26 protein-coding genes (1 of these 26 running past the window's edge) are annotated in these 57,671 nt (G+C 53.0%); 14 read left to right on the top strand and 12 right to left on the bottom strand.

What is annotated here, in order from left to right; genetic code table 11:
* Both ACFMKP_RS24435 and ACFMKP_RS24430 read left to right on the top strand, forming a co-directional pair.
* A protein-coding gene (locus ACFMKP_RS24435) for a polymorphic toxin-type HINT domain-containing protein (protein ID WP_382296366.1) crosses the window boundary here: on the top strand, positions 1-1,133 show its 3' portion. It extends 1,357 nt beyond the left edge of the window; the window shows 1,133 of its 2,490 coding nt (coding positions 1,358-2,490); its start codon lies off the left edge, out of view; the stop codon is at positions 1,131-1,133.
* A complete protein-coding gene (locus tag ACFMKP_RS24430) occupies positions 1,133-1,654 on the top strand; it encodes an SUKH-3 domain-containing protein (protein WP_382296363.1) in 522 nt (173 codons plus the stop codon). The genes ACFMKP_RS24435 and ACFMKP_RS24430 overlap by 1 nt, the downstream gene beginning before the upstream one ends.
* A gap of 277 nt (positions 1,655-1,931) precedes the next feature.
* On the opposite strand, the gene ACFMKP_RS24425 is transcribed toward ACFMKP_RS24430, so the two are convergent.
* The 9 genes from ACFMKP_RS24425 to ACFMKP_RS24385 all read right to left on the bottom strand — a co-directional run bounded on the left by ACFMKP_RS24425 (position 1,932) and on the right by ACFMKP_RS24385 (position 12,491).
* Positions 1,932-2,513 carry a hypothetical protein gene (locus tag ACFMKP_RS24425; RefSeq protein ID WP_382296360.1) on the bottom strand — a complete coding sequence of 194 codons (582 nt, stop codon included), beginning with the start codon at positions 2,511-2,513 and terminating at the stop codon, positions 1,932-1,934.
* A gap of 191 nt (positions 2,514-2,704) precedes the next feature.
* On the bottom strand, positions 2,705-3,445 hold the full coding sequence (locus ACFMKP_RS24420; protein WP_382296357.1) for a hypothetical protein: 741 nt from the start codon (positions 3,443-3,445) through the stop codon (positions 2,705-2,707).
* A gap of 323 nt (positions 3,446-3,768) precedes the next feature.
* Complete coding sequence (locus ACFMKP_RS24415; protein WP_382296354.1) at positions 3,769-6,912, bottom strand: Tn3 family transposase; 3,144 nt, start codon at positions 6,910-6,912, stop codon at positions 3,769-3,771.
* 25 nt (positions 6,913-6,937) lie between these two features.
* Positions 6,938-7,321 carry a hypothetical protein gene (locus tag ACFMKP_RS24410; protein ID WP_382296351.1) on the bottom strand — a complete coding sequence of 128 codons (384 nt, stop codon included), beginning with the start codon at positions 7,319-7,321 and terminating at the stop codon, positions 6,938-6,940.
* Positions 7,311-8,285 carry a PLP-dependent cysteine synthase family protein gene (locus ACFMKP_RS24405; RefSeq protein WP_382296348.1) on the bottom strand — a complete coding sequence of 325 codons (975 nt, stop codon included), beginning with the start codon at positions 8,283-8,285 and terminating at the stop codon, positions 7,311-7,313. Before ACFMKP_RS24405 ends, ACFMKP_RS24410 begins: the two co-directional genes overlap by 11 nt.
* Positions 8,282-9,448, bottom strand: a complete 1,167-nt coding sequence (locus ACFMKP_RS24400) for a cysteine desulfurase family protein (protein WP_382296345.1) — start codon at positions 9,446-9,448, stop codon at positions 8,282-8,284. Before ACFMKP_RS24400 ends, ACFMKP_RS24405 begins: the two co-directional genes overlap by 4 nt.
* Entirely contained in the window at positions 9,448-10,617 is a 1,170-nt protein-coding gene (locus ACFMKP_RS24395) for an MFS transporter (protein WP_382296372.1), read from the bottom strand. The genes ACFMKP_RS24400 and ACFMKP_RS24395 overlap by 1 nt, the downstream gene beginning before the upstream one ends.
* Before the next feature lie 85 nt (positions 10,618-10,702).
* Entirely contained in the window at positions 10,703-11,809 is a 1,107-nt protein-coding gene (locus ACFMKP_RS24390; RefSeq protein ID WP_382296342.1) for an MBL fold metallo-hydrolase, read from the bottom strand.
* 10 nt (positions 11,810-11,819) lie between these two features.
* Positions 11,820-12,491, bottom strand: a complete 672-nt coding sequence (locus ACFMKP_RS24385) for an ArsR/SmtB family transcription factor (protein WP_382296339.1) — start codon at positions 12,489-12,491, stop codon at positions 11,820-11,822.
* 149 nt (positions 12,492-12,640) lie between these two features.
* On the opposite strand from ACFMKP_RS24385, the gene ACFMKP_RS24380 reads away from it, so the two are divergent.
* The 4 genes from ACFMKP_RS24380 (at position 12,641) to ACFMKP_RS24365 (ending at position 16,928) form a co-directional block, all read left to right on the top strand.
* Positions 12,641-12,985: an ArsR/SmtB family transcription factor gene (locus ACFMKP_RS24380; protein WP_382296336.1), complete on the top strand. Its 345-nt coding sequence runs from the start codon at positions 12,641-12,643 to the stop codon at positions 12,983-12,985.
* Positions 12,982-15,210 carry a heavy metal translocating P-type ATPase gene (locus ACFMKP_RS24375; protein WP_382296333.1) on the top strand — a complete coding sequence of 743 codons (2,229 nt, stop codon included), beginning with the start codon at positions 12,982-12,984 and terminating at the stop codon, positions 15,208-15,210. The genes ACFMKP_RS24380 and ACFMKP_RS24375 overlap by 4 nt, the downstream gene beginning before the upstream one ends.
* Positions 15,211-15,312: 102 nt before the next feature.
* Entirely contained in the window at positions 15,313-15,693 is a 381-nt protein-coding gene (locus ACFMKP_RS24370; RefSeq protein WP_382296330.1) for a hypothetical protein, read from the top strand.
* A 242-nt stretch (positions 15,694-15,935) separates the two neighbouring features.
* Positions 15,936-16,928 carry a tyrosine-type recombinase/integrase gene (locus ACFMKP_RS24365; protein WP_382296327.1) on the top strand — a complete coding sequence of 331 codons (993 nt, stop codon included), beginning with the start codon at positions 15,936-15,938 and terminating at the stop codon, positions 16,926-16,928.
* Between the two features lie 191 nt (positions 16,929-17,119).
* On the opposite strand, the gene ACFMKP_RS24360 is transcribed toward ACFMKP_RS24365, so the two are convergent.
* Together ACFMKP_RS24360 and ACFMKP_RS24355 are read right to left on the bottom strand one after the other, a co-directional pair.
* A complete protein-coding gene (locus ACFMKP_RS24360; protein WP_382296325.1) occupies positions 17,120-17,467 on the bottom strand; it encodes a DDE-type integrase/transposase/recombinase in 348 nt (115 codons plus the stop codon).
* A 180-nt stretch (positions 17,468-17,647) separates the two neighbouring features.
* Complete coding sequence (locus ACFMKP_RS24355) at positions 17,648-18,100, bottom strand: hypothetical protein (RefSeq protein ID WP_382296322.1); 453 nt, start codon at positions 18,098-18,100, stop codon at positions 17,648-17,650.
* Positions 18,101-19,501: 1,401 nt separating this feature from the next.
* On the opposite strand from ACFMKP_RS24355, the gene ACFMKP_RS24350 reads away from it, so the two are divergent.
* Both ACFMKP_RS24350 and ACFMKP_RS24345 read left to right on the top strand, forming a co-directional pair.
* On the top strand, positions 19,502-20,062 hold the full coding sequence (locus ACFMKP_RS24350) for a hypothetical protein (RefSeq protein WP_382296320.1): 561 nt from the start codon (positions 19,502-19,504) through the stop codon (positions 20,060-20,062).
* On the top strand, positions 20,059-20,631 hold the full coding sequence (locus ACFMKP_RS24345) for an SUKH-3 domain-containing protein (RefSeq protein WP_382296317.1): 573 nt from the start codon (positions 20,059-20,061) through the stop codon (positions 20,629-20,631). The genes ACFMKP_RS24350 and ACFMKP_RS24345 overlap by 4 nt, the downstream gene beginning before the upstream one ends.
* A 766-nt stretch (positions 20,632-21,397) precedes the next feature.
* Here ACFMKP_RS24345 and ACFMKP_RS24340 read toward each other — a convergent pair.
* The gene (locus tag ACFMKP_RS24340; RefSeq protein WP_382296314.1) at positions 21,398-23,719 is read right to left on the bottom strand and encodes a M28 family peptidase; all 2,322 of its coding nucleotides are present in this window, start codon (positions 23,717-23,719) and stop codon (positions 21,398-21,400) included.
* Between the two features lie 825 nt (positions 23,720-24,544).
* On the opposite strand from ACFMKP_RS24340, the gene ACFMKP_RS24335 reads away from it, so the two are divergent.
* The 6 genes from ACFMKP_RS24335 to ACFMKP_RS24310 all read left to right on the top strand — a co-directional run.
* Positions 24,545-36,253: an amino acid adenylation domain-containing protein gene (locus ACFMKP_RS24335; RefSeq protein ID WP_382296311.1), complete on the top strand. Its 11,709-nt coding sequence runs from the start codon at positions 24,545-24,547 to the stop codon at positions 36,251-36,253.
* Positions 36,246-44,747, top strand: coding sequence for an amino acid adenylation domain-containing protein (locus ACFMKP_RS24330; protein ID WP_382296309.1), 8,502 nt, complete (start codon positions 36,246-36,248; stop codon positions 44,745-44,747). The genes ACFMKP_RS24335 and ACFMKP_RS24330 overlap by 8 nt, the downstream gene beginning before the upstream one ends.
* Positions 44,748-44,749: 2 nt before the next feature.
* Positions 44,750-50,503: a condensation domain-containing protein gene (locus ACFMKP_RS24325; RefSeq protein WP_382296306.1), complete on the top strand. Its 5,754-nt coding sequence runs from the start codon at positions 44,750-44,752 to the stop codon at positions 50,501-50,503.
* Positions 50,504-50,528: 25 nt separating this feature from the next.
* A complete protein-coding gene (locus ACFMKP_RS24320; RefSeq protein WP_382296304.1) occupies positions 50,529-51,560 on the top strand; it encodes a TauD/TfdA family dioxygenase in 1,032 nt (343 codons plus the stop codon).
* Positions 51,561-51,587: 27 nt separating this feature from the next.
* Positions 51,588-56,153 carry an amino acid adenylation domain-containing protein gene (locus tag ACFMKP_RS24315; RefSeq protein ID WP_382296303.1) on the top strand — a complete coding sequence of 1,522 codons (4,566 nt, stop codon included), beginning with the start codon at positions 51,588-51,590 and terminating at the stop codon, positions 56,151-56,153.
* Between the two features lie 23 nt (positions 56,154-56,176).
* A partial coding sequence (locus tag ACFMKP_RS24310) for a condensation domain-containing protein (protein ID WP_382296300.1) occupies positions 56,177-57,671 on the top strand: 1,495 nt, incomplete at its 3' end.

Below are 57,671 nucleotides of genomic sequence, written 5' to 3'. Positions count from 1 at the left end.
ATACGAACAGCGGTGATGACTTCTGGACCATGGTCAAACAGGTTGGCAAACGGATTAACCACTTACCACGTGATCTCTTCAAGGGAGCGCTGGCCTTTGTTACCGATCCGACGGGTACCATCATGGCAATACCTGGGTCAGTTGGAACCATGATTGACAACTGTCAACAAGGAACGTTGTGCTATAACTATGAGGCCCTTGGCGATTGTGTCTTTGACCTCGGTGGGATTGCGAGTACGGGTTTCAGTGGCGCAAGCATCGTTGATGACTTAGGACGATTGCGGGGTGGTGCGGGCAGCGTGGATGACCTGCGCTATCTTGATGATTTCGCGGATGGCATGTGTTCCTTCACCCCGGATACGCCGATTGCTACGCCGAATGGGCCGCAGCCGATTGCGCGCTTACGCGAAGGCGATACGGTGCTCGGTTACGATGAGACGACCCAAACGACTGGGGCGTACAGTATTACCGCTCTTCTCATCCACGACGATCCGGTGGTGCTGGATCTGACGCTTGACGGCGAAACGATCACCACCACACCCGAGCATCCTTTCTATGTCCAGGGGATGGGATGGATTCCCGCCGGTGAGCTGCAACTAGGTGATGCGATTCGTACGGCGCGTGGCACATGGGGATACGTGCAAACCAGTGTTGCGCGCAATGCCCCACAGACGATGTACAACCTCACCGTCGCGGAGGCCCATACCTTCTTTGTCGGTGATGCTCAATGGCTGGTGCATAATTCTGGTTGTAATTTACAGGATGCTGCAATAGAGGTTGCTGATTCGTCAGTACGGCCTCCGAAAAGAAACAAGAATCCTTTAACAGCCGCTGTAATTGAGACTCCTTCGGGAAACCGTTATCCTGGTCGTAGTATGTACAATGGTCCAATCCCTGATCAGGTGCAAAGGGCACTTGATGATATCCCTGATCTAGTGCAAAGCCCTTATCATGGAGAGTGTGCAGAGATAGCATGTCTCAGCAATGCGATTCAAAATGGTGAAGTCATAGAAGGTTCTACTATCGCAACTGCACGAATCCGAGGATATTATACATCTAATCATGGTACACCGATAGATCCTTGTTCAAGTTGTGCGGCAGTGTTGAAAGCGTTAGGAGTTACATACAAATAATGATTGAACAGTGTCTCAACTATCCACAAACTCGCCAAGCATTTTTCGATGCTGGCTGGTTCCCAGAACGCCAGATCGCGGTTGATCAATGGAAGACTGAATGTGAGCGTTATGGCTATCAATGGTCGCCGATCGTTGATACTATCATGCGCGCATTTGGAGGTTTAACCGTTCATACGCCGCTGATCGAATCACGCAGGTATACGCCAGTTCCAACGATATTTCTGCCTGAAGCAGAAGACTATGATCGAAAGAATATTGCGTTTTATGAACAGTATTTCCAGATCGCATTATGCCCGATTGCGGTAGACGATTATCAATCAGGCATTCTCATGGATGCTGATGGCGGGGTTTATAGTGTGACTCCCCGTAATCTATTATATTACGGACGTGTGATTGATGATGCCTTGGATGTCTTGATATTGGGTATTCGCTATCCAATTTTGTATGTAGGCACGAGTTGGTTCCAAAAACGCAGCATCACCGGTTTAGAGGTTCCTTGGGTCTCTAGAAAAGAATAGATTTGGGGTAAGAAACGTTAACGTATGACAGGCTTTGATTGGCCGAGAAATCAAAGCCTGTCATACGTTAATTTCCCTTGAAATTGGTTAAGAGTGAGGGCTGATATGGATACTATATCAGTACCCTACACCCCCTTTTACCCCAATCTTTTTAATAGTAACAAGAGAATAGTAAACTGGTTGTCGCAATGCCCTCGCATGCAGCAACACAGCACCATAATCCTTATTTGAGTGGTCTTGCGTTTAACCCCATGTTATTGTTATGGTGCATGTAGAACTACTGAATCACAATCTGATTGACATCAAAGTACCGAATTGCCTTAATAGAGGTTGTTTGTTGGTTTTTCGATAACACCCAGAAAAAATCATTTTCGAGGGTTATTGTTTCACGTTCACCCGTATTAAATGTGACCTCAATCAAGGCAACGCGTGGATCAATCCGACTTCCAAAGAAAAAAAAGCCTTCTGGAAGGAAGGCCATATAGGTCATTGCGCCGAAAGCGATACCTGTGGTTACATTGGCCGCACCGTTTTGTATTTTCCATTGACCATTAAGGATAGAGCCATTGCTATAGCCAAGAATCGTCTGACCATTGAGAATATAGGTATAAATAAAGACAAGGCGATTATTTGAGAGTCGAATTTTTTGATGTGCTATATTACGTGCATCAGGATTTTGATCATAGATCAATGTAAGGAAAGTTGCATCATCACGATTTGTAACAATAGGAGTAGTATCATGTGTATCAAGAACGATCACTGGCACAATAGTACTGGATATATTTTCGGAACTATTCATACATCCGGTGATACTGATCACTCCAATCCCAAGGATAGCAATCCATTGTTTTGGTCTCATGAAAGTCTCTCCTAAAGAGCAGATTTATTCTTTAATCCTTCGCAATTAAGATTCTATCTCGCTCCAATCGTACCCAACACTTTTAATTTGCCACAACCAGAGGAAATAGATATAGAGGTAAGAGGCCTGCTTGTACACAAAGACCAAGAATGCTAAAGCATTCTTGGTCTTTGTGTACAAGCCATTTAACCTTAATAGAGATAAGCATCATACCATGTAAGAGTGCTCCCAGTCGTAAAATCTCTGAAGAGGGTATTTTGCGCGTAGATCCCAGGAATAGTCGTAGTATTCTGGGTGTACCAGTTGATCGTATGAACATGATTCCACGCATAATCTGGCGATGACCCCCACTTACTTTTATTCCATGTATGATTGTTAGTGGTAGCAGTGCCAAGCCGCGTATCAGGACGGACATTTCGAACCATACAACCTCTATCTACATCATACCGAATACCCAGTTGAATTTGGTCAGTACCACCACCACTGACCGGAGATCCATACGTCCCAAAGTAAAGCACATTAAATTTTTCCGTACAAAGCGCAGTTGGTTTTATGGTAGTGGGAACATCTTTTTTTAAAACAATACTTTTTTGTTGTGCAATTTCGAGATTTTTTTCAAAGTTTCCAGTATCAGAGAAATATATTAATGTATCCCCTTGAAGTAATCGTTGCTTCACCTCTCCATACTCAAGATAGGCCATATTGAATACAGTGCCTGGTTTACAAGGAACCCTCTTAACTGTATCCGGCGTATCATGCGCCGTCCCATACCCATAACTACATTCTGAATCACTGATATCTGATACAACAATAACGATTGTTGTATCAGATATCTCATCATTTTCCAAGTTCTGTGCATTAGCATGGGTCCTAAAAAGGACGGAAGAAAAAACGACAAGGATCGCCAATAACCTCAATACAGACCGTTGCATGTGGCCTCCAGATTAGAATAGATTAAGATTGTCAATAGAGAGGGAAAGAACGCAGAGGAGATCTTCTCATATGAGGAGTATAGAGGAAGTGATATCACGTGTCAAAAATTTATACATTTATGGTATCCAGCGAAGGTTGCATATAAACTTATCCTGCGGTTTCAGATTCCCCATCGGCGAAACGGCTAACGACTTGCGGTAAATCCAACGCTGATGCAACGAACGTCAAGACATGGGTTTTCGTGCATTCTAGTGGGCTATTTTCGCTATGTGGGCTAAAATGCATAACGCCCCGGTTTAGTCCAGCGAACAGATGTGCGCCTTTATTCTAGCGTTGGTGCCGCATCCTCGTGATCGACCGCAGGGGCTTCTTCCTCATGCTCAGCCATGGCGGGGCGGTAGGCCAGGACCGCCGCCACACAGGCATCCACTGGGGCTGGCGTTCCCTCCCCATAAAACGTCCACTGCCCACCCAGGTTGAGATGGTGCCACGCCACCGGCGAGACGCTGCGGAGAAAGGCCACCGCCGCCGCGTTGCCGGCGGCCTCCTGGGCGGCAATGGCCTGTTCCAAGATGGTCATATTATAGAAGATGATCAGATTGACCAGCAGCCGACTCGCCTCGTTCCACACGTCCTGTTCGTCCTCACTGATGTAGCGCAGCTTGCCGGCGTGCCCATGGGTTAATGCTTTCTTCAGGTGGTGGAATTGCTCGCCGCGATTGAGCGCCCGCTGCACGGTCCGATGCCGGCGCGGTGAGTCGACAAACGCCAGCAGATGCAGTGTCTCAAACATATGATCGTATTCCCAGAGTGCCTGCAACGTGCGGTTGCGGCGTTTGGCGCTACTCAGCTTCTGGATCAGGACATGCTGGCTAACGGTCTTCCGAGCCAGCGACACAAAAATCCGTTCTATCTGATCCCATTCGCTCACGATCAGGGCGGTGTTGAGTTTGCGGACTGGGGGAAACAGGGTGTCCGCGCCATAGGCTGCCGGCGGCTGAAACCCGTAGAGACTGGTCTGCATGCGGTCCTGGAGGTTGGCATAGCGCGGCGCAAAGTCATAGCCAAAGACCGAGAGAATGGCAAAATTGACCAGGTTGGTTCCGTGGGTATCGGTCGAGTGGATCGTCGAGCGCACGGCCGTTTCATTGTTGTAGAGCAGATCAAACAGCGCGTGGCCCTCGTGATCGTGCGCGCTGAGCATGCCGGTAATGATGGGCAGGTTGTTGGTCACGACCGTATGCGAGACCACACCCTTCTCCCGGCCAAAGTAGCGGGCCGCGTGTTGCGACCGTGGGGTATCAATGATGGTCGCAAACTTTTGCCCATCGCTGCTGGAATGCACCACCCCGTCAATGTTGTAGTCCTGAAAGAGGGGCTTGGCGGCGATCGCATTGATAATGATCGTATTCGCCGCCCGGAGCGTTTCGAGGCGGACATAGTTGCCCGAGGCGCGCACGAGCGTGGTGGCAGGAATATCCGACATCTCGCCCATCCGATGGAGGCCGACATTGGTCCCCCAGGCGATCAGACAGGCGTGGATCACGCGGTCGTCGGGCCGCGGGCGGGCATAGCGGCCCAGCACATGGTCAAACGCATCCATAAAGCCACAGGCCGCATCGACGGTGGTCAACACCTGGGCAAGGGTGGTCTGCGGCAAGCGTTCATAGAGCGCGTGATTGGCCTGCTCGCGGGATTTGGGCGTCTTGAGGGTCCATTTGCGCGTGGTGCCGTGCTGGGTGACTTGGATCGCCGGGTTGTCGCCGGCGGCAATGCGCCCATGCACACGGGCAAACTGGGCCTCGACCTGCTGCTCCAGCGCTGCCAGGTGCTCCGTGATCGGCTGCTGGAGGATCGGCAGATTGGTCGCGGCGATCAGGGATTCTTTGTTGGCCTGCCACTCTGCCAACGGGATCAGGTCGTCTTCGAGGCTGCGAAAGCGGGTGCTGGTGGGACAGACCAGCTCACCGGATTCGAGGGCCGCACGCAGATGCAGATACAGACACGCCTCGTAGCGCTCACGCCGCAGCTGCGGGGTGCCATCGGCGGCCGTGTCATACAGATAGCGCTTGAGGCGCACGGGAATCCAGCGTGTTGGGATGGTGGCCGCCGCGACGTCCGCCAGCGTGCGCCGGCGCGCAATAGTCGCCTGGAGAAACTGGACCGCCTCCAGCAACGGGGTGAGGCTGTGCGGCGTTGTTAGGACCATCGCGCGGAGCAGGGGACGAAGCTGGGCTTTGACGCGCTGGATGTGGTCGTCCATGAAGGTCCAGAAAAAAGCGCCTTCATCGCAATCCGCGCCGGATGCGAGGTAGCTGGCGATCCGGTCCAGGCGGTCGGCAGGCAGGATGGCAAATGCGCGCTCCTGCACCTGGGCCATGGGAGTTGTCGATGCCAGCTGATCGGTGGTGAGGAGCTGGAGCACCTGGCCCGCCCGCTTGATGTCCTGGGTTCGCTGGAGCCGATAGGCGTTCACCTGCTCCTGCGCCCAGGCTTTGGCATCATCGCGGATGGTTTTGACGATCTGCATAAAGCCACTGAGCAGATGGTCATGCAGGCGCTGGGTGCGATGGTGCAGAAAGCAGAGCAGATACAGATCGACCAACCACGTCCGCAGCTGGGCCAGGCGGGTGGCGCTGTAGAAGTCCACCATGCCGGCGTAGTGCCGAATGGCATCGGGTGAGAGATCAAGGAGGGGCAGAATACGCTGGGCGGCGACGGCCAGCGGGCGCATGGTCGTTTCCCGCCGGCGCTCGCGCCCCAGCGCCCGGGGACGCAGGTTGCGGGGCACGCGGCGGATTTGGGTAATGGGATAGTGGCCTTGGTGCGGTTCGAGGAGTCCGTCGAGGGCGGTCTGTTCCGCGTCAGTCAGGTGTTCCGCCAGCAGGTCTACCAGCCGCGATTCTTCGGTCGTGATGGCCTGACCAATGATCGCCTCCTGAAGGTAGGTATAGCCCGGCAGCGTGATTTTCGCGGCAGCAAAGTGCTGCAACACGATCCGCAAGAGATAGGCGACTTTGGGGCTGAAGCGTGCGGCCCGCAGCGCAACCTGAAAGGCGGCCTGCCGATCAGCGGGCTGGCACCGCCGATAGCCGGTCAGATCGAGGATGACCTGGCGCTGCTGCTGGAGGATGCGGTTGTGCGGGATGCGCACCGTGGCGACATCAACAGCGAGGCCATGATACTGGCAAATCCAGGTCAGATCCGAGATGACATCCGCAAGCGCCGTGACACTGAACAGCCGGGGTTTGGCCTTGAAATAGCCAAGAAGGAGGATGAAAAAGGCGTGGAGGGCGGGATCGGGCCAGGTCGGCAGCAGCACCGCCTCGGCGGGCGTGAGCGCGAAATAGACGCTGCGCTCCTCGTCGGTGAAGACCGGACGGTCATAGAGGGCGGACCGATCGCTGGGATCAAGCAGCCGGAGCCGCTTGGTCGAGGTCGGAGGTGTGGCTGACAGTGCTGGCATCGGCGGCGTGATCGCTGCGGCGGGCTTACCGGCGGCGCCAGCAGAGCGCCACCAGCCCGGCCACGACCAGGGCGCTCATGGCGATGCGGGTGACATCCACGATGGGCTGGACCGTGACTCCGTCGGGACCAAGAATAATGACGGCCACCGGCCGTCCAGCGGTGCCACCGCCGCCACCCAGCCCGCCGGCAGTTCCGTCCATGCCCGGCAGCATACGCCGAAAGCCGGACCCGAAGCCACTGCCACCCGCCACCGTGCTGGCGGTGATGATGGTGTAGGGGCCGACCGTGATCGGTGCGCTGAAGATACTGCCCGCCGGCACGAGCGCGCCCGCCTGGGCGAGCGCCTGCGCCTGCGGCTCCGCGTGGGGATCGGACTCCATCAATGCTGATCGATCATCAGGCTCCATAGGTCTTCCTTCCGTTCATGCTGGTGTCCGTGTCTGCTTCGGCATCCTGCCAGAATGACGCACTCAAATAACGGGCGGCGCTATCACAGAGGATCGTGACCACGGTGCCGTGCGTAAGCTGCCGCGCCACCGTCACCGCTGCCGCCACATTCGCCGCTGCCGAGATCCCCACCAACCAGCCCGTTGTCCGCGCAAGCTGTCGGGCCATGGCATAGGCGGCGTCCGTTTCCACCGCAATCGTTCCATCGGCGAGCTGCGGGTCGTAGATCCCAGGGATGCGCGTGGTCGTGGCCAGGTGTTTGATGCCTTCAATACCGTGATCGCCGCTGGTTGGCTGTACCCCGATCAGCTGGATGCTGGAATGCTCACGCCGCAAGCCGCGGCCCGTGCCGGTGAAGGTACCACACGTTCCCATGCCCGCCACAAAATGGGTGACCTGGCCGGCCGTTTGCCGCCAGATCTCCGGTGCCGTCGTGTCCTCATGCGCCTGCGCGTTGGCTGGGTTATTGTATTGATCAGGATAGAAATAGCGGTCGGGCTGGTCCCGCACGAGCTGCTGAATGGTGTCCATCGCCCGATCCATCCCGGCGTCCGCCGGTGTCAGCAGCACCTCCGCCCCCAGGATTTTCAAGGTTTGAATCCGCTCCGGGCTGGCGTTGTCGGGCATGGCCACGGTCACACCGTAGCCGAGGGCCGCACCGAGGGTCGCATAGGCAATGCCGGTGTTGCCGCTAGTCGCGTCAGCGATGTGCATGCCGGGGCTGAGTACCCCGCGCCGTTCGCCGTCGCGGATCATACCCAGCGCCGCCCGATCCTTGACTGAGCCGCCGGGGTTCATCCATTCGGCTTTGCCATACAGCGCCACTGTGGGCGGCAAATCGGGCGCGACCGCCCGCAGTGACAGCAGCGGGGTGTTTCCAACGTGCTGGAGGATGGCAGCTTGGTCGTGGGTCTGGTCGGTCATGCAGATGGCTCCTCTGGCTGATCGCCTGCGAGACGCAGGCGGTGATAGGCGTCACCAATGATCATGGCGGCTTGGTCGATGTCGGCCCCGGTCGTGTCGCGGCCCAGGCTCAGCCGGAGCGCGGCCGCGGCCTGCGCTGGGGTGCGGCCCATGGCCAGCAGCACCGCCGAGGGCGCCGCGTGGCCGGCGTGGCAGGCCGAGCCGGTCGAGTAGGCCACCTGGTTTCGGATGGCCGTGAGCAACGCGGCAGCATTGCTGTCGGGCAGGCTCACATTGAGGGTATTGGGCAGGCGCTCGGTCGGGTGACCATTGACCAGCAGGCCGGGGATCGCTGCGTTTAGGCGAGCTTCCAGCGTATCACGCAGCCTGCGCATCGTGTCGGCAGTCTGCGGAAGGGACTCCGCGACCAGCGCGCAGGCGACGCCCAACCCAACGATGCTCGGCACGTTCTCGGTGCCGGCGCGTCGGCCCTGCTCGTGGCCCGCGCCGTGGATCAGCGGCGGCAGGGGAAGGTCGTCACGGAGGACAATCGCCCCGATGCCTTTGGGTCCATAGAACTTATGACCAGCCACGGTCAGCACATCGATGCCCAGATCCGCCAGCGTGACGGGGATCTTGCCGACGCTCTGCGCCGCATCGGTATGCATGAGGATGTGCCGCTCCCGCGCCAGCGCGGCGATGGCGGCGATCGGCTGGATGGTGCCAACCTCGTTCTGAGTGTGCATGATCGAGATCAGCGTGGTCTGGTCCGTGATTGCATCGGACACCGCCGCCGGGTCCACCATGCCGTGCTGATCCACCGGCACGGTCGTGACCTGAAAGCCCTGCGTCGCTAACCAGGCCATGGTCTGCGCCACCGCTGGATGCTCGACCGCCGAGGTAATCAGATGCGTGCCGCGCTTCCGGCGACTGAATGCCAAGCCTTTGAGCACCTGATTGATCGCCTCGCTCCCGCCACCGGTGACGATAACCTGGGCTGGGTCGGCCCTCACCATGGTTGCTACCTGCTGCCGCGCCGTCGCCACCGCCTGACGAGCGATATCCCCGTAGGGATGGTCACTGGATGGATTGCCGAAGTGAGTCCGCAGATACGGCTCCATGGCGGTGTACACGGCCGGCGCCAGCGGCGTGGTGGCATTATAGTCCAGGTAGATCGGCCTCATCAGCGCTCCTCGCGCAGCGTCATGGCGGCGACCAGGGCGGAGCCGGCGGTCAGGGCGGCAACGACGCCAATCGCCCAGGACATGCCGATCCAGTCGGCAATGAGGCCCGCGAGCAGGGCGCCGACGGCATAGCCCATATCGCGCCAGAAGCGATAGATCCCCAGCGCCCGGGCGCGCCAGACCGGCGCGGCCGCGTCACTGACCACCGCGATTAGGGTGGGGTAGACCATGGCGGTGCCAAGCCCCAGACCAATGCTGCCCGCCAGCCACCCACCAAACGAGGTCGAAACGACCGTCAGGACGAGCGAGGCTGCCTGCACGAGCATGCCCGGCACAATCAAGGGCTTCCGTCCAACCCGATCCGAGAGCGGCCCCGTGATGAGCTGCCCGACGCTCCAGACGGCCGGATAGACGAACTTGAGCAGGCCAATCGCCGGCAGACCCAGGCCGTTCGCGGCGAAGAAGATCGGCAGAATGCCCCAGGACATGCCATCGTTCAGGTTGTTGACGAGGCCGGCCTGGCTGGCTCCAAACAGCGTGCGGTTGCCCCACGAGGTTTGTCGCATGATGGTCCAGAAGGATGGGACCGGCTCAGCGGCTGCCCCTGCCGTGGTCCCCGCCGTGAGCCGGGTGAGGCCAAGGGTTTCCCGCACCAGAATGACCGAGAGGATGAGTCCAATCACGGCGTAGCCAATGCCCAGATAGAAGGGAACGGGCCGGACCCCATAGGTGCTGGCCAGATAGCCGGTGGCTAGCGCGGTCAGTGCCACCGCCATGTAGCCGGTGAACTCATTGAGGCCAACCGCCAGCCCGCGCTGCTGCGAGCCGACCAGATCGATCTTCATGACCACCGCCATGGACCAGGTGAGGCCCTGGTTGATGCCGAGCAACACGTTGGCCACAACAATCCAGCCCCATGAGGGTGCCCAGATAATCAACCACGGCACGGGCAGGCCGACCAGCCAGCCCAGCACCAGGATCGGCTTGCGGCCATACCGATCGGCCAGAACACCGGAGATCAGGTTCATGCAGGCTTTGACCAGGCCAAAGCTGATGATGAAGCTCATCACGGTGGTCGTGCTGGTTAGGCCAAACGTGTCCGTCCCGAGAATCGGCAACACGGTCCGTTCGAGGCCGATCATGCCGCCCACCATGGCGTTGATCACCATCAACAGCGCGAACTGGGCGGCGTTGGCCCGGAGGCCGAGCTGCGGCGCCGGCGGCACGCGCAACCCCTCGGCGGTGGAGGTGGCGTTAGGCGATGGCACAGCGGTTCGCTCCGGCTTCAAGGGGCGTCACATCGGCGGGGATGGGATCGCCCTCCTGGTTCATGGTCACGATCTGCTGGTGGTTGGGCGGTGTCGGCGGCAGTGCCGCCAGCAACGTGTCGATAAACGCCGCCTCGGGCAACTGGAGACGGGCAATTGATGCCCGAACCGTCGCGAGGGTGGCCATGATTGGCTGGCCGTCGAACGCGGCCGGCGTGCTGGTATGGCCGGGGAGGACTTGCGTGGTGTCTGGGAGGGTCAGGAGGCGCTGGAGGCTCTGGTACAGCGCCGCCGCCCGTTCCTGAGCCTCGGCGGTCTGGGCTTCCAGATCGGGCCGGCCGACGGCCGCCAAAAACAGGGTATCGCCGGTAAAAAGCAGCCCATCATTCAGGAGATAACTGGTGCTTTCCCAGGTATGGCCGGGAGTATGCAGCGCCCGCAGCACAGTGTTCCCGACCGTGATCGTGGTTCCATCGTGGATCGGCGTGAAGAGATAGGCCAGCCGATCGGTCGCCGGCAGGTGGAGGGTGGCCCCGGTTTCCTCAGCGAGTACCCGCGCCCGTGAAAGATGGTCGGCGTGGACATGGGTATCGAGCACGGTTGTAATCGTCCAGCCATGCATTTGGGCCAGCTCCTGATAGACCGCAGGATCAAGGCTGGCATCAAGAACGGCCGCCGCACCAGCCGAGCCGATCATGTAGGAAAGACAGCCTTTGCCCGTCCGCCGGATCTGGATGACCTGGGTGTCATCGGCCAAGCGGGGCAGGCGGGCGGTGTTCCAGGCCAGGCTCCACGCCTGCATGCCCCCAGCAAGTGAATACACCGTGTGGCCGCGCGCGATCAGCTGCTCGGCGGCGATCAGGCTGACCTTGCCCGCGCCACATACGGTCACGACTGGCACGTCGCCGGGAAGATCAAAGCCCGCCAGCGCATGGGGATCATGGGCCTTGAGGGCGTGGTAGGCATCGACATGGACACTGCCCGGAATCGCCCAATCGGCATGGTCAGCGGCTTGCCGCACATCAAGGACGGTGACGGGCTGGCCAAGGGCCAACCACTGGCGGAGGGTTGGAACGTCAATCGTGGGAATCATGGGCCGCTCCTTAAGCATGACTGATGGGGTAGCCGCGGGCTTGCCACTCGGGCACGCCGGCATCTAGGCGGTAGGCGGTATAGCCGTGGCGCGTCAGGAGCGCCACGGCTTCATCGGCAAAGACACAGTAGGGGCCGCGACAGTAGGCCACAATCGGCTGATCGTGCGGCACTTCGCCCAGCCGCGCCGTGAGTTCGTCAATGGGAATGGAGCGGGCCTGGGGCAGATGCCCCGCCGCATATTCCAGTATGGGCCGGACATCGAGCAGCACCACCGCCTCCTCATCAAGCCGCTGGCGTAAGCCATCAAGGTCGATGGCCTGGAACTGGGAGCGGTCCGCCAGGAAGGTGTGGATGACCTGATGGAGGTCGGCCAGTTGGGTTTCCCCGACGGTGCGCAGGGCCAGCCAGAGATCCTGCACGCGCGGGTGAGCGAGGCGGTAGTACGCATACAACCCCTCGCGGCGGACAGCCACGAGTTGCGCGGTGCGCAAGGTTTGCAAATGCTGCGAGGCGTTGGCGACCGAGAGGGCCGCCTCGCGGGCTAAGTCCTCAACAGTCCGCTCGCCCTGGGTGAGCAGATCCAGCAACTCCAGGCGATGCGGGTTGGCGAGGGCGCGGCTGATGCGGGCGAATTGCTCATAGAGCGCGGTCTTGAATTGGCGCTTGGAGGCGAGGTCCATGGCTATATCCTCTATATTCAACTATTCAATAGATTACTTGAATATAGAAAACCTGTCAAATATCAGCCTGGCAGCCTAGTTGACAGATCCGCTCGTCGGCTGATATATTACTGTGTAGTGATATGATGATATGAACAGATAGGACGTATATGCTAACCACCACGCGTCAGAGCCTGGATTTAAAGGCCAAGCTCTTCCGGGGCTTCTCCGATCCCGCCCGCCTCTCGATCCTGGAGGCCCTGCGCGATGGCTCGCGCACCGTGACCGAGCTCGTCGAAGCGACGGGCCTCAGCCAATCCAACACCTCCAGCCATCTGAGCTGCCTTCATGACTGCGGCCTGGTCAGCCGCCAGCAGCAGGGGCGCTACGTTCGCTACCAGCTCAGCGATGACCGGGTGGCCGATCTGATGACCATCGTGGATACGCTGCTGGCCGATGTGGCCCAGGGCGTCTACGCCTGTACCCGGTACAGCGCCCGGGAGGAGCAGGCATGAGCGCGATCCAGACTCTTGAGGTTGGTATCCACGGCATGGACTGCACCAGCTGCACCCAGCAGGTCCAGAAAGCGGTCGCCGCGCTACCGGGCATCCAGCAGGTGAGCGTGCTGCTCAGCTCAGAAAAGGCCATTATCCAGCTTGATCCCGCCCAGATCGATGCCGCGGCCATCTACCGCACCATTGAGCAGGCGGGTTATACCGTGGTCCAGCAGACCGCCGCCGCTGCCCCCGAGTCGGGCCTCAATCCCATGATTCGGCCTCTCTTTACCCTGCTGGGCATCATGTTCGCGGTGATTCTGTTTGTGGTGGTGGTTGGCGAGCGGCTGGGCCTATTTGCGACCCTGACAACGTATATTCCCTTCCCCGTCGGCCTGGCGATAGTTCTGGCCGGCGGCTTCCCCATCTTTCGCAAGGTCGGGCGGGCCGCCCTGCGCGGCCAGGTGATCTCGCACACCCTGATGTCGGTGGGCGTCGTCGCCGCGCTGGTGGTCGGCGAGTGGCCGACAGCGGCGGTGGTGGTCTTCTTTATGCGGGCCGGCGAGTACGCCGAGCATTTCACCACCGAGCGCGCCCGGCGGGCGGTCAAAGATCTGACGGCGCTGGCCCCCAAAACGGCGCGGGTGGAGCGCAATGGCGCTGAGATCGAGCTGCCGATTAGCGCGGTCCAGATCGGCGATGTGATTATTGTGCGGCCGGGCGAGCAGATCCCGGTGGACGGTGAGGTCATCAGCGGCCAGGCCACGATCAACCAGGCCGCGATCACCGGCGAGTCCATGCCGATTGATACAGGTCCGGGAACTGCCGTCTTTGCCGCCACCCTGGCGACCCTGGGCAGCCTGCGCCTGCGCACCACCCACGTTGGCACCGACACCACCTTCGGCCGCGTAATCAAGCTGGTCGAGGAGGCCGAGTCCCATCGGGCGGATGTGCAGCGGGTTGGCGATACCTTCTCGGCCTACTATCTGCCGGTGGTGGCGACCATCGCGCTGCTGACCTTCCTGGTGCGCGGCGATGCGCTGGCGACCGCTGCCGTGCTGGTGGTGGCCTGCTCCTGCTCGTTCGCGCTGGCCACGCCGATTGCGATGCTGGCGTCAATTGGTGCCGGGGCCAAGCGCGGCCTGCTGATCAAGGGTGGCAAATACCTGGAGGCGCTGGCCAAGGCCGATGTGGTGCTGCTGGACAAAACCGGCACGCTCACGCTGGGCCGCCCCTATCTGACCGATGTGGTGCCGCTGGCAGGACGCAGCGAAACCGACCTGCTGTCCCTGTCGGCTAGCGCCGAGCGCTTCTCCGAGCATCCGTTGGCCGAGGCGGTGCGCGTGGCCGCGCGGGAGCGTGGGCTTCCGCTGGCGGAGCCGCAGGAGTTTGCGGCGCTGCCGGGCAACGGCGTGCGGGCCGTGATCAATGGCCGGACCGTGACGGTTGGCAATCGGCGGCTCGCCCAGCCAGCAGGGGATCAGGTCCAGGCCGACGCGCTGGAGGCCGCCGGCAAGACGGTGCTCTGGGTGCTGGAGGATGACGCGCTTGTGGGCTTCCTGGCGGTCGCGGACACCATCCGGCCGGAGGTGCCGGCGGCCGTGGCGCGCCTGCGCAGCATGGGGATCGCGACCATTGAGGTGCTGACCGGCGACAACGAGCGCGTGGCCAGCGCGCTGGCGGGCCAGCTGGGTGTCCAGCATCGCGCCAACTTGCTGCCAGAGGATAAGATCGCGGTGGTGCGCGCGTATCAGGCGCGCGGCCACACGGTGGTGATGATTGGCGATGGCGTCAATGATGCGCCGGCGCTGGCCCAGGCCAACATCGGCATCGCGATGGGCGTGGCGGGGTCGGATATCGCCCTGGAAGCGGCCCATATCGCCCTGATGCGCGAGGACTGGACGCTGGTGCCAGATGTGGTAGCCATTGCGCGCCGGACCATGCGGATTGTGAAATCCAACATCGCCTTTACGGCGGTCTACAACCTGGTCGGCCTGTCGCTGGCGGCCATGGGTCTGCTACCACCGATTGCAGCTGCGGCGGCCCAATCGCTGCCCGACCTGGGGATTATGGCCAACTCGGCGCGCCTATTGCGCCAGCCAAGCGCAACGCCGCAGGCCGCGCCGGTGGCGACGCCAGTCCCGGCGCCAGTGGTGGTCGCGGAGGTATCGTGCTGCACAACCGGGTGCTGTAGTTCAACGCCGCCAGCGACAATCCTCTTGATCGAGGAGCGCGTTGAGGCGTAGTCCAAACTGCTGCGGCTGATCTGGCAATGCTTTCCAGATTAGCCGCAGGCATCAGCATCAACGAACGGCAACTTCGGCTCCTCAACGCCAGAAAGGAATCCCATGGATCGCTCGACCTCCGCCAGCCAGGATCACAGTCCGTTGGCATGTATGCCCAGCGCTCTTGCGGCGAACCAACGTGCAGCCCATCATGATGATGCCGATCGGCTATTCCACACTGCCGTGCAGGAGCGCATCGATCTGCCGGATGGCCTCGCCGTCCGCTGTGCGGCGACCGACTACGATCTGGTCATGACCTTTGTGGCCCAGGAGCGCCGCTGCTGTCCCTTTTTCCACTTCGTGATCGAGATCACGCCCAACCACGGGCCGATCTGGCTGCGCATCACTGGCGCTGAGGGCACGAAAGCCGTGCTGGAGGCAGGGCTGGAGGCGCTGAGGGAGGTGTGTGCTCCCGATTCGGTTGAAAACGGCCCTGGGGTGTAAACTTCATTGAAATCAGGCTCTTTCGTTCTGAAGTTGAGGCCGCTTTTCGCCGAATCGGGTCACATCTTTCAAGCCCGCAAAGAAGACACTAGCGCTAGCGAGGATAACAACGCAAAATAGCCATTTTGCGCTTAATGATGCTATACTCTCCGCAACCCTGAGCGTGACTGCCGCCGAAACCACCCCGGCTAAGCCTCGCCAAAAACGACGCAAAATGTGTCTGCTCCGAAAGGACCGCCCTGATGGCCCTCGATTATCCCATTACGGACACGCTGGCAGCCTTTGATGCTTGGCTGGAGCCAACGCATGGTGCTGCCACCCGCCGGCTCTATCGCCAAATTCTGGGGCGCTTTGTGACCTGGCTTCAGGCCACCCATCCCGACAGTCCAGCGACCGTGGCTAACCTCTCGTCACGGGATGGTGCCCGCTATCGGGAATGGCTGCGCGCCCAGCAGCCGACGAAGAAGCCGGCAACCATCAATACGGCGCTGGCAGCGTTGGATACCTGGGGCGGCTGGACGGTCGTGGCGGGTCTGCGCGCCGACAATCCCTTTACCACCCTTGGGCGCGTGCGGGATGTCGATACCGAACGAGCACCGAAGGCGCTCTCCCCCACGCAGCAGGATGCCCTGCTCAAAGCGGCCGGTCATGGGCGACACGCCGCCCGGGCAACGGGCATCGTCAGCCTCTTGCTGCATACGGGGCTGCGGGTTGCGGAACTGTGTGCCTTAACCTGGGGCGATCTGGTGGTGGGGGAACGGTCGGGACAGCTGCGGGTGCGGGCGGGCAAAGGCGGGGTGGCGCGGACGGTACCGCTCAATATCGAGGTACGGCGGGATCTCTGGCGTTGGGCGGTGGCCCAGACCGCCCTTGCCGACGATGAAGCACCCGATGCGCGGCTCTGGTGGACGGCTGCCCATGCCCAGACGCTAATGGGATGGATTCAGCAGGAATCCATGCGGCCCGTGATTGGGAGTCAAAAAGGGGGACCGCTCCGGCCGCGGGCGGTGCAAACCGTGATCACAACGGTGGCCTATCACGCCAAAATCACGGAGCCGCTGGTGACGCCGCATGTGCTGCGTCATACCTATGCGACCCAATTAGTCACCAATGGTGCACCCCTGACCGTCGTGGCAACCCTGCTCGGCCATCAACGCCTGAGCACCACCGCCATCTATACCAAGCCGAGCAGCCAGGAGTTAGCGCGCTGGACGGACACCCTGGCACTCGATTAATGGGATACGAAAGGCGCACATCCGTTCGCTGTACTAAACCGGGGCGTTCTGCATTTTAGCCCCAATAGCTGATGCCCTTTGAGCAACTGGTAAACCAGCTATGCAAACAATGTCGGCAGGAACGCGTCCGGTTGCGCAACCGCCTGCCAGCCCGTCCCTGCAAACGGTGGACACGATGAAGATGAACGGGGTTACGATGTGCGTGAACAGCACAACAGACAGAGGGATACTATGTCGTTGCTGAGTTTTACCATCCAGCCCACGATGCAGCGACTGAACACATCCAAAATGACATAGGCATAGAAATAGGACCAGGTGGTCGGGCCTTTGAATTTGGTACTATCCCAACTCCAGGGCTGGTTTGGCCCCGTGGCCAACAATTCCGGCGCGGCATAGGTCGGATGCCGCAGCTGGTTGCGGCGTTCCCGGACTTCGCGATGGGCGGCCAAAATGCGATACATCATGCGCCAATGGCACAGGTAGCTGCCCTCGTCGAGCAAGGTAGCGTCAATCTGGCGTGCAGTCAGCAAAGCGGTCACTGTTGAGCACCATGCCAATGTGGGCGACCTCATCGGGCGTGAGCGCACGGGCAGGCCGACGACGAGGAACCGCTACGGGATCGGGCTGAGCCGCACGATATACGGCGCTGCGCGGGACACCGAGTACCCGACAGGCAGCGGAAATGCCCACGGTCGAGGCCAAATCAGCCACCGCCGTGATTAATCCTGTGCGTCGGTCGGCGGCGCTCGGAGCGTGATTTCCAACAGGGTTGCAAGCTTTTTTTGCACATCGATGATCACCTCGGCTTGGGCGAGTTTGGCCTGAAGCCGCTGGTTTTCGCGGCGGAGGCGAGCCAGCTCGGCGGTCTGGCGCTGAGCTTCGGGCGAGGGTGCGGCCTTGCGTTTGGGCGTGAGCGCGGCCAGTTCACCCTCGGCGCGTTGTCGTCGCCAGCGGGCGAGGTGCAAGGAATAGATGCCTTCACCGCGCATCAAGGCACCAAGTTCGCCCGGAGCACACGCATCGGCAGCGGCCAGAATGCGTAGGTGGTCGCGGGCACTCCAGTGGGTGCAGGCGGCTTTGGGCCGGACTTCGGGGTCATGGGTCGATTGGTCAGGCATTGGTTTTTTGCTGGCCATGGGAACTCCTTGCGGCCATCGACTTAAGATTAACACACCAGATCTGTCTCACTCATGTTAGCACAGAGGACTGCTCGACCACATTACCAATACCGATGTGTGGGCCGATAAAGGATTTCTTGGTGAGCAGTGGTAACAGACGGTACGGAATCAGACAGGGAATCGCGTCTGGACGGCCAAACGCCAGAATCAACCACCCAATCCCCTTAACTTTGCTCGTCTACTCGGATCAATCCACGAACTGATCGAAGTGACGTTTCATTAACTGCAAAATACCGGACGGAACAGTGAACGCTTCTTAGCCAAAACCGTGGAAGGCTTGGTGACCCGCATTGCGAGTAAGGTCACCCATCTCGTCGTGAAGGCGGTATTACGGGTACGGTTTGGCATTGATGTCCTCACCTTTACCGTGATCAAAGAAACCTAACTCACATCAGGCCTATTATTATAAAGATGTAGAAGAGTCATCTTTTCGCTCTAACCATATGGGATGCATGCACTTAAGACTACAGCCCACAATTAATGATTGGATACCCTTTTTTGATGTTATCTGTCTAAAATGTTATCTGTCTAAATGGGTTATAATAGCATTATTGGTGCTACCTTAGCAAAAGGCTTTGATGGTGCTGGATACTTCATTTGAAAATATTGACATAGTATTATTTCATCCACATGGAACTATTAAAGTTCCCCTTCTTCAGTGGATCAAGTATGGTCCTGGCGAACGATGGGGACTTCGTCCTATGGCTGTATATGATATCCATACAGGAAAAAAACTTTCCATCCGGATTATCCCGTTACAATACCGAAATACATGGTATGTACGGCTTATTATATTTTTAGGTATTATTCCCAATCCGTGGAAATAATCCGTAATAGAGTCATGGTAGGAGAGTGCTAAAAATCGGGGCACTAGCCTGATAACAGCATTGATGTCACAATTATTGGCTTAGACCAGAAGCCCACTACCATTGGCTACCGTTTGCTTCCCAATCACGGCGAGAACTACCATTCCTGCGGTATGCAGAGAAGAGAGGTGTTGCATGTCTGATAATCCTACAAAGAAGACCTTTATTCGATATTTGATAATAATGAGCGTATAGAGAAAATAGCCCACTAGGATGCATGAAAACCATTCGTTGCCGTTCGCCACACCGGTGTTTAGTTTACACCATAGAGCCAATCCGTTGCCTGCCATCCACTGCTGCTTGGGTAGTAACCTGTCAGGATAGCGTCTAAGACTGTTGCAAAGAATTGTCAATAAATCACAAAAATAACCCTATTCTGACGCTCAATTGGTGAGAAACTGACATCAGGAATGGGTATACACCAACCTGACAACACAAATGAATCGTCGTATGATTGGGAGATGGTCAAATCATCGTGTGATTTCCGCAATAGGCTAGAATATGGATCGCTATCGGAAGAGGAAATACTATGGCACTTGATATCACCCAGTTAACCCCTGAAGCCCTTGTGCTCTTAACTGCTGTTGGATGGTCACCTGATCGACACTATGATGCGACGACATGCATCATTGAACCTCTAACTGCGGTCGGCTGGCCAATTTTCCCCGAGGCCCAGCGTATTTTTGAGACCATAGGAATGTTGCGATTCGCCCAAGGATACCTACCACCCGATAGGACACACTCGCTCTATCCCGCAGCGCCTGGCCGATCAATTATCGATCATGTAAGTTTTATCAATATAGATCTTCATTTTGACCCGTATGATGGCTTCGAAATCGACCATGCTGATTTTTTAGCGGACTGGATCACCCATCCGCTTGTCGCGGAGCATGGCGGGCTCCTGTGTCCCATTGGGTCGTGTGCACCAATGGACCCCATCTTCGTCTGTGCTGACGGACTCGTCTGTCATGGAAGTTTCGAGTATATGTATCCTGTTCCGGGATTAATTATTCTTGGTGACCAGATCGAAACGGCATTAAATCTGCTCGCCTATGATGCAGTCCGCTTTGGCGAAGGACGGGCTGCATGAACAAGCATTCTACTGACACGATTGTGACATGGCTCTTACAACAGGCTGGTTGGCATCCTGAGCGTCGGATTGATTTCACCGTCTTGGATGCATGGTATGCGACCCATTGCTATATGCTTTGGCCGGAAGCGTGTGAATTCATGACCACCTTTGGCATGGTAGCGATTGATGCAACAACCTATAGCGAACAGCCGCTCCCACGTACCGTCCTCGCAGGTGATGATCAACGGCATTCCTGTTATTTTCGACGATGGAACGCTGCGGGTTTTGCAATCATCCTTGATCCACGCACAATCTCGGATTTCAGCAGGAGCCTCCCTGTTTGGGATCGGAATCCGATTTTGCAGGAACGCACTGATGCGATTCCGATTGGAACCTGCGTCACACCCTTTGAGCCTCTGCCAATTCCCCTAGTCGTCCATCGGCATGCCGGTCTTATGACGGTTCACACACAGCATACGATCGATGCGGTTGTCCTCAAACGAAGTGGTGAAACCTTGCCGCGTATGATGGCTCGTCTGGTGCGAGCGTGTCTGGTCTATGGGTGGCATCCTGCAGGTGAGCCATGAATGTATGACCATGGGCAACCGTCCATCTACAGCATCGCGTGATCAATGGAGGGAAATGACTGATGATGCAGTAAAAGTTTTTTATTATGTCACTATTAAAAACAAAGTCCCATCCGCATCGACGTGGCTTCTTTTTGGAGATTGGCTGCGTTAATCACCTGCTCCGCGCAGGATCGTCATAGCGGTATACGGCTGACACAAATACACAAATCAGCCCCCTACTCCCCTTATCCGTGCTGATGAGGGCCGCGAGCCGTGTCAACACTCGCAAAAACTGGGGGGCATCTTATGCGAATCGGAGGAGTGGAAAACACTTGACCTGTTTGTCGATGCCCTTCTGGCGGAAGGTAGAACGGTATGGTGAGGCACAAAATTCCGCCCTATCCTCCTGACGTGTATCTGTGCGCTCCATCACAACGCTGGATTCTAACGTTGTGATGGAGCGTGAGCACAAGTCATCCACAAACGACGATGTTTACTCCTGAATTGAGATACATCAAGGGGCCATGGCCGCGTATGAGGCCGGATTATACTTCCAGGAAAACATTCTTCATGTTGATAATTATGAAGGGTTATCCTATATACCTACGAAAGCAACACGGGTGGTGCAGCGATTTATTTCTCAATGACCTTGAGTATGGCATCCAAGTAACAGCAGTGATACCCTCCATACTGGCAATAATGCCTTAGGGAACTGATGGCATGGTGCGTGACCCACTTGTCCGCTTCTAGCTCGGTCGATAAAAAAACAATAGGCCTGGTTTTGTTAGAAACGGCGCGAAATGCGTACAAACGTCATATGTGGAATTCCCAAACCATACGGATTAGTTGTATAAGGTTCAGGGACAGTAACCGTTTCTTCCTGGGGGAGATGATAAGCGTGATCAATTAAGATTAATGGGAGTGACTGGGTTGGGGCAATCCCCAAACTCAGCTCAAAACCCTCGGATCCTGCTCCCCAATATTCCAATGCCCAACGCCCATCATCATCAAGCGCGGCTCGATCGTGGAGATCAACGGGTTGTTGATTAAGACTTGCTGTTAAAACCGTGGTTGGTTGCCCAAGATAGACTGCAATCATTTGGGCCTGACGCGGCGAGCGAATTCGCAGTCGAATCAGACGCATTGATGCGGTTGTGCGATCATCAATGATGTCAGCCGTTGGCGCGGCCAAGGCAAGCGAGGGGCCAGGATTGCGCAAAATTCCACGCTGACTATAGGGATAAAAATCTGTATTCAACGCTGATTCTGGTTGTGCTGAGAGCAAGGTTTCCGTCCAATCAGCGGGAACCTGATCGCTACTTAGCCACCATGCGCGCTGGGTATCGTAGTCCAAGCCATACGCTAAACTGGTTGGGATAGGATGCGCAGGATCAAACTTCGCAGTGAGGCCTCCCACAAAAGCGATTCCTATCCCAATAACCCCCAATACGCCAAAACTAAACCGTGGCAGGACATTGCCAAGCGCCAATAATCCAGGGACAAATAATCCTGTGAGCAAGACAATTAAACTAACCCCAACAAACGGCGCGACAAGGGTCAGGGCAATAAAGATTAATCCAATGATTGGTGTCAGCAAGATTAATCCTGGTACAGTTGAGAGGGTTAACCATACATTGTCAAAAGACGAGTGTTTATGAAGCGTGCTACGCCGAACGTAAAACCATAAACCACCACTAACGATCAACAATGGCCAGGTGAACAGATAGCTTCCTCCAGGCAATAGGATCGTACTCGCAAGCATTAGAAGCATCCACCAACCCAAGCTGCCAGCCAAAAGATTAACCGCATCTGTGCGCCGGGCCAGCCATTGATACACAAATCCGACAATGGCAATCGTCACGATGCCAAAGCTCAAAAAATAGATGCCGCTATTGTAGACATCGGTAAAATGGCGATAGGTATCAACCAACAACGTTACCCCATACCATATGCCTTGCACGCAGCCAACAGCAAGCAAGGTTGCCAGTGCCATTCCCCAAAAACCACGCACAATTCCGTACCATGTCAGCCGTTTTGCCCGCAAGCCAACGACAAGCATTCCAAGGGTTACGCCAAGGGTCAATAGCGTCAATGGCCAAGCCCATGTACTTGGGTAACGCACAAAAGCCAAACGACCGACATTAAAAAAGATCGCATCACGTGGAGAATCAAGGTCAATGTGGGGGCTAGCCGCCAATTGTTGGGTTAAGGCCAACATAGATCTACCATAGTGTTGAAGAGTTGCCCTATCGACATTCGCTACGGTATCTGTACTCGCATGGTAATGGACTAATCCATCAATATAGGCAAAATTAAGCCCAGCAAGGCCCGCTTCACGAAAGATAGTAAAGTCAGTATCATTGGGTAATTGTTTATAAATATCAGCAAAGAGTGAGCTTGCTACTGGCTGAGGAATTGCTGCAAGGTGAGAAACTAGGGGTTGGTTGCCCATGCTCGTCTCAAACATGAGCATGACCCCACGGCTACCGCGGGCCTCAAAGTTTAAAACCAGATCGACATCCTTCGCCCACGCATGATCGCGCATAAAGGCTGATGCCCCAAGCAGGCCAGCCTCTTCACCATCAGTAAACAAGAAAATTAAATCGTTTTTCGGAGGAGGGCCAACTAAAAGAGCTCGGAGGGTTTCGAGCATTGCTGCCACCGCGACACCATCATCATTCGCACCTGGCCCAGTTGCAACAGAATCATAGTGAGCAACCAGCATAATGGTCTGATGGGTATCACTTCCAGCAACCCGAACAACGACATTTTCAACCGATCCGGCGAGCATAAAAGCTGGGGAATCTTGCTGGATTGCTGTCGCCTTTTGAATTTCCGGCTGCAAGCCCAGTTGCTTGATTTCACTGATTAAATAATCACGGACTTTAAATTGGGCAATTGAACCAATTGGGTGTGGTTCGGCAGCAATTTCAGCGACATGGTGATAGGCATTGGCAACAGAGAATTCATTTGGTGTGGTAGGGTTTCGCAAGGGGGTAGGAAGCTTTATTGCCAGCCAACCAATCCATCCACCGATACCTAAAATTCCAAGAAGTGCTAAAGCCAGCCAAAATCGGGCGCGTGCTGGCTGCGGTGATCGCATCATGCCATAAGCCTCTGTACTAACAATACTTTGGAATATGCTATACTATGTAGTATTCTGTGGTGAGATTGTTGTGGCCAAGCATACCCGAAAGTTGAATCCCATGCAACCAATGGGTGAGGTTTTATTTAGATAGGTGGATATTGAGAGATAGTCTATATCGCTTTTTATATCGCTGCTTAACGCTTAATTTGGGTCTTCTTATGGTTTACTAAGCACGTACTATCGTTATGCGTCGTGTGTTCATCAAACAGATACATGTAAAAATTGAGTATCATACGAATCCAATGCTTCGTCTCGTGCTCAATTTTCTCGGCTTGGATGATGAAGTATAGGGGAGCTTATTAATCAAATTTAAATGTCTTTTAAATCGCGATGAATCGTATTAGCCCATAATACGATTCATAAATTGAAGCAGATTTAACAGATTTACCTAGACTAAATCGATTGCTTAACTGACACCATTGCCCCACATCCTCATTTTTGTTCAAGCAGTGATTTAGTTTTTTTATGCCTTAGAAAGGCATGATGTTTAAGTATCCAGCAACCCAAATGGATACCAACAATACATACGCGTAGTTCCAACCATACCAAACATACAGTGAATTATTGGTGCCCGTAGCGATCTTCGTGATCAGAAAGAAATGCGTAAGGAAATGCTTACGTCATGCTCTTTGCTACGAGCGTTTCGGGTGCGCGTCTCCCACTTAAGTGTGATAGTTGGGGGAATGTTTGGCCAGCATAGTCGCAACAAATCAAACAATGCAGTCTGATGATGCTGGTTCAAACATGGTAGTGGAGTGGATTTTAATATACTCTGAAGGAGCAATGATGTCTCCCTTTGGCTTCTCTGATGACCGACCATGGTCAAGCCTTGTTGCTTTGTTGCGTCAACGGGCTGAACAATCAATCAACCACGAAGGATTTAGCTTTCTTGGCGAACAACCTAATCAGCTTGAAACGCTCAATTACGCCACGCTCGACCGTCAAGCACGCGCTTTAGCCAGCCATCTTCAGGAACTCAATGCCAAAGGGCAGCGCGTTTTACTCCTTTTTCGCCCAGGTTTAGCCTACATTACCGCATTTTTTGGCTGTTTATATGCTGGAGCAATTGCCGTTCCCGCCTATCCACCAGCCTCAAACCGTCCAACGCCACGATTACAGGCCATTGTGACTGATTCGCAAGCGCGGATTGTGTTGACAACAAGTAAGTTCATGCCAAGTTTTGCCTACATGCCAGAACTTGCGGCGCTTGATTGCTTAACTCTCGATACGTTAACGCTCAACGATCCGAGCGCATGGCATGATCCCATGATTACTGCCGATTCATTGGCATTTCTCCAATACACCTCTGGCTCAACCGCAACCCCCAAAGGCGTTATGTTGAGTCATGCAAACTTATTACACAACCTTGGCTTAATCAAACACGCATTTGGGCATAGCGAAGCCAGTAACGGGGTTATTTGGTTGCCTCCCTATCACGATATGGGGCTGATTGGGGGCATTCTTCAACCGCTCTATGCCAATTTCCCCGTGACATTAATGGCACCAGTCAGTTTTCTGCAGCAGCCATTGCGCTGGCTTCAAACAATTTCCGACAATCAAGCGACAACCAGCGGCGGGCCAAATTTTGCCTACGATTTGTGTGTGCGCAAAATAACACCCGAGCAACGTTCCGAACTAGATCTCAGTTCTTGGCAGGTGGCGTTTAATGGAGCTGAGCCCATTCGGGCTGAGACATTAACCAGATTCAGTGATTACTTTGGGATTTGTGGCTTTAATGCCCGGGCATTTTACCCATGTTACGGACTTGCAGAAGCCACCCTTATGGTGACAGGGGTTGCACGCGACAGTCTCATTGAGTCCCATACCTTTGATCCAATTGCCCTTGATCAGCACGTTGTTCAAACTACAGCAACAGAAACCGCCCGCAGTATGGTGGGTTCAGGTGCAGCCTTGGGTCAACAGCAGGTCATCATTGTTGAGCCAACAACGCAACAAGCTTGTGCCAGCGACCAAGTTGGCGAGGTTTGGGTGGCGGGGCCAAGTGTTGCCCACGGCTATTGGAATCGTCCAGAGCAAAGCGAACAAACCTTCAACGCCTATACCACTACAGGCCAAGGCCCATTTTTACGCACTGGCGATTTGGGCTTTTTACACCAAGGCCAGCTCTTTATTACTGGCCGACTCAAAGATTTAATTATTGTGCGAGGTCGCAATGTCTATCCACAGGATCTTGAGTTAACTGCCGAGCGTAGTCACCCTGCTTTGCGGGAAAATGGTGGGGCAGCCTTCGCGATCGAGCTTGATGGCAACGAACGCTTAGTGCTGGTGCATGAAATTAATCGCGTCGATCGCAAAGTCGATCCAAATGTTGTGATCAATGCGATTCGGGCAGCCTTGATTGAGCAGCATGAGCTTGCCCCCTATGCGATTGGCTTGATTCATGAAGGGTATTTGCCACGAACATCCAGTGGCAAAATTCAGCGCCATGCTGCTCGTCATGCCTGGCTCAACCAAGAATTCAAGTTGCTTGGCCAAAGTATCCCTGAGCAGGATCACGCTGATCACGTCCCTGATCCTGCGCAGATTGAGCAACTCCTCCAAACCATTCAGGCTGCCACGAGTCCTGAGCAAGCTGAATTATTACAACAGTATGTTCAGTTGCGGCTCGCTCAAACCGTGCGAATTGACCCTGCGAGGATTGACCCAACCCAACATATCGCACGCCTTGGGATTGATTCATTGATGGCAGTTGAGCTGAAACAACAGCTTGAACATGATTTGCATTGTCAATTACCAATGATGCTCTTTTTAGAAGCTGAACAGGTTGGCGATATTGTTACGGCAATTCAAGCAAGTTTCCAATCAGCCAATCAGCCACAGCATCAGCAGCTAGAACCACTGATCGTTTCAGCCAATCAACCCTATAGTTGGCCAGCGAGTTATGGGCAACAAGCGTTGTGGTTTTTACAACAACGTACTCCTACCAGTGCGGCCTACAATCTGAGCAGTGCTTTTAAAATTCATGGGCCACTCAACATTTGCCTTTTTGAGCAGGCAGTTCAGCTTTTAGTCGAACGTCATGCTGCACTCCGAACGCGCTTGGAACAACGCGCTGGCAGCCTTTATCAAGTTGTTTACCCAGCAGAATTCGAAACTGCTGATTTCCACGTGCTTGAGCAGCAGCCGGAGTACGAACTAGCCCAAGCATGGCTCCAACAGGCAGCGCTTGCACCATTTGATCTGGCCAATGATCGCTTATTTCGGGTACGCATTATCAAGCAAAGCACAACCCTAAGCCTTGCGATGCTCAGTCTCCACCATAGCATTGCGGATTTTTGGTCGTTGCAAATCCTCTTGCGCGAATTAATGACCCTGTATAGCAGCCTTGCAACCAATCAACCAAGCCAACTTGCTACATCTATTGATTATGATTATGTCAAATTACAACAACACTTTGTCGCTAGCTCAGCGGGGCAACAACAACGCCAATTTTGGCAGCACCAGCTCGGTGATCAATTGCCGGTACTGAATCTACCAAGTGATCAGACCCGACTACCGCATACTATTGCTGCAAGCCAGCAGTTTCGCTTCAAACTGAGCCTAGCCCAAAGCCAAACGCTTAAGCAATTTGCCAAAACGCATGCCGTTACTCCCTATATGGTGTTATTGGCGAGCTTCAAATTGTTGCTCCATCACTATACAGGCGACAACGATTTGATTGTTGGTTCACCAACTGCTGGGCGAACACAACGCCAGCTTGAGCAGGCTGTCGGCTATTTCGTCAATCCAATTAGCCTTCGTTCAACGATACGGCGAACCCAAAGCTTTGCTGAATTTGTCCAAACAATTCGTCAAACCAGTCTCGCTGCATTTAATCATCAAGACTACCCCTTTAATCTGTTGGTTGAGCAACTTCAGCCAGATCGTCAGTCGCATTCGCCGATTTTCCAAACGATGTTTACCTTGGAAACCGCTCGCATGCACACTGAAAGCCAGCTATCAGCGTTGATATTCGGGGTTCCTGAGGCTCGTTTAGCGCTGCATGATGTGGTGCTTGAGCCATATTCGCTTGATTCGCAGCATGCTCAATTCGATCTAGTCTTACGAATGCTTGAATTACCAGATGGCTTTGCTGGGGTTTGGGAATACGCAACCGACCGCTTGAGTGAAGCAACGATCCAACAATTGCAACGCCATTTCAGCGCCTTGTTGACGGCTTGTTTAGCGCAACCAGATCAACCTTTAGCCCATGGAGCAATACTCAATCACGCCGAGCAAACAGCGATCCAAGCCCAAGCTACTGGCGCGAAACAACCGCATCAGCAGCAGCGTTTGGTGCATGAAGCGGTCGAATTTTGGGCGCACCAGCAGCCTCACAGCATTGCAATTCACCATGCAGAGGATTGGCTAAGCTATCAAATGCTCAATCAACAGGCCAACCATATGGCTCATTGGTTGATCGCTCAAGGCATTCAGCCGGAAATGCGGGTAGCGTTGTATCTTGATCGGTCGATTAACCTGATCATCAGTATGCTCGCCATTCTCAAGGCGGGGGCAAGCTATGTTCCAATCGATCCAACCTATCCCCAAGAACGGGTTGAGTTTATTCTAGCCGATGCAAATGTGCGGTTAGTCATAACCGATCAACGCTTGCGCGATCAGTTTAATCACCATGAGCTAGCCTGCTTGGTCGTCGATCAGGATCATTGGCAAGCACAGCCCCATCACAACCCAGGCCTACTGATTGATCCGCACCAATTAGCCTATGTCATTTATACCTCTGGCTCAACTGGCCAGCCCAAAGGGGTTGCGGTTGAACACCAAAGTTTATGCAATTTGATCGCTTGGCATCAATCAGCGTTTCAGATTACGCCGCATGATCGAGCAACGTTGTTGGCAAGTATCGCCTTTGATGCTTCAGTTTGGGAAACATGGCCATATCTTAGCAGTGGCGCAGCGTTGGTTATTGTTGCTGATAGCCTGCGAACCGATGCCCACCAACTGCATCAATGGCTCTTGGCCGAACAGATTACGATCAGTTTTATGCCGACACCGCTCGCCGAGCAATTGGTGCAATTCGAGTGGCCGCGCCAAACTGCCTTGCGTTGGCTATTAACTGGCGGCGATACCTTACAGCTTTATCCAAGCGCAGCCTTGCCATTCCAGTTGGTCAATAATTATGGCCCAACCGAAAATACGGTTGTCAGCACATCGGGCAGCGTTTGGGCTGATGCAACAACCCACAAACGGCCAAGCATTGGTCGGCCAATCAGCAATAGCCAAGCCTTTGTGCTCGATCAAGCGCTCAATTTTGTGCCGCAAGGGGTGGTTGGCGAACTGTATCTTGGTGGCTCAAGCCTTGCGCGGGGCTATCTCAATCAGCCCGGCAAAACCGCCGAAGCCTTTATTCCCAATCCTTGGGGTGAAGAACGTGGCTCACGCTTATATCGAACTGGCGATTTGGCACGCTACAACCTACAAGGTCAGTTAGAGTTCGTTGGGCGGCGCGACGTGCAAGTCAAAATTCGCGGCTTCCGGATTGAGCTTGGGGAAATTGAAGCCCAATTGCATCAATATCCGAGCATTCAACAAGCAATTGTGCTGGTTGATCAAGCGACAACCAAGCGCTTGATTGCGTTTGTGGTTAGCCAAGCAAAGAGCACCGTTGATCAACAAAGCCTGCAACAATGGCTCAAGCAACGCTTGCCTGCCTATATGATTCCAGCCCGGATTATCGAACTGGATTCTATGCCGATAACCAGCAACGGCAAAATCGATCAGCGCCAATTGCATCGGTTAATTCCGCTTGAACAAGCCCCATTAACGCCTTTGGCAAACCCGATTGAGCAGCAAATCGCCCAAATTTGGCAAGAATTGCTGCAAACCAACGAGCTTGGGCGTGAAAGTCATTTCTTTGAGCTTGGCGGTCACTCATTGTTGGCAACCCAAGTGCTTGCACGGCTGCGCGCACAGATTAATCAGGCTATTCCATTGGCGTTGCTCTTTGAAGCGCCAACGATTGGCGAATTGGCGCTACGGCTTGATCAGATGGCGCAGCCAAATCAACTAGCTTTGCCCCGCCTTGCTGCGCAACCCCGGCCAAAGCGGCTGCCATTGGCCTCAGCGCAACAACGCCTCTGGTTGATTGATCAAATTGATACGGCAACCGCTGCCTATACTGTTCCCGCAGCAGTGCGCTTCTCAGGCCAGCTCAATCAGCAAGCGTTAACGTATGCGCTGAATGGCATCATCCAACGCCATGAAATTCTCCGCACAAACTTTGTCAGCGATGCCGATGGTAGTTATCAAATCATCCATCAAGAACGCTCGCTCAGCCCAGAGTATATTGATCTTCAGCGCTTAACCCAGGCAGAACAAGCCGCAACAATCTATCAGCGTTTCTTGCAGGTAGGCAACCAACCATTCGATTTAGCTCATGATCTCTTGATTCGCGCTCAACTGATTCAAACTGCTGAGGCTGAATATGTGCTGCTGGTAGTGCTGCATCATATTGTCTGTGATGGTTGGTCGATTGGGGTGCTGATCGATGAATTACGCAGCCTTTATACCAATTATGTCAACAATCAGCCAATGGCAAAGGCTGAACTCCAGCTACACTATGCCGATTTTGCGCTTTGGCAAGCACAGGTATTGGATCAAGGGTACCTTGCACCAGCGTTGGCGTATTGGCAACACCAATTAGCTAACGCTCCCTCGCTCTTAGAACTGCCAACCGATTATCCACGCAGCCCGACCCAGCAATTTCAAGGGGCGCAAATTGCCATCCCAACCTTGCAGGCGTTGACACCACACCTGCATGAACTGGCCAAAACGCAGGATGCAACCTTGTTTATGGTGCTTATGGCAGGGTTGAATCTGCTGTTACATCGGCTAAGCAACCAGGCTGATCTGGTGATCGGAACGCCGATTGCTAATCGGCAAGATGCCGCATTAGAATCATTGATCGGCTGCTTTGTTAATACCTTGGCAATTCGCACAAACCTTGATCCGCAACAATCGTTTAATCAATTGCTGGCGAATATCCGCCACACCATGCTTGAGGCCTATACGCATCAAGATCTGCCCTTTGAACGGGTGGTCGAATCGCTTCAGCTTGAACGCAGTTTAAGTTACACGCCAGTATTTCAAGTGCTTTGTGTGCTTCAAAATACGCCGCCACGCAGCTTAACCTTACCTGACGTTGGGGTAGAGATTCTTGATTGGCACAATCAAACCGCAAAATTTGATCTGACCTTTACGCTTGAGGAAACCAAAACCGGCCTAAAAGGCTGGATTGAATATAATACGAGCTTGTTTGATGCCAGCACGATTCAACGCATGGCCGAACATTTTGTCGCCATCCTGCATGCAGTTGTGCAACAGCCGACTCAGCCGCTTTCCAAACTCGTAACATTACCCAAGCCCGAACTCCAGCGATTATTGCACACTTGGAATGCGACCGATTACCACTATCAGCATGATCAAGGCTTACACACCGCCATCGCACAGCAAGCCCAGCGCACACCGCATGCAATTGCCGTGCTTGATGGCTCGGATGCGCTCAGCTATCACGATCTTGAGCAGCAGGCAAATCAACTTGCCCATTATTTGCTGAGTCAAGGAGTGCAGCCAGAGCAGCGCATCGGGGTATGCGTTCAGCGTAACCGTGATCTGCTGATCTGTTTGCTGGCAATTCTTAAAGTTGGTGCAGCCTATCTCCCGCTTGACCCAACCTATCCACTAAGCCGTCTCCAATTAATGGTTGATGATGCACAGGCGCAGCTGGTACTAACCCATGCAGCAGTTCAAGCCACTGTCGCGCTTGAAAATTGTCATATGTTGGTGCTTGAACAGCTTGAGGCGCATGGAGGCAGATTGCCGACAACAGCTCCAGCGGTTCAGATCAACGCGACCCAATTGGCCTACTTAATTTATACCTCAGGCTCGACTGGCAAACCAAAAGGGGTAGCAATTAGCCATGCCAATGCGGTCGCATTGATTGAATGGGCAAAAACCCAATTTAGCTCGGCGGAATTGGCAGGTGTGCTGGCTGCCACCTCCATCTGCTTTGATTTATCAATTTTTGAGCTCTTCTTGCCACTGAGCGTTGGCGGAACGGTAATTTTGGCACAAAACGCGCTTGATCTCATTAATCTGCCAGCTGCTCACCATGTCAGTTTGATCAACACGGTTCCCTCGGCCTTAGCAGAATTAGTCCGCCAGCATGCGATTCCAACCAGCGTTATGACAATTAATCTCGCTGGAGAGCCATTGCCTCAAGCTTTAGCTCAGGAAATTTATGCCGAAACTCAAGTTGAACGCTTGTACAACTTATATGGCCCCTCGGAAGATACAACCTATTCAACCTATGCCCTGATTGCTGCCGATGGAGTGCAAGCCCCGGCAATTGGGCGGCCAATTGCCAACACCCAAGCCTATGTGCTTGATCGCTATCAGCAGCCAGTTGCCCAAGGTGTGGTTGGCGAACTCTATCTCGGTGGGGCTGGAGTGGCGCGGGGCTACCTCAATCGGCCTGATTTGACTGCCGAAAAATTCGTACCCAATCCTTGGAGCATCCAAGCCGGAGCGCGACTGTATCGTACTGGCGATCTCGTGCGCTATCGAACAAATGGGGAGCTTGAATTCCTCGGCCGGGTTGATCATCAGGTTAAAGTTCGCGGTTTTCGGATTGAACTTGGTGAGATTGAAGCCTGCTTACGCCATCAACCAAGCATTGACGAGTGTGTTGTGATTGTTGATCAAGCCCCAAGTGGGCCGCAATTGGTCGCATATTGTGCCACCAACTCTGGAAATCTCAGCGAACAAATGTTGCGTCAACGACTGGCCGAGCAGCTTCCAGACTATATGCTGCCAGCAGTAATTATGCTCTTGCCAGCATTGCCACACACTGCTAATGGCAAAATTGACCGCAAAGCGCTGCCAAAATCAGTAAATCCACTCTGGATTGCAGATCATTTCGTAGCGCCACAACATCCATTCGAAGAGATGGTAGTTAATACGATGAGTCAGGTTTTAGGGCTAGGCCAACTTAGCGTCGATGCCAATTTCTTTAGCATGGGTGGCCATTCGTTGCTTGCAACCCAAGTCATTGGGCGGTTGCGCAGCATGTTGAACCGTGATGTACCGCTTCGCTTGATTTTTGAAGCCCCAACTGCCACAGCCTTAGCTGCCCGCATCATGGCGATTCAGGCTCATCAGGAGGAGCCTGAAATTCAAGCGCTCAGCCGAGCGCAAGCCTATTTTCCACTCTCATTTGCTCAAGAACGGCTGTGGTTTTTGCACCAGCTTGCCCCCCACAACAGTAGCTATATTATTCCAATGGCGGTACGTCTGGTTGGGAGCCTTAATCAAGCGGCACTCCAAGCGAGCTTGAACGCGCTTGTGGCACGCCACGAAGGCTTACGAACAATCTTTGTGCTCGATAACGATCAGCCTGCCCAAGGTATTTTGCCCTACTCGGCGCTTGAACTGCAAAACTACGATATTCAAGCAGTTGCACCTGATGCGCAGCGGGCTGCCTGTGAACAAATTGTCGCTGAACTACAACAAGCCCCCTTTGATTTAAGCACAGGCCCACTGTTGCGTTGTGGCTTAGTCCGATTGAAGCCGGATGAGCATTTCTTCGTGCTGATTATGCATCACATTATTTCAGATGCCTGGTCGATGAGCGTCTTTGTTCGCGAAGCAATGCAGCTCTATCAGGCTTATTGCCAAGACCACTCGGCAATGCTTCAGCCGTTGCCAATTCAGTATGCGGATGTGGCAAGTTGGCAACGCAACTGGCTGCGCGGGAGTGTGCTTGACCAGCAACTTGCCTATTGGCGACAGCAGTTAGCCAATTTGAGTACGCTCAATTTGCCAACCGATTACCCTCGCCCAGCATTACAAACCACCAATGGCCGCAGCCTTGCGATCGAGCTTGACCAAAACCTGACCCAAGCCTTACAAACCCTGAGCCGTGAGGCGGGCGCAACCCTGTTCATGAGTTTGTTGGCAGCCTTCAAGATCGTGTTGGCACGCTATAGTGGGCAACGTGATATTTGCGTTGGCTCACCAATTGCCAATCGCAATCGCCCTGCAACCGAGGATTTAATTGGCTTTTTTGTCAATACCTTGGTATTACGAAGCGACATTGATGAGCACTTAAGTTTTGCACAATTGCTGACCAACATTCGTGCGACAACGCTCGACGCGTATGCGCACCAAGATACGCCCTTTGAAAAATTGGTGGAAGTGCTCCAACCGCAACGCGATCTTAGCCGAAACCCATTGTTCCAAGTGATGTTTGTGTTGCATAACACCCCAGCCAGTTTAAGCAATTTGGAGCATCTACGCCTAGAACGGGTGGATTTTGCCCAAACAACTGCCCAATTTGATCTGACCTTGGCGCTTGAAGAAACCGCCAATGGCTTAGTTGGCTATTGGGAATACAATACTGATCTGTTTGCACCCACAACAATTGAACGGTTGAGCCAGCATTTCAAGCATCTGGTGCTTGCGATTGTTGCCAACGCAACGACACCGATTAAATATCTCGATCTCTTGAGCCACGATGAGCAACAGCAATTGCTCTATACGTGGAACCATCAGCATAGCATCAAGCCATCCGAACACAACGTGCATAGCTTATTTGAGGCGCAAGTCGCACAGAATAGTCAGGCAATTGCGGTGATCGATGCCCAATCGCGCCTAAGTTATGCCCAACTCAATCAACGGGCTAATCAGCTGGCGCATTGTCTACGAGCGCAGGGCTTACAACCTGATAGCTTTGTTGGCGTGTGTATGTTGCGCTCAGTTGATTTGGTGGTGGCATTGCTGGCAATTCTCAAAGCCGGAGCCGCCTATGTACCGCTTGACCCAGCATATCCCGCTGAACGCTTAGCCTACATTATTACCGATACCAAGTTAAGCGTCGTATTAAGCCAACGCGAGGTTGTTGCCGCACTTCCAGATCAGCAAACACAGCTCAATGTGATTTGTGTTGATCGCGATTTAGGCGACCAATACCCCACAACCAATCTTGAGCTTATGATCAGCCCCGACCAGCTGGCCTACATGATCTATACCTCAGGCTCGACCGGTCAGCCCAAAGGGGTCATGATCAGCCATAGCGCGATTAGTCAGCGCCTCCAGTGGATGCAACACGCCTACCATGTGGTGCCCAGTGATCGTTTGCTGCAAAAAACCTCACTTAATTTTGATGTTTCGGTGTGGGAGATTTTTACTCCACTCATTACTGGAGCACAGTTGATCATGGCGAAACCTGATGGTCATCATGATAGTGAGTATCTGCTACAGACTATTCGTGAACACCAAATAACCTTGATTGATTTTGTGCCATCAATGCTTGAACTCTTTTTAGCTGAACCTAACGCGAAAGAATGCACATCATTACGTCAAGTAACATGTGGTGGCGAAGCGATGACTCCCCAACTGCGGGCGCGATTTTTTGCAACACTTACGGCTGAATTGCACAACATTTATGGGCCAACTGAAACCACGATTGATGCCACAATGGCAGCATGTCACCCCAATCAGCGAGAACAACGAATCACAATTGGGCGGCCAATTGGCGGCAGCGAAGCCTATATTCTCGATCAGCTTGGGCGGCCAGTGGCGATTGGAGTCGTTGGTGAGCTCTATCTCGGTGGCGTTGGCTTGGCTCGTGGCTATTTTGAGCGGCCAAGTCAAACAGCCCAAGCCTTTGTTCCCCATCCATGGAGCAGCGTTGCTGGCGCACGCCTCTACCGTACTGGTGATTTGGCTCGCTATCTGGCCGATGGCAGCATCGAATTCCTTGGTCGCCGTGATCAGCAAATCAAACTGCGTGGTCTGCGGATTGAATTAGGCGAAATTGAAGCCGCGTTACGCCACCATCCAGCAGTGCGTGAAGCCGTTGTGATTGTGCAAAACCACAGTCAACTCATTGGGTATGTGGCGCTCCAGCCAGCTATGCACGTCGATGGCAGCGAATTACGCGCCTTCCTCAAACCTACGTTGCCCGATTACATGCTCCCAAATGGTATCGTCGTTTTGGAACGCTTGCCCAGCTTGCCCAATGGCAAACTCGATCTTGCAGCTTTGCCTCAGCCACAAACCCTCCGCATGAGTAATACCGAATTCGTAGCGGCTCGCACGTCAACCGAACAGCAGCTCGTCGCGATTTGGCAAGAATTGTTAGAACTTGAACAGCTTGGCGTTCACGACAATTTCTTTGAATTGGGCGGGCACTCGCTGCTATCAACCCAAGCGGTTAGCCGCATTCGCAATCGATTTGGGGTTGAGTTAGCGTTACGAACTTTCTTCGAGCAACCAACGATTGCCGAATTAGCCCTGTGGCTTGATCGCCACGCAAGCCCAAGTAAGAACAAACCGAAAATTCAAGCTCGGCCACGCGCACAACGTCAGCTTGAGCAAACGATTGCCCAGATCGAACAATTATCAGAGCGTGAAGTTAGCCAAATTCTCGAAGAGAAGAAATTTACCCAGCAAGGAAGCATTAATGACTGATTTTGCCGACTATATCGACGCACTATCGCCAGAAAAACGTGAATTACTCGAAGTACTCTTAGCCGAACAGGCCGAGCAAGTTACAGGTGATGTGTTTCCGCTCTCCTATGCCCAGCAGCGACTGTGGTTTCTCAGCATGTTCGAGCCAGCGAGCGCGTTATACAATCTCCCAGCAGTCGTTCGCTTGACGGGGCAGCTTGATCTCGGCGCACTTGAGACAAGCTTAAACACCATTATTCAACGCCATGAAATCTTGCGTACCAGCTATCGCGTAGTTAATGGTCAACCAATGCAGGTGCTTCATAGCCAACGGCCATTGAGCATACACCAGCACGATCTAACCCAGGTTGCCCCTGCAGAACGTGAGCATGCTGCCCGCCAGATTGCTTTTGAAGAAATTCAAGCTCCTTTTGATTTGAAACAGAGCCATGTTGTTCGTGCCTTGATCATCCAACTCCAACCGCAAGAACATTGGCTCGTCCTCACAATTCACCATATCGCTGCTGATGGCTGGTCGATTGGGGTGCTGTTGCGTGAACTGACGCAAGCCTATCATGCAGCGTGTGGTGGCTATAGCCCGCGCTTACCTGAATTGGCAATTCAATATGCCGATTTTACGCTCTGGCAGCAGGAGTATTTGGCAGGTGAAGTCTTAGCTGAACAATTGGCGTATTGGCGTTCAGCGTTGGCCGATGCACCAAACCAGCTTGCCTTGCCATTGGATTATCCTCGGCCAGCAGTGCAATCGTTTAACGGCGCACGCTTCAATTGGACGATTGATCCCGATCTTACCCAAGGGTTGCACGATCTCAGTCGGCAGCATGGCGTAACCTTGTTTATGACCCTGTTAGCAAGCTTTAACACCTTGCTCTATCGCTATACTAACCAAACTGATCTGCTGGTTGGCACCCCGATTGCCAATCGTAACCAAGCCGAAATTGAAGAATTGATTGGCTTCTTTGTCAATACCTTGGTGTTACGCAGCCAGATTAACCCAGAGCAATCCTTTAGCAGTTTGTTGCAACAAGTCAGCGCCACAACCTTGGCGGCGTACGAGCATCAAGATCTACCGTTTGAAATGTTGGTCAAAGAGCTAAATATTGAGCGTAATTTAAGCCACTCAGCGCTTTTCCAAGTGATGCTGGTGCTGCAAAATACCCCCATGCCAAGTGTTGACCTTGGGCAACTGAGCCTCAGCCCGATCGAGCTTGATCGTGGCTTAGCCAAGTTTGATCTGACGCTGACGCTAGAAGAAACAGCCAATGGTTTAGCAGCAACCTTTGAGTACAACCGCGATCTATTTACCACAACCACCATTGAGCAGATGGCGCAGCATTTTAATAACCTGCTCCAGGCGATTCGTGCGAATCCACAGCAAACAATTGCTGAATTGCCATTACTTAGTACAGCAGAATTCGACTATCTCATAGGCGATTTGAACCAAACCGCTGTTGATTTTGGGGAAGTGCGCCCAATTCAGCAACGTTTTGAAGCTCACGCATTGGCGCAACCACATACCCCAGCGGTCGTATTTGAAAACCAAGCGCTCACCTATCAGGAGCTTGATCACCAAGCCAACCAGCTTGCGTGGTATCTTCAGCAGCAGGGTGTTGGCGCAAATACACCGGTTGCAATTTGCCTTGAACGCTCGCTTGAGCTTGCAATTGCGATCTTGGGAATCCTCAAAGCTGGCGGAGCATATCTACCAATCGATCCGAAACTTCCAAGCGAACGGATCAATCTGATGCTGCAAGAAGCGCAGTGTCAGCTCGTAATTACTGATCGGGCAGTTGCTGGCATGTGGGAACAGGCAACAAGTTTGGCGCTTGATCTGCCAGCAATCAAACAGGCACCAACCCAGGCATTGCCCCAGACCAACCATCCCGATGATCTGGCCTACATTATTTTTACCTCTGGCTCAACTGGCACGCCCAAGGGTGTTGCCGTAGCCCATCGGCAACTGGATAATTATGTTCAAGCGATTCAAGCACGCTTCAATTTCGCGGCTCAGGCCAATTTTGCCACCGTCTCAACGATTGCGGCGGATCTTGGCAATACGATGATTTTTGGAGCTTGGGCCAGCGGCGGATGTTTGCACATTATTTCCGACGAACGGATTCGTGATGCACATGGCTTGGCTGATTATTTCCGCCAGCAGCAAATCGATTATCTCAAACTCGTTCCCTCACACCTTGCAGCCCTATTGAAAGCGTATGAGCATGGCGATCTCCTGCCGCGCCGTGGCTTAATTCTTGGCGGCGAATCGGCAGCGTGGAGCCTGATTCACAAAATTCACGAACTCGCACCCGATTGCCAGATCTTCAATCACTATGGGCCAACCGAAACCACAATTGGGGTGATTACCCATGATCTGCGTGCAGCGTTGGCTGAACCGTTTGGCGATTACGCACCCCTCGGGCGGCCAATTGCCAACACCCAAATTTATCTGCTTGATCAAGCATTGCAGCCAGTACCACAGGGTGTTGCCGGCGAACTCTATATTGGCGGAGCCAATGTGAGCCAAGGCTATCTCCATCGGTCAGAGTTAACGAACCAACGCTTCATTGCAAATCCTTGGTCGCCAGCGAGCAAACTCTATCGCACTGGCGATTTAGCGCGGATCAATCACGATGGGACGATTCAGTATGTGGGGCGTATTGATCAGCAAGTTAAAATTCGCGGTTTTCGGGTTGAACTCGCTGAAATCGAAGCTGTTTTACGCCAATATCCAGCGGTTCGCGAGAGCGTTGTGGTTGCCTATGAGCAGCAACTAGTTGCCTATAGCGTTCCAAACGAGTCAATGGGGATTGATCAGGCAGATGTACGCCAGTTTTTACAGCAACGTTTGCCAGAGTATATGGTTCCAGTGACTTATATCGAGCTGGCGAATCTGCCATTAACCGCGAACGGCAAACTTGATCGCCGCGCCTTGCCACAGCCCGTGGTCGCAGCGAGCGAACTGGCGGATACAGCCATTGCCCGCAGCCCGCTTGAAACGATTGTAGCTGATGTTTTTAGTGCGGTGCTTGATCGGCAGCAGGTTGGAATTCATCAAAATTTCTTTGAACTTGGCGGCCACTCATTGCTGGCAATTCAGGTTATTGCCCGATTAAGTGACCTCACTATGCTCAACGTGCCAATTCGAAGTCTCTTTGAATTTCCAACAGCTGCGGGCTTGGCTCGCTATATTGCGCAACAACAAGCGAGCAATCAACCAATGCGCTTGCTTCCTGCTGATCGTAATCAGGATTTAGCACTGTCGTTTGCCCAAGAGCGAGTATGGTTTTTGCACCAGCTTGATCCGCAGAGTTCGGTCTACCATTTAACCTATAACCTGCGGCTTGAAGGTAAACTTGATCTCGCTGCCCTTGAACACAGCTTTGCAATGCTTGTGCAGCGCCATGAAATCTTACGCACAACCTTTGGATTGAGCGCAAATCAACCAATCCAAATCATCCATGACCGTTTGCCACTCAATTTCAAACTGGTCGATCTGCGCCATTATCCAATCAGCGAACAAGATCAAGCGGCGCAAGCGGCAATCCAAACTCTTGCCGAAACACCATTTGATTTGATTAACGGGCCGCTGCTGCGGATTAGTGTCGTTCGGTTGAGCGACACCGAGCAGCTATTACTCGTAGCATTGCATCATATTGTGGCTGATGCTTGGTCGATCGATATTCTGCGGCGCGAATTAAGCCAATTGTATCGCGCAGCCCAGCAACAACAACCAGCAGCATTGGCTGCATTGGCGGTGCAGTATGCTGATTTTGCCCAGTGGCAACGCCAATGGCTCCAAGCAGAAGTCCTTGAGCAACAGCTTGGTTACTGGCAACAACAGCTTGCGCATTTGCCGACCCTTGATTTGCCGACCGACTATCCACGGCCATTCGTGCAAAACTTCCGTGGGGCGTTGTATCACTTTAATCTCGCCGAGCAACTGGTTGGTGAATTGAAAGGGTTGAGCCGCCACGAAGGTAGCACCTTGTTTATGACCTTATTAGCGGCATTCCAAACCTTGCTCTATCGCTATAGTGGCCAGGCGGATTTTGCAGTAGGCACGCCAATCGCCAATCGCCATCATGCCCAACTAGAGCAGGTATTTGGCTTCTTCCTCAACATGTTGGTTATTCGTGGTGATTTAGCGGGCAATCCAAGTTTCCGTGAGGTGCTCAAGCGGGTACGCGAAACCGCGCTTCAAGCCTATGCGCACCAAGATCTTCCCTTCGAAAAAGTTGTTGATGCCTTGCAACCAGAGCGCGATCTGAGTCGTTCGCCCTTGTTCCAAGTGATGTTTGTATTGCAGCACGACAACCAATTTAACTGGGACTTGCCTGATGTGCAGGTAACAGCGCTGCCCGCCGACTATACAACTGCCAAATTCGACCTGACCTTGACTATGGTTGAAACCCAAACAGGGCTGCGGGCAAGCTTCGAATATAACCAAGATCTCTTCAGTCACGCCACTATCGCTCAAATGGCTCAGCACATGCAGAATCTTTTAGCAGCGATTGTGGCCAATCCTGATCAAGCAATTAATCAGTTGGGCTTGTTGAGTGATGCAGAACAACAGTATGTTTTGCATGAATTGAACGCAACTCAGACTGAGTATGTTCAGCAGACAACAATCCATGAACTTTTTGAAGCACAGGTCAGGCAACAACCGCAGGCAACAGCCTTGGTCTATCAACAGCATAGTTTGAGTTATGCCGAACTCAATCAGCAAGCCAATGCCCTTGCAGCGCAGATTTTAGGCTTGGGGCTAACGCAGCGCTCGATTATTGGCATCTATATGGAACGTTCGCTCGAGATGGTTATCGCCATGCTAGCTATTTTGAAAACCGGCGCTGCCTACTTACCACTCGATCCGAACTATCCCGCCGAACGCGTGGACTTTATGCTAGCCGATGCCCAAACGGCGCTGGTGCTTACCCAGTCACATCTGCACCAGCGCTTGGCGAGCACTCAAATGAGCATCGTTGTCGATAGCAATACCCACGCTCATGCCGCGCCCAATCCTGAGCAGCATGTTTTGGCAAGCGATTTGGCCTATGTGATTTATACCTCTGGCTCAACGGGCAAGCCCAAGGGGGTTATGGTTGGCCATGACAATGCAATTAATTTCTTCGTTGGCATGGATCAACGGCTTGGCACTGAACAGCAAGGGACTTGGCTAGCAGTAACGAGTATGGCCTTCGATATTTCAGTCTTGGAATTATTATGGACATTGACTCGTGGCTTTAAGGTCGTTCTTCAACCAGACCTTGCGCGCAACCCAACCGCCTCTGCTGAACCGAGCACCAATAGCCAAGCATTAGACTTTAGTTTGTTCTATTTTGCGAGTGACACTGGGCAAGATCCCCAGGATAAATATCGGCTGTTACTCGAAGGAGCGAAATTTGCCGACCAGCATGGTTTTACGGCAGTTTGGACTCCCGAACGGCACTTCCATTCGTTTGGTGGACTCTATCCGAATCCATCAGTGGTTGGGGCGGCAATTGCTGCCGTTACCGAGCGTATTCAAATTCGGGCTGGCAGCGTGGTTTTGCCCTTGCAGCATCCGCTGCGGGTGGCGGAAGAATGGTCAGTGGTTGATAACATCTCCAAAGGCCGGGTTGGGGTATCGTTTGCCTCTGGCTGGCATGCTGATGATTTTGTCTTAGCTCCAGCTAATTATCACGAACGCAAAGACATTATGTTCAGGGATATTAACACCGTGCGCAGTTTATGGCGCGGTGATGCCCAAACCTTTGTTGGCGGCAATGGCAATGATGTAGCCGTGCGCATTTATCCGCAGCCAATCCAAGCAGAATTACCCTTCTGGGTCACCGCAGGTGGCAGCCCGGAAACCTTCCGCATGGCCGGTGAAGCCGGGGCCAATATGCTGACCCACTTGCTTGGGCAAAGCGTCGAAGATTTACAAGCGAAAATTGCAATTTATCGCCAAGCATGGCAGGAGCATGGCCATCCAGGTCGCGGTTGCGTCACGCTCATGGTGCATACCTTCGTGAGCGATCAACCGCTAGAATCGATTCGGGAAACCGTTCGTCAGCCATTTTATCGCTACCTACGCTCATCAATTGATTTGTGGAAAAATCTTGCCCGCAGCCTTGGCCATGATCGCGAAACCAACGATTTTAGCGCCGAGGAAGAGGAATTCATCCTCGCCCAAGCGTTTGATCGCTATTTTGCCACCAGCAGCTTGTTTGGCACGCCTGAGCATTGTTTGGCTATGGTCAATCGCTTGAAGGCTGTCGGGGTTGATGAAGTGGGCTGTTTAATCGATTTTGGGGTTGCTACAGACGACGTGTTGGCAAATCTTCAGCATCTCAGTGTGCTGCGCGAACGCAGCAACCCAACCCACGCCACACTGCCGAGCGCCGAGCCAATAGGCGATTATTCCGTCTTGGCTCAAATTCAAACCCATGCAGTTTCGCATCTCCAATGTACTCCTGCCTTAGCTCGGATGCTGCTCTCAGAGCCGGAAGCAGCGCAGATTTTAGGCACGCTTGATCACGTATTGCTTGGCGGCGAGGCCTTACCGCTTAATTTAGCAGATCAACTCAAGCTGTTGATCAATGGTCAACTTCATAATATGTACGGGCCAACCGAAACCACGATTTGGTCAAGCAGCTATGAAGTCAGTGGCCAAGAAACCGAGCAAATTTCAATTGGTCGCCCGATTGCCAACACAGCAATCTATATTCTTGATCGCTATCAACAACCGGTACCGCTCGGAATTGCAGGCGAGTTGTATATCGCTGGCCATGGGGTCGTACGGGGCTATTTAGAACGGCCTGAACTGACAGCTGAGCGTTTTGTGCCGAATCCATTCAGCCCAGAACTTAGTAGTCGCATGTATCGCACTGGCGATCGCGCACGCTATCGCCGCGATGGCACCCTCGAATTCCTTGGTCGGATCGATTACCAAGTCAAATTGCAAGGTTATCGGATTGAGCTTGGGGAAATTGAAGCGGTGCTTGAACAGCACCCGCTGGTTGAACAAGCGATTGTTGTTGCCCGTGATGAAGCGGAGAATCAACGCTTGGCAGCCTATATTGTGCCAACCCACAAAATTCTCGCGCCATTGCAACCAGCGCTCAACGAGGCCCAAGCTAACCAATTATTTGAACAACATCGGCGCTATACCCTGCCAAATGGAATGAACATCGCCTATCTCAGCGATTTGCAAGCCAACGCAGGCTATCGTGAAGTTATCGAGGAGGCGATGTATCTTAAGCATGGCATCGAATTACACGATGGTGATTGTGTTTTTGATGTTGGAGCCAACATTGGCTTCTTCGAGTTATTTGCCAATATGTATGCCAAACAGCTCAAACTCTACGCCTTCGAGCCAATTCCGCCAACCTTTGCAGTGCTCGAAGCCAATATTCGCTACTACGGCTTAGAAAGTCGGATCTTCCCGTTTGGTTTGTCGGATAAGGCCGAAACAACCGAGTTCACCTTCTATCCTGAAATGGCAGGCTTATCGGGACGGTATTCTGAGACTGGTTTGGATCGTCAAATAACCAAATCGATTATTTTGAGCGATCTGCGCCAAGTTGATGCCCAAGGCACCAGCGTTGTGCTCGAAGAAACCGAGCTTGATGCAATTTTAGATACCCAACTTGCCAGCGAAACCTATCAATGCCAACTCCGAACGCTCTCTGAGGTCATTGCCGAGCAACAGATCGAACGGATTGATTTGCTCAAGATTGACGTTGAAAAAGCCGAAGTTGATGTATTGATGGGGATTAAGCAGGCTGATTGGCTCAAAATTCAGCAAATCGTGCTAGAAATCGACAATCGCGAAAATCTTGAGCAGATCATTACGATGCTCAAACAGCAGCATTTCGCGATTGTGGTTGAAGATTTTGCGGTTGCCGAAGCCCAAGCTGGTGAACCTGGCGTGTATGTGTATATGCTGTATGCGCGGCGGGTTGCTGCCGATTCACCGTTGTTGGCGCAACCAGTGAGCATCTTGCCTGCGCCACCGCAACGCAGCCTCACCAGCGGCGATTTGCGCACATGGGTAAAAAATCGCTTACCAGAATATATGCTGCCAGCAAGTTTTAGCCTGCTCAATAGCTTGCCACTTACGCCAAATGGCAAAGTTGATCGCAAGGCGTTGCCAGCTCCAAGCAGCACGCGACCAAGTGTGCAAGCCAGCTATATCGCCCCCGAAAGCCCAACTGAGCAAGCGATTGCGGCAATTTGGCAACAAGTGCTTCAGGTTGAGCAAGTTGGCCTTCACGATAATTTCTTTGAACTTGGCGGCAGCTCATTGCTGATTGTGCAAGCCCGAACCAAATTGCGCGAGGTGCTTGCTATTGATATTTCACTGGTCGATCTTTTCCGCTATCCCACGGTAGCAAGTTTGGCCGAAAAACTCGGCAGCAATGCAACCAATACGGCTGCCAATTTCGATAAAGTGCGTGAACGAGCTGAACGCCAGCGCCAAGCCAAACAACAACGTTCAAAGGGGAGAAAGTAGTCATGACACAGCACGACGTGCCTGAAATCGATGGCATTGCAATTATTGGGATGGCCGGACGCTTTCCCAAAGCGGCAAGCATTGCTGAGTTTTGGGCCAACTTGCGTGACGGGGTTGAATCAGTCAGCTTCTTCACCGACGAAGAATTAATCCAAGCTGGGGTCAGTGCTGAGGTACTTCAGCACCCCCAGTATATCAAAGCCCGCGCAGCCCTTGAGAAGATCGATCTGTTCGATGCTGGCTTCTTTGGATTTACCCCACGCGAAGCCGAGATTATGGACCCCCAGCATCGCTTCTTTTTGGAGTGCGCGTGGCATGCGCTTGAAGATGCTGGCTACAATCCTGAACAGTATGACGGCGCAATCGGGGTCTATGCCAGTACCCAGTTGAGCAGTTATCTGTTAGCCAATCTGTATCCCAACCGCGAGTATCTTGAATCGGTTGGGCCATTGGCGGTACGACTTGGCAACGATAAAGATTTTCTGCCAACCCGTGCCTCCTATAAATTCAATTTGCGTGGCCCAAGCATGGCCGTGCAAACTGCCTGCTCGAGCTCGTTGGTCGCCTGTCACTTAGCCTACCAGAGTCTGCTCGATTATCAATGTGATATGGCATTGGTCGGTGGGGTTTCAATTACCACGCCCCAGAAAAACGGCTATATCTATGAAGAAGGCGGCATTTACTCGCCAGATGGTCATTGTCGGGTATTTGATGCCAATGCGCGTGGCACAATCGCTGGCAGCGGCATTGGTGTGGTTGTGCTCAAGCGAGCAGCTGAGGCCGTTGCTGATGGTGATCCAATTTACGCGATTATCAAAGGCTCGGCCATGAACAATGATGGGGCCTTGAAGGTTGGCTATACCGCACCAAGCGTTGATGGTCAGGCTGAAGTCATTGCCTCGGCCTATGCGGTTGCCGAGATCGATCCAGCGACCGTTGGCTATATCGAGGCTCATGGTACTGGCACTGCGCTTGGCGATCCCGTCGAGATTGCCGCGTTAAGCCAAGTATTCAGCGAAAACACCGATCAAACAGGCTTTTGCGCAATTGGCTCGGTCAAATCAAATATTGGCCACCTTGATGCTGGTGCTGGCGTAGCTGGCTTGATTAAGCTCGCCTTAGCCTTACATCATAAGCAACTCCCGCCAAGCCTCAATTGCGATCAACCAAATCCAGTGATCAATTTCCCGACAACTCCATTTTATGTCAATACAGAATTACAGGCTTGGAATACAAGTGAGCATCCACGTCGTGGTGGTATTAGCTCATTTGCGGTTGGTGGGACGAATGTTCATATGGTGCTTGAAGAAGCGCCAACCATTGCTACCAACAAAACCGAGCCACGCCCACAGTTGCTTGTGTTGTCCGCCAAAACAGAAACAGCCTTAGCTGGTCAAGCGCAGCAATTGGCCAACTATCTGCAGGCAAATCCAACAACCGATTTGGCCGACATTGCCTATACCTTGCAACAGGGACGAAAAAGCTTTGGTGTGCGCCGGGCCGTGGTGTGTACGACTCACGAGGAGGCCTATCAAGCCCTGATTCGGTTGGAACGCAACAATGGCGTTTATGCATCAAGTTCTGAAACGGCCAAAGCAGTCAATTTTATGTTTCCTGGCCAAGGCTCGCAATATGTCAGCATGGCCGCCGATCTCTATCAACACCAGCCGCTATTCCGCCAAACGGTTAATCAATGTGCCGAATTACTGAGGCCGCAGCTTGGCCTTGATATTCGCACGCTGATCTTTGCCGATAGCGACCAAACTGCTATGGCAAGCCAACAACTGAATCAAACAATGTATGCACAGCCAGCCTTGTTTACGATTGAATATGCCCTTGCCCAAGTCTGGTTGGCGTGGGGCATTGTTCCGCAAGCGATGATTGGGCATAGTATTGGCGAATATGTTGCCGCGTGCTTGGCAGGCGTATTTTCGCTTAACGATGCCCTGATGATTGTTGCGACCCGTGGACGCTTGATGCAAAAGCTTCCGAGTGGCAGCATGCTCGCCGTCCCTTGTTCAGAAGCGAGCTTAAAACCACTTTTGGGCACAAACCTCGCTTTAGCAGCAACGAATAGCCCCACAATGAGTGTTGTTTCAGGGCCAGATGCGGCGATTGAAGCCTTCAAGCAACAGCTCGCCACGCAAGGGATTGAAGGGCGACGTTTGCATACATCGCATGCCTTTCATTCGATGATGATGGACCCCATGTTACGGGCATTTGCCGAACAACTGCGGCGAGTTCGTTTAAATCCGCCCCAGATCCCATTTGTTTCGAATGTCACGGGCACATGGATTACCAGTCAAGAAGCGACTGATCCTGAATATTGGGCCAAACATGTGCGACAAACGGTGCGCTTTACCGAAGGCATTACGACATTAACTGCTAAGGCAAGCCCAATTTTGCTGGAGGTCGGCCCAGGCCGTAGCCTCAGTACCTTCGTTCGGCAGCACGCCGCAGATGTGGTGGGCGTAACCTCGATGCGCCATCCCCAAGAGCAGGCTGACGATCAGCTGTTTCTGTTGCAAAGCCTTGGGATGCTATGGTCGCAGGGTGTACGGATCGATTGGAGTCGTATTCAAGCTCCAGCAAATCGCCGGCGAGTTAACTTACCTGGCTATGCCTTCGACCAGCAACGCTATTGGATCGACGCGCCTAGCCATGAGCAAACCCAGCAACGACCGCGCCGCCAAGGCCGTTTTACTCAAGTTGATGATTGGTTTAGCGTGGCAGGCTGGCAAATCCAACCGTTGGGCAAGCCATTAACCGCCTTGCTCACGCCTTCAACCTCATGGTTAGTTTTTGCTGATGCTAGTAGCTTTAGCCAAGCACTGGTTCGACGCTTGAAATGGCTCGATCAAGCGGTCATTGTGGTGCGCCAAGGCACGACATTCACCCGCTATGATCACGATCTGTATAGCCTCGCACCCAGCAGCGATCAACTCCAAGCACTGCTGAGCGAGCTTGTGGCAACCGAGCAATTACCCAATCACGTCATTTACACCTGGCAATTACAGGCTGATACTGCTGAGATTACAGCCTTTGAACAGGTAGTTGCAGCCTTAGCTCAAGCACCAATTGCGCTCAATCGGCTCCATGTTGTACTCAATCAAGCCTATGATCTCGCTGGCAACGCCGCAATTAAACCGCAACAAGCGCTCTTCAGTGGCCTATTGGGAATTGCAACGCAACCGAAACTCTGCATGATCGACCTTGATTTGAGCAAAAATCAGCTTGATTATGCAGCGTATTATGTTGATTCCGTGATCATCGAAGCGCTAGCCCAGTCGCAGGCGGTTGAAGTAGCCTATCGTGGTAAACGCCGTTGGGTACGGCAGGCTCAAGCGCTCAACAATGAGCAATACCAACCACGCTTAATCCAGCATGGCCACTACTTAATCAGCGATGCGCTCTCAGCCGAGGGGCTTGCCTTAGCCAATTATCTAGCAACAACCGTTCAAGCGCAATTAAGCTTAGTTACGACCCAAGCCTTGCCAGAGCAAGCACTGTGGGCGAGCTACTTGGCCGATCAGGCGCTGGATAGCGAGCTACGCACAAGTTTGCAGGCCTTACAGACGCTTGCTGAACAAACTAGGATTCAGCTCATTCAGGCGGATCTGAGTCAGTTGGATGGGTGGGCCAGCGTATTCCAACAAGTGCCAAAACTTGCAGGGATCAGCTATCGGCTTGATGGCGGCCATTCACAAAAACTTGATCAGACCCTGCTCAATCAGCAGCTTGATACGCTCCAGCAGATTGCCCAGCAGCAACCAGCCCTTGTGTTGGTCTATAGCCAGTTACAGCTTCAGCCAACGCCACTGGTGAACTGCGTTGAGCATTGGTTGCCTGCATTCGCGCAGCAGCATAGTTCAACCACGTGGATCAGCGTGCAATGGGAGCAATGGCATAGCGCTGATCGCTTTGCAATCCAGCCTGAGCACGATCACGCAGTCTTTGATCGGCTCTTTGGCTTGGCCGAACTTGGCGTGACGATTGCAACTGCTGAGCTTGATCTCCGCCGCAGCCAAGCAATTCAAACCCTCGACCTAGCGGCACTACCAAGCGAGCAATCATCGGGATTAACTGCCGTTGAGCAAACTCTAGTCAGCCTGTGGCAAGAGTTGCTTGGAATTAGCCCAATTAGTATCCATGCGAATTTCTTCGAGCTTGGTGGGCATTCGTTATTGGCGACCCAAGTGCTCTCGCGCATTCGCGATTCGCTGCAGTGCACCTTGAGTCTCAGCGATTTCTTCGCCGAACCAACGATTCATGCCTTAGCACAGCGGGTTCACGCGCAAGCGAGTAACGCCGATCAACGGATTCCAAAGGCTGATCGCAGCCAACCTTTGCCGTTATCATTTGCCCAACAACGCTTGTGGTTTTTACATCAATTGGAGCCGCAAAATCCTGCCTACAATATGCCATTTGCGGTCGAAATTAGCGGTCAGCTTGATCAGGCAGCATTGATTGCGAGTTTCCAACGACTTGTTGAGCGCCATGAAAGCCTGCGTACGATCGTTCAAGCCGATGAAGGCAAAGCGTATCAAGTGATTCTGCCAGCGCTGAAAATTGCGATTCCACTTATTGAACTTAACACGTTGGCCGAGGTAGCGCAGCAAATGGCCTTGCAAAGCCTGATTCACGAACTGGCGCAAAGCCCGTTTTCCCTCGCTGAAGGCCCACTTTTACGGGTGCAATTGGTGCAACTTGGCAATGAACACCATGTCGTGGTGGTGGTGATGCATCACATTGTCGCTGATGGCTGGTCATTGGGTGTCTTGCTACGCGAATTAGCCAGTTTTTATAGCGCTGAGCGCCAAGGCATTCCAGCCGATCTTGCTGATTTACCAATCCAATATGCAGATTTTGCCCATTGGCAACGCGCCTATCTTCAAGGTGAGGTATGGGATCGCCATGTCAATTATTGGAGACAACAACTGGCATCGCCACGGGAACGCTTGATCGCGCCATTGGCCAAAGCCCAACCGAACCAAACGCATAATCGTAGCGAATCCTATAGCCAAACCTTGGAAGCGTCACTCCTCGCTGCACTCAAACAGCATTGTGAGCAAGCAGGCGTAACCCTGTTTATGCTATTGTTGGCGGCTTTCCACAGCGTAGCCCATTGCTACACCAAGCAAACCGATCTGGTGATCGGCACGGATATGGCCAATCGAAACCGTAGCGAAACCGAAGGCCTCATTGGCTTCTTCGTCAATCAACTGGTCTTGCGCACCACCGTGAGCAGCGATTTGAGCTTTGGTGAACTGCTGCAACGGGTACGCCAAACCACCTTGGAAGCCTATGATCATCAAGATCTGCCGTTTGATCGGGTGGTTGAGGCCGTAAACCCTGAACGCAGCGCCACCATGGCTCCCTTCTTCGATGTTAAGTTGGTCTTGCAAAACACACCAGCAACCGTGATCGAACTGCCAGATGTTCGGCTCAGTGCCTTGGCAATCGAAGCCGACATTGCCAAATTCGATCTGTTAATCAATATCGTCGAAATCAACCACCGTTTGAGCATCACCTGGGAATACAACAGCGACTGCTACGAAGCAAGCGCTATTGAGCAACTTGCAGCAAGCTATGCCGTGGTCTTAGAGCACGTGGTAGCACAGCCTGATAGCACTTTAGCCGATCTTGGCCAAGCAATTAACGCCGCCGAACAAGCGGCCCAACGCCAAAAAGAAGCCGCCTTTAAAGAAGCTCGGCTCCAAAAATTCAAAAAACTTACTCGTTCGACCCAAGTATAAATTGCATTACGAAAGGATATTGACCATGACTATCGCAAAAAAAGGCCTGCCCAACATCAAACGGAAATCAGCCAGCTTTTCACAAGAAGATTTGGTTAAAACAGGTTTGTTGCCTGATGGCGGTAACTTGCCGTTTGTGGTTACGCCAGCAGTCGAAGGCGTTGATTTGATCGCATGGGTAAGCAATAATCGCGATTTTCTGCAACAAGCACTCTACAAGCATGGCGGGGTTTTATTCCGCGGCTTTAATCTCAGCGAGATTGGCAGCTTCGAACAATTTACCAAAGCCGCTTCGCAAGAACTTTTGGAATACAAAGAGCGTTCATCGCCGCGCTCACAGGTGAGCGGCAATATCTATACATCAACTGATTATCCGTCGCATCAACATATCTTTTTCCATAATGAAAATTCGTATCAACATGCATGGCCAATGAAACTCTTTTTCTACTGTGTCACGCCAGCCCAACAAGGTGGCGAAACGCCGATTGCCGATGTACGCAAGGTCTATCAACGCATCGATCCCAGCATTCGGGCAGAGTTTGCCGCGAAAGATGTGATGTATGTGCGCAACTTTAGCCAAGAATTAGGCTTGCCGTGGGAAACTGTTTTCCAAACCACCGATAAAGCCCAAGTCGAAGCCTACTGTGCCGATCATGGTATTCAGGTTGAATGGCGCGATGGTAACCGCTTGCGGACTCGCGTTATTCGCCCAGCCTTGGCAAAGCACCCGGTTACTGGCGAAGATCTCTGGTTTAACCATGGCGCATTCTTCCATGTTTCGACCCTCGAAGCGAGTATTCGCGATGCCTTGCTCAGTCAATTTGCCGAAGAAGATCTGCCCAGCAATACCTACTATGGTGATGGTTCGACGATTGCGCCCGAATACCTACAAGCAATTCGCGATGCATACCATGCCGAAGCCCGCATCTTCCCGTGGGAACAACATGATGTGATCATGCTTGACAATATGCTGACCGCCCACGCTCGTACTCCCTATAGTGGCCCGCGCAAAATTTTGGTAGGGATGTCCGAACCATTGTCACGTTCAGCATTATAAAATTAGCGTAGCAGAGGAGTTTTATTCATGAGTGTGGGTACAATCGAAGGATTTCAACTTTCACCGCAGCAGAAACATGTGTGGTGGCTGGCCGAAAATGGCCAAAATCCAACCTATGCCAATCAAATCAGCATTAAGCTGGTTGGTACGCTTGATCAAGCGGCGTTGCAACAAGCGCTCAATACAGTAACTGCCGAAAACGAAATCTTACGCACAGCCTTCTCATTGCTCACCGGCATGAGCTTGCCAGTTCAGGTGGTTGAGCAACGTGCCGCTCCCAGCCTGTCCGTGTATGATCTGCGTGCTGATGCTCAGGCTGAGCAAACAATTCGGCTTAATCAACAGCTCGTAGCCCTACAAAACCAACCGTTCGAGCAAGATCAAAGCCTCATGCATGCCCATTTAATCGTGTTTGCTGCCGATCAAGCGCTGCTTTTGCTCAAACTTTCAGCCTTGTATGCCGACCAAATCAGCATGTACAATCTTGTTCAAGAACTAAGTACAGCCTATCAGGCAGCCTTGGGAATTGAGCAACCAGAGCAAGAGCGGTTGCAATATGCCGACCTCGCCGAAATCTTCAATGAATTAATTGATTCGGAAGATATGCAAGCTGGGCGAGAATATTGGTTGCAACAACAGATTCAGCATGCCTTGCATACACCCTTGTACCCACATCAACGGGCCGCTGGAGCGCATTTCCAGCCAGTAAGCATTGAGCATAAACTTAATCCAGCGCTCGTCAATCAACTGCGAACAATTGCCCAAGCCTCTGAAAGCACGCTTGCTGATGTACTCTTTGTGGGCTGGGCTGGGCTACTAGGGCGTTTAGCCACCCAACCAGAGGTTGTTGTGGCGCGGCGCTTTGAAGGCCGCAATTACGATGGACTTGAATCGGCACTTGGTTTATTTGCCAAATATATCCCAATTAAGGGGCAAGTTGCTGAGCAACCATCGTTCAGCCAAGCCGTACAAAAATTAAACGCAACAATTGGTGAAGTGCATGAATGGCAAGATGCCTTTATTTGGGAGCATGTAACCAATCGGCCTAGCACAGGCGCACATGGCGCATTATGCAGCTATGGCTTTGATTACACGATTCAGCCAAGCGCCATCGCAACAGCCGAGCTAACGTGGCAGATCGACCAAGTGAGCAGCGTGATCGAGCGCTTTGATCTCCGGTTAGCTGTGATCGAAAAGGCTGGTGAACTGCATTTGAGCCTGGTCTATGATCAAACAATCTTTGATCACGCTGAGATTGAACAATTTCTGACCCAATACACAACCTTGCTCGGGTCAATTTGTCAGCAACCAGAAGCGGCTCTCGATCAATTAACCATCATCAGCGCAGCCGAACGTGCTTATTTGGTTGATAACCTGAATGCGAGCAGCCAAGCCTATGCCAAAGAGCGCAGCCTTGGCCAATGGTTTGAGCAACAGGCTCATGCAACGCCAAGCGCAATTGCGCTCAAGTTTGGCGCACAACAGCTCAGCTATGGCGAACTCAATCAACAAGCCAATCAGCTTGCTCATAGCTTGATTCAGCGTGGCGTGGGCAGCGATAGTCTTGTTGGTGTTAGTTTAGAGCGTTCGCCGCTGTTAGTAGTTGCCCTACTTGGGATTCTCAAGGCTGGGGCAGCCTATGTACCAATCGATTTGAGCTACCCAACGGAACGGCGAGCCTTTATTGCCCATGACAGTGGGGCAAGCTTGCTGATTACGTCGGCCAATTGGGCAGCTGAGGTTGCCGATCAGACACGCGAACTGATTGTGATTGATCGTGATTGGCCGAGTATTGCCCAATCGTCAAACGAAAATCCCACACGCTATCCGCAACCTACAAATCTGGCCTATGTTATCTATACTTCAGGCTCAACGGGCCAGCCCAAGGGAGCAATGATTACCCATCAGGGACTCACGAATTACCTGACGTGGGCAACCCAAGCCTATCCTGTTGCGCAAGGCGTTGGCAGCATTGTGCATTCGCCGATTGGCTTTGACTTAACCGTCACGAGCCTGTTTGCACCGTTACTTGTCGGTCAAACCGTTATCTTGTTGCCCGAAGCCAATCCGCTTGAAGATTTGGCTCACTACCTGCGTTCAGGCCAATTGAGCTTGCTCAAGCTCACCCCAACCCACATGGAACTCTTGAACCAGTTGCTCAAACCTGAGGAATTGGCGCAAAGTAGCCATGCCTTGGTGATCGGGGGCGAAGCATTATTGCCCAATCAAATTGCGCCATGGCTCCAGCACGCACCCCAAACCCGCTTGATTAACGAGTATGGCCCAACCGAAACGGTCGTTGGCTGCTGTATCTATGAAGTGAGCAACGATGCAGCGTTTACCGGCAGCGTCCCAATTGGCAAGCCAATCGCCAATACCCAGCTCTATGTTCTCGATCGCTATGGTGAATTATGTCCATTTGGCGTGGCAGGCGAGTTGTATATTGGGGGTGATGGCGTGGCGCGTGGCTATCATCAACGCCCAAGTTTAACCGCTGAACGCTTTGTACCAAATCCATTTAGTACCGAGCCAGGTGCACGTTTCTATAAAACTGGTGATTTGGTACGCTATCGCCACGATGGCAACCTTGAATTCTTGGGTCGAACCGATCAACAAATCAAATTCCATGGATTTCGCATTGAGCTTGGCGAAATTGAGCTAGCATTAACCGCCCATCCAGCGATCCGCGAAGCCGCCGTAGTGGCTCGCCATGTGCCACATTTGCCAGGTGAACAACATTTGGTTGCCTATGTTAGTGCCAAGCCAGATCAGAGCGTTCAAGCAGATGGGCTACGCCAATTTCTCGCTGAGCGGCTGCCTGAATATATGGTGCCCAGCATTTATATGCCACTTGAGCGCTTGCCAATTACGCCCAACGGCAAAATCGATCGCCGCGCCTTGCCCGTGCCAATCGCCAGCAGCCTGCAACGGGGCGAGTATCATGCGCCACGCAATGCTGTTGAGCAACAATTGGCCACAATCTGGGCCAGCGTGTTACGGCTCGAACAAGTAGGCATCGACGATAACTTCTTTGAAATTGGTGGCGACTCGATTCTCAGTATCCAAATTGTGGCCAAAGCGACCAGTGCTGGCTTGAAATTGAACCCACACGCCTTATTTAGCCATCGTACCATTCGTGAATTGGCCGAAGTTGTTGGCAGCGGCCCAAGCATCGACGCAGAACAAGGGTTAATCGCGGGTACGGTCACACTAACACCGATTCAACAATGGTTCTTTGAGCAACAACAACCGCATCCTGCGCACTGGAATCAGGCGCTCTTGTTGGCGGCCAATACGCCAATTGATGCTGCGCTGTTAGAGCAAGCCTTGCAGCATGTCTATGCCCATCATGATAGTTTGCGCTTGCGGTTTACCGCAACCGATAACGGTTGGAAACAGCAATACAGCGATGCCTCGACCATTGCGCTGCAAACAATCGATATCAGCAAGCACATCAATGATCTCGCCCAAGCGCTTGAAACAGCTGCTCATCGCATCCAAGCGAGCCTCGATCTGCATCACGGGCCATTATTTCAGGTGGCGTTGATTCAAACGAGCGAACAGCAGCGGTTATTATTTGTCGCTCATCACCTAATTATTGATGGAGTCTCATGGCGAATCGTGCTTGACGATCTGCAAACGGCCTATAGCCAACTCCAACACGCGACCGCGGTGAAATTGCCAGCAAAAACGACCTCGTTTAAAGCATGGGCCGAGCGCTTACCAACCTATGCAAACCAGCCGACTATGGCTGAGGTAGCACAATTTTGGCTGCCTGCGAGCGATTGGCCAACCCAAGCATTACCAACCGATCATGCAAGTAGCACCAATAGCATTGCAACTAGCAGCCATGTTGAGGTAGCGCTTAGCGTTGAGGCGACCAAAGCCTTGCTCTATGACGTGCCACACGCCTATCAAACCCAGATTAACGATCTCTTGCTCAGCGCCCTGTTGCAAGCCTTTGAACGCTGGACTGGCCAAAATCAGCTTGTGGTTGATTTGGAAGGTCATGGACGTGAGCCATTGTTTGAGGATATAGATCTCTCGCGAACGGTTGGTTGGTTTACGAGCCTCTTTCCTGTTCGGCTCCACTCCAGCGACCCGCATGATCCGGCAACAACGATTAAACACATTAAAGAATATCTCCGGGCGGTGCCACATAACGGCCTTGCTTTTGGATTGCTGCGCTATCTCAACCCCGAACTTGGGTCGCAATTGCAAGCCTTACCAGCTGCGCAGGTCAGTTTCAACTACCTTGGGCAACTTGATCAAGGTCAAGAGCAAGCGGCATTACTGCGGCTGACTCAAGAATCAGTTGGCGCAACGCGCCATCCCGCAAGCCAGCGAGCCTACCTGATCGAAATTAATAGCAGCTTGGTTAATCACCAATTGCACGTCGATTGGGCCTACAACAGCACGATTCATGAGCACGCTACCATTGCAACCCTAGCCAATGGTTTTATTGAGGCCTTGCAACAATTGATCGCCCATTGCCAAGCACCGAATGTTGGCAGCTATACCCCAAGCGATTTCCCAGATGAAGCCTTGAGCGATGACGATCTTGATGCAATTATGGCCCAACTTGGTGGCTAGGAACAGAGGACAGAAAGATACGCATGAAGAAGAATATTGAAGCAATTTATGGGTTGTCGCCCTTACAACAGGGACTCCTATTTCATAGTTTGTATGCACCCAACACAGGTGCCTATGTTGAGCAACTGCATTGTCGCTTAACTGGCAACCTTAATCAGCAAGCCTTTGAGCACGCCTTCCAGCATGTGCTCAATCGCCACCCAATTTTACGCACCGCCTTTGTCTGGGAACAACTTGATAAACCAGTTCAAGTTGTGCATACCACGATCAGCTTGCCAATTGAGTATATCAATTGGCAAGCTGATTCAGCCCAAGCGCAACAGACCCGCTTAAATCAATTGCTCCAGACTGATCAGCAAACCGATTTTGATCTGACCAAAGCACCATTAATGCGGGTACGCATTATTAAAACTGCTGCTGATAGCTATTATTTTATTTGGACCCATCATCATATTTTGCTTGATGGCTGGTCAGTTTCAACAGTTTTGGGCGAATTATTCAGTCTCTATGCCGCCTATAGCCAAGGGCAAAGCCTGAGCCTTGCCCCAACCAAGCCCTATCGCGGCTATATTAATTGGCTCAAAAGCCAAGATACCCAGGTTGCCGAACGCTTTTGGAGCAGCTATCTTAAAGGGTTTATCAGCCCAACCCCACTCATTAATCCGCGGCCTACGCCGCAACAATCGACCAAAATGGGCTATGCCGAAGATCAGCTTGCGCTTTCGAGTGCAACAACCAGCGCCTTGCAAGAGCTGGCTCGTCAAAACCAACTAACCCTGAGCACGATCATTCAAGCAGCATGGGCGCTGCTTTTAAGTCGCTATAGCAACGAGCAGGATGTGGTTTTTGGCGCGACGGTTGCTGGTCGCCCAGCCGATCTTTTAGGCATTGAAACGATGGTCGGATTATTCATCAACACGCTGCCAGTTCGGAGCCAAGTTGATCCTGACCTTTGCCTGATCGATTGGCTTCAAAACTTGCATCGCAATCAGGTGCAACTGCGCCAATTTGAATATAGCGCCTTGGCTGATATTCAGCGCCTGAGTGAGCTTCCACGGGGAACTGCATTATTCGACAGTTTAGTGGTATTTGAAAATTACCCGCTCGATGCGACGCTCCAAGGTTCGGATGCCGGGCTGAATTTCCATGATATTCATGCAGTTGAGCATACCAACTATCCTTTAACCTTGTTGGTATTGCCGAAGCAAACGCTCACGCTCCGGCTCAGTTATGCGCAACAACAGTTCAGTGCGAGCACGATTGAACATATGCTGGCTCATTTAGCCCAGCTATTAAATCAATTCTGTGCTGAACCGACCCAAAAACTTGGTGCATTCAGTTTGCTCGACAATGAAGCTCGCCAACAGATGCTGCATACGTGGAATGCCACGCACGAGCCAGCTTTTCTTGGCGAACAACGTTTACACAGCCTCTTTGTAGCACAAGCCAACCGCACGCCGGAAGCGATTGCCGTGCGGTTTGGCGATCAGTGCTTAAGCTATGCCGAGCTTGATCACC

It is taken from the genome of Herpetosiphon sp. NSE202 (assembly GCF_042688385.1).
Lineage (GTDB): Bacteria > Chloroflexota > Chloroflexia > Chloroflexales > Herpetosiphonaceae > Herpetosiphon.
This window is presented reverse-complemented; position numbering and strand designations above follow the sequence as displayed.

Excerpts from the sequence above, each read along its gene's own strand:
- ACFMKP_RS24350 (WP_382296320.1), top strand. The coding sequence starts at position 19,502 with ATGGCACTTGATATCACCCAGTTAACCCCTGAAGCCCTTGTGCTCTTA.
- ACFMKP_RS24420 (WP_382296357.1), bottom strand. The coding sequence starts at position 3,445 with ATGCAACGGTCTGTATTGAGGTTATTGGCGATCCTTGTCGTTTTTTCT.
- ACFMKP_RS24320 (WP_382296304.1), top strand. The coding sequence starts at position 50,529 with ATGACTATCGCAAAAAAAGGCCTGCCCAACATCAAACGGAAATCAGCC.
- ACFMKP_RS24395 (WP_382296372.1), bottom strand. The coding sequence starts at position 10,617 with ATGGTGATCAACGCCATGGTGGGCGGCATGATCGGCCTCGAACGGACC.
- ACFMKP_RS24345 (WP_382296317.1), top strand. The coding sequence starts at position 20,059 with ATGAACAAGCATTCTACTGACACGATTGTGACATGGCTCTTACAACAG.
- ACFMKP_RS24415 (WP_382296354.1), bottom strand. The coding sequence starts at position 6,912 with ATGCCAGCACTGTCAGCCACACCTCCGACCTCGACCAAGCGGCTCCGG.
- ACFMKP_RS24425 (WP_382296360.1), bottom strand. The coding sequence starts at position 2,513 with ATGAGACCAAAACAATGGATTGCTATCCTTGGGATTGGAGTGATCAGT.
- ACFMKP_RS24315 (WP_382296303.1), top strand. The coding sequence starts at position 51,588 with ATGAGTGTGGGTACAATCGAAGGATTTCAACTTTCACCGCAGCAGAAA.
- ACFMKP_RS24430 (WP_382296363.1), top strand. The coding sequence starts at position 1,133 with ATGATTGAACAGTGTCTCAACTATCCACAAACTCGCCAAGCATTTTTC.
- ACFMKP_RS24410 (WP_382296351.1), bottom strand. The coding sequence starts at position 7,321 with ATGGAGCCTGATGATCGATCAGCATTGATGGAGTCCGATCCCCACGCG.
- ACFMKP_RS24390 (WP_382296342.1), bottom strand. The coding sequence starts at position 11,809 with ATGATTCCCACGATTGACGTTCCAACCCTCCGCCAGTGGTTGGCCCTT.
- ACFMKP_RS24375 (WP_382296333.1), top strand. The coding sequence starts at position 12,982 with ATGAGCGCGATCCAGACTCTTGAGGTTGGTATCCACGGCATGGACTGC.
- ACFMKP_RS24340 (WP_382296314.1), bottom strand. The coding sequence starts at position 23,719 with ATGATGCGATCACCGCAGCCAGCACGCGCCCGATTTTGGCTGGCTTTA.
- ACFMKP_RS24335 (WP_382296311.1), top strand. The coding sequence starts at position 24,545 with ATGATGTCTCCCTTTGGCTTCTCTGATGACCGACCATGGTCAAGCCTT.
- ACFMKP_RS24370 (WP_382296330.1), top strand. The coding sequence starts at position 15,313 with ATGGATCGCTCGACCTCCGCCAGCCAGGATCACAGTCCGTTGGCATGT.
- ACFMKP_RS24330 (WP_382296309.1), top strand. The coding sequence starts at position 36,246 with ATGACTGATTTTGCCGACTATATCGACGCACTATCGCCAGAAAAACGT.
- ACFMKP_RS24365 (WP_382296327.1), top strand. The coding sequence starts at position 15,936 with ATGGCCCTCGATTATCCCATTACGGACACGCTGGCAGCCTTTGATGCT.
- ACFMKP_RS24400 (WP_382296345.1), bottom strand. The coding sequence starts at position 9,448 with ATGAGGCCGATCTACCTGGACTATAATGCCACCACGCCGCTGGCGCCG.
- ACFMKP_RS24380 (WP_382296336.1), top strand. The coding sequence starts at position 12,641 with ATGCTAACCACCACGCGTCAGAGCCTGGATTTAAAGGCCAAGCTCTTC.
- ACFMKP_RS24405 (WP_382296348.1), bottom strand. The coding sequence starts at position 8,285 with ATGACCGACCAGACCCACGACCAAGCTGCCATCCTCCAGCACGTTGGA.
- ACFMKP_RS24325 (WP_382296306.1), top strand. The coding sequence starts at position 44,750 with ATGACACAGCACGACGTGCCTGAAATCGATGGCATTGCAATTATTGGG.
- ACFMKP_RS24385 (WP_382296339.1), bottom strand. The coding sequence starts at position 12,491 with ATGGACCTCGCCTCCAAGCGCCAATTCAAGACCGCGCTCTATGAGCAA.